50 protein-coding genes and 1 tRNA gene (1 of these 51 running past the window's edge) are annotated in these 57671 nt (G+C 47.2%); 29 read left to right on the top strand and 22 right to left on the bottom strand.

Annotation, left to right across the window (positions count from 1 at the left end):
- Positions 1-185 carry the 5' end (the start) of a GerAB/ArcD/ProY family transporter gene (locus tag H6A12_RS05065; protein ID WP_204445493.1) on the bottom strand. 961 nt of this gene lie to the left of the window's left edge, so the window shows 185 of its 1146 coding nt (coding positions 1-185); the start codon lies at positions 183-185; the stop codon falls past the left edge of the window.
- A 233-nt stretch (positions 186-418) separates the two neighbouring features.
- Positions 419-2005, bottom strand: coding sequence for a spore germination protein (locus H6A12_RS05060; protein ID WP_204445491.1), 1587 nt, complete (start codon positions 2003-2005; stop codon positions 419-421).
- Positions 2006-2182: 177 nt separating this feature from the next.
- Here H6A12_RS05060 and H6A12_RS05055 point away from each other — a divergent pair, with 177 nt between their 5' ends.
- From H6A12_RS05055 to asnS, 5 genes are all read left to right on the top strand, one after another.
- The gene (locus H6A12_RS05055) at positions 2183-4552 is read left to right on the top strand and encodes an ATP-dependent helicase (protein ID WP_204445489.1); all 2370 of its coding nucleotides are present in this window, start codon (positions 2183-2185) and stop codon (positions 4550-4552) included.
- Between the two features lie 163 nt (positions 4553-4715).
- Positions 4716-5990: an adenylosuccinate synthase gene (locus H6A12_RS05050; RefSeq protein WP_204445486.1), complete on the top strand. Its 1275-nt coding sequence runs from the start codon at positions 4716-4718 to the stop codon at positions 5988-5990.
- A gap of 132 nt (positions 5991-6122) precedes the next feature.
- A complete protein-coding gene (locus tag H6A12_RS05045; protein ID WP_204445484.1) occupies positions 6123-7379 on the top strand; it encodes a diaminopimelate decarboxylase in 1257 nt (418 codons plus the stop codon).
- A gap of 87 nt (positions 7380-7466) precedes the next feature.
- On the top strand, positions 7467-8096 hold the full coding sequence (locus H6A12_RS13670) for an MmcQ/YjbR family DNA-binding protein (protein ID WP_204445482.1): 630 nt from the start codon (positions 7467-7469) through the stop codon (positions 8094-8096).
- A 98-nt stretch (positions 8097-8194) separates the two neighbouring features.
- Complete coding sequence (gene asnS, locus H6A12_RS05035; RefSeq protein ID WP_204445480.1) at positions 8195-9589, top strand: asparagine--tRNA ligase; 1395 nt, start codon at positions 8195-8197, stop codon at positions 9587-9589.
- 86 nt (positions 9590-9675) lie between these two features.
- Here the strand turns inward: asnS and H6A12_RS05030 are convergent, their stop codons facing one another.
- From H6A12_RS05030 to H6A12_RS05020, 3 genes are all read right to left on the bottom strand, one after another.
- A complete protein-coding gene (locus H6A12_RS05030; RefSeq protein ID WP_204445478.1) occupies positions 9676-10638 on the bottom strand; it encodes a CobW family GTP-binding protein in 963 nt (320 codons plus the stop codon).
- Positions 10613-11992 (bottom strand): uroporphyrinogen decarboxylase family protein, encoded by a 1380-nt coding sequence (locus H6A12_RS05025; RefSeq protein WP_204445475.1) that lies wholly within the window; start codon positions 11990-11992, stop codon positions 10613-10615. Before H6A12_RS05025 ends, H6A12_RS05030 begins: the two co-directional genes overlap by 26 nt.
- Positions 11993-12127: 135 nt before the next feature.
- Entirely contained in the window at positions 12128-12862 is a 735-nt protein-coding gene (locus H6A12_RS05020) for an EFR1 family ferrodoxin (RefSeq protein ID WP_204445473.1), read from the bottom strand.
- Between the two features lie 281 nt (positions 12863-13143).
- On the opposite strand from H6A12_RS05020, the gene H6A12_RS13405 reads away from it, so the two are divergent.
- From H6A12_RS13405 to H6A12_RS04995, 4 genes are all read left to right on the top strand, one after another.
- On the top strand, positions 13144-14793 hold the full coding sequence (locus tag H6A12_RS13405) for an SPFH domain-containing protein (protein WP_243415301.1): 1650 nt from the start codon (positions 13144-13146) through the stop codon (positions 14791-14793).
- 200 nt (positions 14794-14993) lie between these two features.
- On the top strand, positions 14994-15461 hold the full coding sequence (locus tag H6A12_RS05005) for a low molecular weight protein-tyrosine-phosphatase (protein WP_204445680.1): 468 nt from the start codon (positions 14994-14996) through the stop codon (positions 15459-15461).
- 24 nt (positions 15462-15485) lie between these two features.
- Positions 15486-17615 carry a family 78 glycoside hydrolase catalytic domain gene (locus tag H6A12_RS05000; protein WP_204445471.1) on the top strand — a complete coding sequence of 710 codons (2130 nt, stop codon included), beginning with the start codon at positions 15486-15488 and terminating at the stop codon, positions 17613-17615.
- 55 nt (positions 17616-17670) lie between these two features.
- Positions 17671-18708, top strand: coding sequence for an alcohol dehydrogenase (locus H6A12_RS04995; RefSeq protein ID WP_204445468.1), 1038 nt, complete (start codon positions 17671-17673; stop codon positions 18706-18708).
- A 136-nt stretch (positions 18709-18844) separates the two neighbouring features.
- Here H6A12_RS04995 and H6A12_RS04990 read toward each other — a convergent pair whose 3' ends face one another.
- Positions 18845-20668, bottom strand: coding sequence for a glycoside hydrolase family 127 protein (locus tag H6A12_RS04990; protein WP_204445466.1), 1824 nt, complete (start codon positions 20666-20668; stop codon positions 18845-18847).
- A gap of 154 nt (positions 20669-20822) precedes the next feature.
- On the opposite strand from H6A12_RS04990, the gene H6A12_RS04985 reads away from it, so the two are divergent.
- The 4 genes from H6A12_RS04985 (at position 20823) to H6A12_RS04970 (ending at position 27864) form a co-directional block, all read left to right on the top strand.
- Positions 20823-22487, top strand: a complete 1665-nt coding sequence (locus H6A12_RS04985; protein ID WP_204445464.1) for a glycoside hydrolase family 36 protein — start codon at positions 20823-20825, stop codon at positions 22485-22487.
- Positions 22488-22801: 314 nt separating this feature from the next.
- Entirely contained in the window at positions 22802-25534 is a 2733-nt protein-coding gene (locus H6A12_RS04980; protein WP_204445462.1) for an ABC transporter ATP-binding protein/permease, read from the top strand.
- Positions 25535-25826: 292 nt separating this feature from the next.
- Entirely contained in the window at positions 25827-26198 is a 372-nt protein-coding gene (locus H6A12_RS04975) for a TnpV protein (RefSeq protein WP_204445459.1), read from the top strand.
- A 382-nt stretch (positions 26199-26580) separates the two neighbouring features.
- Positions 26581-27864 carry an AAA family ATPase gene (locus H6A12_RS04970; RefSeq protein ID WP_204445457.1) on the top strand — a complete coding sequence of 428 codons (1284 nt, stop codon included), beginning with the start codon at positions 26581-26583 and terminating at the stop codon, positions 27862-27864.
- 303 nt (positions 27865-28167) lie between these two features.
- Here the strand turns inward: H6A12_RS04970 and H6A12_RS04965 are convergent, their stop codons facing one another.
- The 13 genes from H6A12_RS04965 to H6A12_RS04905 all read right to left on the bottom strand — a co-directional run bounded on the left by H6A12_RS04965 (position 28168) and on the right by H6A12_RS04905 (position 37757).
- On the bottom strand, positions 28168-29265 hold the full coding sequence (locus H6A12_RS04965) for a hypothetical protein (RefSeq protein WP_204445455.1): 1098 nt from the start codon (positions 29263-29265) through the stop codon (positions 28168-28170).
- Positions 29262-30530, bottom strand: coding sequence for a cyclic-phosphate processing receiver domain-containing protein (locus H6A12_RS04960; RefSeq protein ID WP_204445452.1), 1269 nt, complete (start codon positions 30528-30530; stop codon positions 29262-29264). The genes H6A12_RS04965 and H6A12_RS04960 overlap by 4 nt, the downstream gene beginning before the upstream one ends.
- On the bottom strand, positions 30527-31642 hold the full coding sequence (locus H6A12_RS04955; RefSeq protein WP_204445450.1) for a hypothetical protein: 1116 nt from the start codon (positions 31640-31642) through the stop codon (positions 30527-30529). The genes H6A12_RS04960 and H6A12_RS04955 overlap by 4 nt, the downstream gene beginning before the upstream one ends.
- A 176-nt stretch (positions 31643-31818) precedes the next feature.
- On the bottom strand, positions 31819-32691 hold the full coding sequence (locus H6A12_RS04950; RefSeq protein ID WP_204445448.1) for a hypothetical protein: 873 nt from the start codon (positions 32689-32691) through the stop codon (positions 31819-31821).
- Between the two features lie 580 nt (positions 32692-33271).
- Positions 33272-33997 (bottom strand): hypothetical protein, encoded by a 726-nt coding sequence (locus H6A12_RS04945; RefSeq protein ID WP_204445445.1) that lies wholly within the window; start codon positions 33995-33997, stop codon positions 33272-33274.
- A 32-nt stretch (positions 33998-34029) separates the two neighbouring features.
- Positions 34030-34635, bottom strand: a complete 606-nt coding sequence (locus H6A12_RS04940; protein ID WP_204445442.1) for a hypothetical protein — start codon at positions 34633-34635, stop codon at positions 34030-34032.
- 84 nt (positions 34636-34719) lie between these two features.
- Positions 34720-35172: a hypothetical protein gene (locus tag H6A12_RS04935; protein ID WP_204445440.1), complete on the bottom strand. Its 453-nt coding sequence runs from the start codon at positions 35170-35172 to the stop codon at positions 34720-34722.
- Complete coding sequence (locus H6A12_RS04930) at positions 35172-35561, bottom strand: hypothetical protein (protein WP_204445437.1); 390 nt, start codon at positions 35559-35561, stop codon at positions 35172-35174. The genes H6A12_RS04935 and H6A12_RS04930 overlap by 1 nt, the downstream gene beginning before the upstream one ends.
- Positions 35562-35589: 28 nt before the next feature.
- Positions 35590-36063, bottom strand: a complete 474-nt coding sequence (locus tag H6A12_RS04925; RefSeq protein ID WP_204445435.1) for an SLOG family protein — start codon at positions 36061-36063, stop codon at positions 35590-35592.
- A 221-nt stretch (positions 36064-36284) separates the two neighbouring features.
- Complete coding sequence (locus tag H6A12_RS04920; protein ID WP_204445432.1) at positions 36285-36797, bottom strand: hypothetical protein; 513 nt, start codon at positions 36795-36797, stop codon at positions 36285-36287.
- A gap of 66 nt (positions 36798-36863) precedes the next feature.
- Positions 36864-37193 carry a hypothetical protein gene (locus tag H6A12_RS04915; RefSeq protein WP_204445430.1) on the bottom strand — a complete coding sequence of 110 codons (330 nt, stop codon included), beginning with the start codon at positions 37191-37193 and terminating at the stop codon, positions 36864-36866.
- A 193-nt stretch (positions 37194-37386) separates the two neighbouring features.
- Positions 37387-37536 (bottom strand): hypothetical protein, encoded by a 150-nt coding sequence (locus H6A12_RS04910; protein WP_204445428.1) that lies wholly within the window; start codon positions 37534-37536, stop codon positions 37387-37389.
- Positions 37537-37550: 14 nt separating this feature from the next.
- Positions 37551-37757 carry a hypothetical protein gene (locus tag H6A12_RS04905; protein WP_191494485.1) on the bottom strand — a complete coding sequence of 69 codons (207 nt, stop codon included), beginning with the start codon at positions 37755-37757 and terminating at the stop codon, positions 37551-37553.
- A 1033-nt stretch (positions 37758-38790) separates the two neighbouring features.
- Here H6A12_RS04905 and H6A12_RS04900 point away from each other — a divergent pair.
- From H6A12_RS04900 to H6A12_RS04845, 13 genes are all read left to right on the top strand, one after another.
- Entirely contained in the window at positions 38791-39150 is a 360-nt protein-coding gene (locus H6A12_RS04900; RefSeq protein WP_204445426.1) for a cysteine-rich VLP domain-containing protein, read from the top strand.
- A gap of 298 nt (positions 39151-39448) precedes the next feature.
- Positions 39449-39748, top strand: coding sequence for a replication initiator protein A (locus H6A12_RS04895; protein ID WP_345941226.1), 300 nt, complete (start codon positions 39449-39451; stop codon positions 39746-39748).
- A gap of 108 nt (positions 39749-39856) precedes the next feature.
- Positions 39857-40717 (top strand): ParB/RepB/Spo0J family partition protein, encoded by an 861-nt coding sequence (locus tag H6A12_RS04890; protein ID WP_204445424.1) that lies wholly within the window; start codon positions 39857-39859, stop codon positions 40715-40717.
- Positions 40718-40900, top strand: a complete 183-nt coding sequence (locus tag H6A12_RS04885) for a transposon-encoded TnpW family protein (RefSeq protein WP_204445422.1) — start codon at positions 40718-40720, stop codon at positions 40898-40900.
- Positions 40901-40987: 87 nt separating this feature from the next.
- Positions 40988-42691 carry a recombinase family protein gene (locus H6A12_RS04880; RefSeq protein ID WP_204445420.1) on the top strand — a complete coding sequence of 568 codons (1704 nt, stop codon included), beginning with the start codon at positions 40988-40990 and terminating at the stop codon, positions 42689-42691.
- Between the two features lie 240 nt (positions 42692-42931).
- Positions 42932-43393 (top strand): IS200/IS605 family transposase, encoded by a 462-nt coding sequence (gene tnpA / locus H6A12_RS04875; protein WP_204445675.1) that lies wholly within the window; start codon positions 42932-42934, stop codon positions 43391-43393.
- 438 nt (positions 43394-43831) lie between these two features.
- Entirely contained in the window at positions 43832-44356 is a 525-nt protein-coding gene (locus H6A12_RS04870) for a QueT transporter family protein (RefSeq protein WP_204445418.1), read from the top strand.
- A 121-nt stretch (positions 44357-44477) separates the two neighbouring features.
- On the top strand, positions 44478-44609 hold the full coding sequence (locus H6A12_RS13595) for a hypothetical protein (RefSeq protein WP_275955287.1): 132 nt from the start codon (positions 44478-44480) through the stop codon (positions 44607-44609).
- Positions 44610-44680: 71 nt separating this feature from the next.
- Positions 44681-45586: a ribokinase gene (locus tag H6A12_RS04865; protein WP_204445415.1), complete on the top strand. Its 906-nt coding sequence runs from the start codon at positions 44681-44683 to the stop codon at positions 45584-45586.
- Positions 45587-45652: 66 nt separating this feature from the next.
- A complete protein-coding gene (gene purB / locus H6A12_RS04860) occupies positions 45653-47083 on the top strand; it encodes an adenylosuccinate lyase (RefSeq protein ID WP_204445413.1) in 1431 nt (476 codons plus the stop codon).
- A gap of 118 nt (positions 47084-47201) precedes the next feature.
- Positions 47202-48608 carry a preprotein translocase subunit SecD gene (locus tag H6A12_RS04855; protein WP_204445411.1) on the top strand — a complete coding sequence of 469 codons (1407 nt, stop codon included), beginning with the start codon at positions 47202-47204 and terminating at the stop codon, positions 48606-48608.
- A complete protein-coding gene (secF, locus tag H6A12_RS04850; RefSeq protein ID WP_204445409.1) occupies positions 48605-49555 on the top strand; it encodes a protein translocase subunit SecF in 951 nt (316 codons plus the stop codon). The genes H6A12_RS04855 and secF overlap by 4 nt, the downstream gene beginning before the upstream one ends.
- 156 nt (positions 49556-49711) lie before the next feature.
- Positions 49712-49788: transfer RNA gene (locus H6A12_RS04845), tRNA-Arg, on the top strand.
- Positions 49789-49986: 198 nt separating this feature from the next.
- On the opposite strand, the gene H6A12_RS04840 is transcribed toward H6A12_RS04845, so the two are convergent.
- Complete coding sequence (locus H6A12_RS04840; RefSeq protein WP_204445407.1) at positions 49987-51576, bottom strand: peptide chain release factor 3; 1590 nt, start codon at positions 51574-51576, stop codon at positions 49987-49989.
- Positions 51577-51657: 81 nt separating this feature from the next.
- On the opposite strand from H6A12_RS04840, the gene H6A12_RS04835 reads away from it, so the two are divergent.
- The 3 genes from H6A12_RS04835 to H6A12_RS04825 are packed head-to-tail and all read left to right on the top strand — an operon-like array spanning position 51658 to position 54174.
- A complete protein-coding gene (locus tag H6A12_RS04835; protein ID WP_204445405.1) occupies positions 51658-52608 on the top strand; it encodes a TIM-barrel domain-containing protein in 951 nt (316 codons plus the stop codon).
- Complete coding sequence (locus H6A12_RS13590) at positions 52593-53069, top strand: DUF5110 domain-containing protein (RefSeq protein ID WP_204445403.1); 477 nt, start codon at positions 52593-52595, stop codon at positions 53067-53069. Before H6A12_RS04835 ends, H6A12_RS13590 begins: the two co-directional genes overlap by 16 nt.
- A 13-nt stretch (positions 53070-53082) precedes the next feature.
- Entirely contained in the window at positions 53083-54174 is a 1092-nt protein-coding gene (locus tag H6A12_RS04825) for a uroporphyrinogen decarboxylase family protein (RefSeq protein ID WP_204445398.1), read from the top strand.
- Here H6A12_RS04825 and H6A12_RS04820 read toward each other — a convergent pair.
- A complete protein-coding gene (locus H6A12_RS04820) occupies positions 54171-55070 on the bottom strand; it encodes an ABC transporter ATP-binding protein (RefSeq protein ID WP_243415300.1) in 900 nt (299 codons plus the stop codon). The two genes, H6A12_RS04825 and H6A12_RS04820, sit on opposite strands and share 4 nt — an antisense overlap.
- Entirely contained in the window at positions 55070-57463 is a 2394-nt protein-coding gene (locus H6A12_RS04815; RefSeq protein WP_204445394.1) for an ABC transporter permease subunit, read from the bottom strand. The genes H6A12_RS04820 and H6A12_RS04815 overlap by 1 nt, the downstream gene beginning before the upstream one ends.
- Between the last annotated feature and the right edge of the window lie 208 nt (positions 57464-57671).

Below are 57671 nucleotides of genomic sequence, written 5' to 3'. Positions count from 1 at the left end.
CAAAGCGGAAATAAAAATGCGCACTGCAAACAGAAGGAGAGCAGCGTGCCGAGCAAAAGCGTCATGCCGCTATAAAGCGTGCCGAATACGGGCGAGATGTTTAGTACGCTGAACAGCCGCGAAAGGAACAGCAGCATCAGAAGCTGCGGCGCACTGATCCGGTGTGTCCGTGCGTTTGCGTTCATAAAAGACCTCCTTTGCGGGGATTGGTATTTGTTTGGCGGCCACACCCGCCGGACTCATCCGCCAGATTTCCCACCTGGACACGCCCGCCGGATTTGTCCGGTTTTTTCATGCCGGTGTCTGCCGTTTGTGGAAAGCGGGCAGGGCAGCTGTTGTGGGGTAGCGGCTTGGATTCTCCTGCTGTTTGTCGATGGGGATATGGTGCAAAGAATCGAGTGGTGTATTTGTGCACATTTTACGAGCGGTTCGATGGATCGGTGTTCGTGTTCGATGTGTCTTCTTTTCCTGAGGTGCCGGTTGCCACGCCGTTCAGCTGCTCAATCGAAGCCGTCTTTTTTTGAAGCGTGCGGAACGAAAGTCTTAAAAACGTATCACGCATCGCGGAGAGCGAAAACGGCGCCACGGGCGCTGTGATCGGTATGCCGAACGACGTCTTGGCGCACACGTTTACAAACAGCACAAGGCTAAATAAAATAATTCCGTAAAGTCCCATGCTCATCCCCACGAGAATGAAGAAAAAGCGCAGTACGGAGATCGCCTCGTAAAGCGGCGGCACCACGAATGAGGCAATCGCGGTGGTAGCAACGATCATTACCATCGGCGCGCCGATGAGTCCTGCCGTCACCGCTGCGTCACCGATGACGAGCGCGCCGACAATGCTCACTGCGTGTCCGATCGGACGCGGAAGCCTGAGTCCTGCCTCGCGCATGATCTCATATAAAAAATGGATAATCAGCGCCTCGATGCCAATGGGAAACGGCGTTGTTTCCTCGGCGGCGGCAATGTTAAACAATAGCGCGTGCGGCAAAAGCTCGGGATGAAACGTGCTCACCGCCACATAGATGCCGGGCAGCAGGATACTGACAAAAAACGATACATATTTGATGATACGGACAAAGCTTGCGTAAAACGCACTGTGCGCGTAGTCGTCAAGGCTCTGGAAATTCTCCGTAAACAAGCACGGCACTACAAGCGCAAACGGTGTGCCGTCAATTAAAATCGCGACGCGTCCCTCCTGAATTTTCGCGCACAGCACGTCGGGGCGCTCGGTTGTGCTCACGTCGGGGAACAGCGACCACGGCGTTCCGCTTAAAAACGGCTTTAGATAGCCGGAAGTCAGCACCACGTCGAGCGAAATCGACGAAAGCTTGCGCTTCAGCTGCCGAAGAAGCGATTTTGACACACGGTCGGTCATGTAGATTAAGCAGATATCCGTCTGACTGACGCGTCCGACCGGAAACAGGTCGAACTTTAGCGACGGTGATTTTATGCGTCTGCGCACCATCGACATATTGATACGAAGCGGCTCGGTGAAACCCTCGCGGCTGCCAAGTTCGTTTACCTCCGCGCTCGGTTCGCCCACCGAACGGAATGAAAACCCCTGCATGCCGTAGGCGCAGGCATACGGTATGTTATCGATGAGCAAAACGACAAAGCCGGACATAATCATGCGGAAAACTTGTTCACAGCTGTAGACATGGATCGTGTCGGCGGCAAGTATGGTTCGGTTTTCGATATAGTCACAAATGTCTTGCGGCTTTGCGTGGGCAGGAAACCGATGGGATAACAGCGGCTCGAGCAGCATTTCTGACATGGTTTGTAAGTTCACCATGCCCTCAATCATCAAAAAGGCTGCCGGAACGCCCGTGATCGTGATTTCACGTGTCAAAAAGTCCGAGGAATTTGAAAACATGGCGCGCAGCGTCACCATATCGTCTGCAAGGCTTCCGGTCAGCCGGTGCTCGTTTGGCTGCGGCTGCGGTTTATTTTCTGTCATTGCAGTCTTAAGCGCGTCAATCCGTCCTTTCACCGATTCAAACATACAAAACATCCTTTCGTTGTCCATTAGTATGAACGGCTTTTTGAAAAAACATTCGTGCAAACTTCAACTTTCCCTCTGTTCGGAACGAAAAAAGCATGATATAATATATTTGTATTGCCGTCTGTGCGAAAACGATCCCAGCGCAAATTTCGGTGACGGCTTTTTAGGAGGACTCCCATGGACGTACGGGAACAGCAATTTATCAATGCAAGAAAAACAATCATAGAACGTGCCTTTGGTCGGATGAATCCGATGCAGAAACAGGCGGTATTTCATGTAAATGGTCCGGTTTTGATTTTGGCAGGTGCAGGAAGCGGCAAGACGACGGTGCTCATTAACCGTATCGCCTATTTGCTGCACTACGGAAACGCGTATGAGGAAACGACACCCGGCTCGTTTACAGACGAGGAGCTGGCACTTGTAAAACGGGCGGCAGACGGCGAGCAGGTGGACGCGCTTTCTCTTGATTATGCGATGCACCTGCGGCCGGTCGCACCATGGAATGTGCTTGCGATTACATTTACGAATAAAGCGGCAAACGAGTTAAAAGAACGTCTGCGTGCGATGCTCGGTGAGGACGGCGATCGTGTAAACGCCGGAACATTTCACTATATCTGCCTGCGGATTCTGCGCCGCGAGATCGGTGCGCTCGGCTATTCGTCGAACTTTACCATCTATGATACGGACGATAGCCTGCGTGTGATCAAAGACTGCTTATCCGAGCTTTCGCTTGACGAGAAGATGTTTCCGCCCAAATCCATGCTCACAAAAATCAGCCGGGCAAAGGACAGCCTGCTTACGCCTGAAGCATTTTTGAGAGAGAACGAAAGCGACTTTAAACTGCGGATTGTCGGCAACGTGTATGCGCTGTATCAGAAAAAATTAAAAGAGGCAAATGCACTCGACTTTGACGATATCATCTGCATGACGGTACGGGTGCTCGAGGCGGACGAAGACGTCCTTTCCCATTATCAAAACCTGTACCGGTATCTGATGGTGGACGAGTATCAGGATACAAACCACGCGCAGTACCGGCTCGTCAGCCTGTTATCCGGCAAATATCAAAACCTGTGCGTCGTGGGCGACGACGACCAGAGTATTTATAAATTCCGCGGCGCGACGATTGAAAATATTTTGAGCTTTGAAGAGGAATTTGGTGACGCGAAGGTCATCCGCTTGGAGCAAAACTACCGCTCGACCCAGACGATTCTGGACGCCGCAAATGCGCTGATTGCGCACAACAACGCGCGCAAGGGCAAAAATCTGTGGACGGAAAACGGACAGGGCAGACCGGTGATTTCGTATCGTGCAGTCGATGAAACGGGTGAGGCTTCGTATGTGGTGCGCCAGATCGAGGACTCGGTCGCGAAGGGATTAAAGCTTTCGGATAACGCCGTGCTTTACCGTACGAACGCACAGTCGAGCGCAGTCGAGCGGCAGCTTGTACGCGCCGGTATTTCCTACCGCATCGTTGGCGGTACAAAGTTTTACGACCGCAAGGAAATCCGCGATGTGCTTGCATATCTGCGCGTGATTGCAAACCCGTCGGACACGGTGCGCCTAAAGCGGATTATCAACGAGCCGAAACGCGGTATCGGCGATACAACCGTTTCGCACGTGGAAGAGATCGCGTCGCGTGTGGGCGAGTCGATGTTTGACGTGATGAAGCAGGCAGGCAGCTATGCCGTGCTTGCGAAAAAGAGCGCGCCGCTTGATGCGTTTGTTTCGATGATCGAGCAGCTGCGTGACTGCAAAGAAGAGATGCAGCTCGAAGAACTCTTGGACGCCGTGATGGAGCAGACCGGCTACGGCGATATGCTCGCATTGCAGGGACGCGAGGGACAGACAAGACTTGAAAACGTCGCGGAGCTAAAATCGAGCCTCATTAAATATGAAGCGGAAAATCCGGAGGGCGGCCTTGAGGGCTTCTTGGAAGAGGTGTCGCTGTTTACCGACCTTGACAACTTAAACGAGGACGAGGACCGCGTGATTTTGATGACGATGCACTCGGCGAAGGGCCTTGAGTTTAAGCAGGTGTATGTCATCGGCATGGAGGAAAATCTGTTCCCGAGTTATCAGTCGAGTACTTCGGATGCCGACTTGGAGGAGGAACGCCGGCTTGCTTATGTGGCAGTGACCCGTGCAAAAGAGCGGCTGTTCCTGCTCTCGGCATCGCAGCGTATGCTGTTTGGTCATACTTCACGGAATCAGCCGTCGCGGTTTTTGCGTGAAATTCCGGAAAATCTGTTGGAACAGCACGATGACGCAGCACGGGCATTTGCTTCGGCAATGAGCCGTGCATCGAAACCGAAACCAACTTATACACCGGAGATCGGCAGAAGTGTCGGTGTCGGTGAGAAACCGGCACAGTCCGGCGGTATTTCGTATGGTGTGGGCGATGTGGTTTCGCATAAAGTGTTCGGACGCGGTACAGTGGTATCGATGACACCGATGGCGAACGATACATTGGTCGAAGTACGGTTTGATACAAAGGGAACCAAAAAAATAATGGCGAACTTCGCAAAGCTTACAAAAATTGACGCATAAGCTGCAAAAGGTCAATAAAACTGCGATCGAAACCGTGAAATCTTGACTTTTTTCTGCGATTGCGTTATAATAAAAATATATGTGCAGACATGCAGAAAACCGCTGTCTGCAAACAGAAAATACGGATTTGCTAAAAGAGAATCCGGACAGGAGAGAAGCTACTATGTTAACTGCAATTACCGGCATCAACTGGGGCGACGAAGGAAAAGGCCGTATGGTCGACCTTCTTTCAGAGGACTATGACATCGTTGTGCGCTATCAGGGCGGCAACAATGCAGGTCATACCGTTATCAACCACTTGGGAAAATTCATTTTAAACCTTCTGCCGTCCGGCATTCTGCGCGAAGACGTTATCAATGTCATGGGCAACGGCATGGTTATTGATCTGGAGCACTTGGATGGTGAAATTGCACGTCTGGTGGAAGCTGGCGTGAAAGTCACTCCGGAAAACCTGAAAATCAGTGACCGTGCAGTCATCTGCATGCCGTATCATAAAATGCTCGACTGCTTGGAAGAAGACCGTTTGGGCGACGCAAAATTCGGCTCGACCCGCCGCGGCATCGCACCGGTTTACGGCGATAAATATATGAAAAAAGCAATCCGTATGATCGATTTGTTACATCCGGAAGATATGAAACGCCGCTTAAAAGGTATTGTTGACTGGAAAAACCTGACGATCACCGGCGTTTACGGTGCAGAACCGGTTTCTTATGATGAGATGTGTGCTTGGCTCACCAAATATGCAGAGCGTTTCGGTGCATTCATCTGCGATACCGGCAAATACCTCGACGAAGCAGAAAAATCGGGCAAAAAGATCATGTTCGAAGCACAGCTCGGCGCACTGCGCGACATCGACTTTGGTATTTATCCGTTCACTTCGTCCTCGTCGACCATCAGTGCGTATGCACCGGTTGGCGCAGGCATTCCGAACCATAAACTCACAAACTGCATTGGCATCATGAAAGCATATTCTTCCTGTGTCGGCGAAGGCCCGTTCACCTGTGAATTCTTCGGTGAAGAGGCAGAAGAGCTCCGTGCCGCAGGCGGTGAGTACGGCGCAGCAACCGGCCGTCCGAGACGTGTTGGTCCGTTTGATGTACCGGCTTCGAAATATGGCTGCCGGATGCAGGGTGCTGACGAGATCGCACTCACCAAAATGGATGTTCTTTCCTATCTCGAGGAGATTCCGGTCTGTGCAGCATATGACGTAAACGGCAAAATCACCACCGATTTCCCGATCGGCGAAGATTTGGATATTGCAAAACCGGTGATCGAGAAGGTCAAAGGCTGGCACTGCGATATCAGCGGCTGCCGTAAACCGGAGGATCTGCCGAAAGAAGCGATGGATTATGTCCGTTACATCGAAAAAGCAGTTGGCTGCAAAGTAAAATATGTTTCGGTTGGTGCAGCACGCGACGAATACGTCGTTCTCGACTGAGAAAATTGAATAAAGAAAGTGCATCTTCTGCTTTTGCAGAGGATGCATTTTTGGTTTCTACGGTATTCTGTAAATACCGTAAGATTTATGATAGCTTTTAAAAGAATCCTGAAAGGAAGAAGGAGAACCGAGATGAAAAAACCGTTTGTTACATTGGAGCAGGTCAAAGAGATTGAAAAAACAATCCCGACCCCGTTTCACATTTATGATGAAGCTGGGATCCGCCAGAAAGCACGCGATTTAAACCGCGCATTTTCGTGGAACAAGGGCTTTAAGGAGTATTTTGCTGTCAAAGCGACACCGAACCCGTATTTGCTGTCGATTTTGAAAGAAGAGGGCTGTGGTGTGGACTGCTCGTCGCTGACAGAGCTGATGATGAGTGAAGCGTGCGGCTTTTCGGGCAGCGACATCATGTTTTCCTCGAACGTGACGCCGGAGGCTGACATGAAAAAAGCGTTCGAGTTGGGCGCATTTATCAACTTGGATGATTTTACGCACCTTGAATTTTTGGAAAACCTGTGCGGTCTGCCGGAAACCGTATTCTGCCGTTATAATCCGGGCGGACATTTTACGCTTGACAACCAGATCATGGATCATCCGGGTGATGCGAAATACGGTATGACAAAAGCGCAGATTACCGAAGCATTTAAGATCATGAAAGCAAAAGGCGTCAAATATTTCGGTATCCATGCGTTTTTGGCAAGTAACACTGTGACAAACGACTACTATCCGAGCCTTGCGCGCACGCTGTTTACGCTTGCGGTTGAGCTTCACGAGGAAACCGGCGCGGATATTCGCTACATCAACTTATCCGGCGGTGTCGGTGTTGCGTACAAGCCTGATCAGCAGGAAAATGATATTTTCGCAATCGGCGAGGGTGTACGGCAGGCGTTTGAAGAAGTGCTCGTTCCGGCAGGTATGGGAAATATTTCGATTTTCACAGAGCTTGGCCGATTCATGCTTGCACCGCATGGTCATTTGGTGGCGAAAGTGCTCCATCAAAAGCACATCTATAAGGAGTATGTAGGCCTTGATGCGTGTGCTGCGAACCTGATGCGTCCGGCGATGTACGGTTCGTACCATCACATTACAGTGCTTGGCAAGGAAAATGCGCCGTGCGATCATGTGTATGATGTGACCGGCGGACTGTGCGAAAACAACGATAAATTTGCGATTGACCGCGCACTGCCTGAAATCGAAATCGGTGATTATGTGGTGATTCACGATACAGGCGCGCATGGATTCTCGATGGGATATAACTATAACGGCAAGCTTCGTTCGGCAGAGGTATTGTTAAAAGAGGACGGCAGTGCACAGCTCATTCGCCGCGCCGAGACCCCTGCGGACTATTTTGCCACCTTCGATTTCTCCCCTTATTTCAAGAAATAAGCACGCCTGGCAGCGGCACCTGTGGTGCGGCGGTCGCTTCGCGCATACGGTAATTTTGTTTGAAATCAGTCAAGAGGAGACAGAGCAATGCGTTATCTTTGGATTGATGAATTTCTGCTCAATAAACGCAGTGTCATGAAAGATCTGCAGCCAAGCTGGAACTGGATTCGTTATCAGATCGGTGGAAAAATGTTCGCGGCGATTTGTTTGGATAGTGAAAATAACCCGTACTATATAACATTGAAAGTTGATCCCGCCGAAAGTGAATTTCTACGTAGCCAGTATACCGATATTATCCCGGGATACTACAGTGACAAACGCAACTGGATTTCCGTAAATCCGGATGGATGTGTGCCGGATGCGTTATTAAAAGAACTGCTTGACAAAGCGTATCGATTGGTGCTTTCCGGATTCAGTAAAAAACGACAGCGGGAAATTCTGAACATCAGCTGCTGCGGCGCAGAATGTACGTCCTGTGCGCTTTATGAAACAGCATGTGAAGGGTGCAATGCGTGTCAGGGAAAGGTTTTTCATATGGAAGCAGGAAAGTCGTGCCCGATTTATGTGTGTGCCATCATAAAGCATCGCTATCGAAGCTGCGGCGATTGTGAATCGTTTCCTTGCGATCTTGTATATGCAACAAGAGATCCTGCACTTTCCGATGCGGAATTTGCGGCTTCGGTTGATGAGCGGGTGAGACGATTGCGGGAAGTTTAAATTGCAGGAGCTGCATTTTTCACCTTGCATCTTGTGCCGTTGTGCAGTATAATAAAAAATAACACGTCAGAAATGACTGAAAATTGGAGGCAGCAACCATGAACAGAACAGAGATTCGTCAGTTGTTTGCATCCCCGCAGGACTTTGAAGGCAAAACCGTGACGGTCTGCGGCTGGGTGCGCACAATCCGTGATTCCAAAGCGCTCGGCTTTATTGAGCTGAATGACGGCGGATGCTTTAATAATTTGCAGATCGTATTTGAAGATGAAAAAATCAATAACTTTAAAGAAGTAACGAAATATAATGTAGGTTCTGCGATTTGTGTTACAGGTACACTTCTGCTCACACCGCAGGCAAAACAGCCGTTTGAGATTCATGCACAGGAAATCGTGCTGGAAGGTGCGTCCACACCGGACTATCCGCTCCAGAAAAAACGGCATACGCTCGAGTATCTGCGTACAATCGCACATCTGCGTCCGAGAACCAATACTTTAAGCGCTGTTTTCCGCGTGCGCAGTGTCGCAGCATATGCAATTCACCGCTTTTTCAATGAGCGAGGCTTCGTGTATGCACATACACCGCTGATTACTGCATCAGACTGCGAAGGTGCAGGCGAGATGTTCCGTGTCACAACGCTTGATCCGGTAAATCCGCCGCTCAACGAAGATGGTACTGTCGATTTTTCGCAGGACTTTTTCGGCAAACCGGCAAACCTCACTGTATCCGGTCAGCTTGAAGGCGAGTGCATGGCAATGGCATTCGGCAAAATCTACACCTTTGGCCCGACCTTCCGTGCAGAAAATTCCAACACGCCGCGCCATGCTGCAGAGTTTTGGATGATTGAACCGGAGATTGCATTTGCTGATTTGAATGACGATATGGAATTGGCACGTGATATGATCAAATACGTGCTGAAATATGTCATGGAGCAGTGTCCGGCAGAGATGAAGTTCTTCAACCAGTTCTTTGATAAAGGACTCATCGAGCGTCTGAGCGCACTGATTGACTCGGAATTCGGTCATGTTACTTATACAGAGGCAATCCGTATTCTTGAAGAGCATAAAGATGAGTTTGAATATCCGGTTTACTGGGGTGTTGACCTGCAGACAGAACATGAACGCTATCTGACCGAAAAAGTGTTCAAATGCCCGGTATTCGTCACAGATTATCCGAAAGAGATTAAAGCGTTCTATATGCGCTTGAACGACGATAACAAAACGGTTGCCGCAATGGACCTGCTCGTTCCGGGTGTCGGCGAAATCATCGGCGGCAGTCAGCGTGAGGAGCGTCTGGATGTACTGCTTGGCCGTATGGAAGAGCTTTCGCTCTCTCCGGAGGATTACAACTGGTATCTCGATTTGAGACGGTACGGCGGAACAAAACATGCCGGCTTCGGTCTTGGATTTGAGCGTCTGATTATGTACATCACCGGTATTTCAAACATCCGCGATGTATTGCCGTTCCCGAGAACCACAGGCAGCGCAGAATATTGATTCAAAAAGAGAAAACCGCTGGTTTTGTAAAACAAAACCAGCGGTTTTTCGTTTATAAAAAGAATAGGAAGTAAAACAGCGTTTTTTTATTCATAGGAGATAGACTGCACAGTTGATGGATACCATGCGGCAGCCTTTTTCACCGAAGAATACACCGGCATACCTGCACCGGAAAGCACCGTGAGACATCCAATGGTTTCTTTTGATGCAGGGACGTCGCTGTACGGTGTCACCGATACCACATTGCCGACACAATCCGCAAGCATCAAACCATCTGTCGTTTGAATCAAACCTTTGACCCGAAACGTTTCTTCGGCAAACATCTCGATGAATTTTTGCAGTTCATACGGCGTCATTTCCGGAGAAATAGATACCGTCAACCGGCGAAGCGTTAAATCTGCTGTTTTTGGCATAGCATCTTCGCCTATGTCCTGAACCTGCGAAAAGAAATCGAGAAAATCATCGGGAATCTGCCCGTAGGTCGTTTCGAGAAAGCGCATATCCGGGCGCTGACCGCGAAGCAGGGAAACGGTTTCTTCGAGTTGTTCTGCTGTCGCTAAATCGACGCGGTTGATCACAGCGATGTCGCTTGATGCAAGCTGTTTTGTGCAGGTGCGTGCCGTTTTATATAATTTCGGGAAACGAACGGCATCCATCAGGCAAACCGCACCCTGATAATCAATATGAGGAAAACGGTCAGTCTGACAAAACAGCCGGCGGACACCTGTCGGATCGGAAAGTCCCGATGCTTCCACGATGATCACATCCGGACACCGTGCAGCAGATTCCGAAAGTACTTTTTCAAACTGATCGAGCCGGCAGGCACAAAAGATCGAGCCGCCGTTAATTTCCGACATCATTGCGCCGTATGTGCGCAGCAGCGTGCCGTCCACGCCTTCTTTTCCGAACTCGTTGATAATCAGCTCAACGCGCTGTTCGGAGAATAGACGCAGAAACTGCTTGATGAAAGTCGTTTTTCCTGCACCCAGAAATCCGGTAATCAGATACAGTTTTGTGCGCGGATTATTTTTTGCACTGTTCGATGGCATCGCGGATATCCTGTTCGAGTGCGGCTCTTGTCGGAATAATGGAGCGGTATTTTAACTCACCGTTGATATACAGAGACGGCAGGTTCTGCACGCCCATTTTCACACAGCGTGCAACGTTTTCTTTGTAGATGAATTTGTATTCAACCAGATCGATTGCATCGCCGAATGTTTCTGCTGCGTGGTTTGCCGCATTCATCATGTAGCCGCAGGCAGCGCACTGTGCAGAATCGAGGGTAAATACTTCGATCAGCGGTTTTTCGAGGGAAGCATAGTCCGGAATGACAACGCCGGAGGTGTCAATCTCCTCCGGATTGTAGTTTTTGACCATTTCACGCACCATGTCGGTTTCGATTGCAGCTTGTGCAACACCGATTGCGTTATTGACCGGAACCTCATACGGCATATCGCAGCCCGGAGCCAGAATGAAGTTTTTCTTTACCGGAATGGAATCAAGGAGGTTAACAACGAATTTCATGTTATCCTGCTGATTGCCGAGCAGCATGATGGAGGTTAACGGAATGTTGCCGCCGATGACAACATTGTATTTATCACAGATTTCTTTTGCTGCGAGGAGGTTTACGTTTTCATCGACAGAGATGGAGTCCGGATTGGTCTGGCACATCACTTCGATGTTGCGGGTTGCATCGCCGCAGACAAAGAACGAAGAGTAAACGCCTTTTTCGCGGATGTAGGAGAACAGTTCTGTATACGGTGCAGACATGAACTGCTCAAAGTGTGCAGTGGAAATCTGGGAAATCAGCGGGTCGACAATCGCGATGACATCCATGCCGGCTTCGATATAATAGTCTGCCATGCGCATGCATACGCGGTTGCAGAAATCAAACAGGCTCTGTGTTTCATCTTCGAAGTCGAACATGTCGGTAAACAGGTTGTTGCCGCGCAGGTGAGAAGCCAGTGTGAACGGACCGCAGATCAAGCCGTACAGTGCAGTGGTATCGCCGACTGCTTCTTTCATACGGCGCATAACCTCCAGGACAAACGGAATACGGCCGGATTCTTTGGTCGGAATTTTGCAGTTGCACGGTGTAACAGGCGGCTCTTCGTCGCTGCCGTCGAGCGGATGACCCGAAACAGACGGCGGGCAGTCTTTTGCCCATGTCAGATCGCAGCCGAGGCATTCTGCTTCAATCTGAAGATCGAAAATGACCGGCTGACCGTCCGGACGATACAGGCGGTTGACTTCCATCAGCGATTCGAATGCCTTGTCCGCATCGGTCAGGACTTCGATTGCATCATAACCTTTTAAGCTACCGGCATGAACGCCTGCAAACGGCACCCACGGCGCACGTTCGGTTTCTTCATGACGAAATGTTTGAAATAAAAGCTCTTTCATCGTATATTCCTCCAAAAGCATTAGAGATTTGTTTATACATATGAGATTATTATACCGTTCTGTTTTTAAAAATCAACCATTCTTGCGCACAAAAAAGAATAGTCCAATAAAAAAATAAAATTGTGAGAAGATGGCTTACAAATATTTTTGAATGGTGTACCGTCCTTTGTTAGCTGTAGACGCTCCGTACTGAATGGCGGCAGCGGGACATTCATGAATACAGCGCAGGCACTGAAAGCAAGACTTGTCCCAAACCGGCTTTTTGTCATGCAGTGTGATCGTATGTGCAGGACAATTTTTTTCGCACAGACCGCATCCGGTACATGCATCTGTGGTATAAAACGGCTTTGTTGTCTTAGCAAAGTGATTGAATCCCCAGTTTGCAATGCTTGATTTAAGCCGAGGAAATGCACCTTCTTCCACACGATAGACCGGCTTTTTCTGTGTAATTTCCTGTGTGATTATTTGAAGAGCGGCAGAAGCGGATTTGATTTTTTGAATGCAGTTTTCTTTTTTCTCAACATCCATGTTTGTTCCGCCAATGATGTAGTTGTTCGGCATCATGAGACTGTAACAGCTGTCAAGATGAAAATTCTTTGACAGCTTTCTAAGCGCCATGCCGGCATCTGCACCGCATGTGCAAATGCCGAACGTAAATGCGCCGGTTTGCTGCAGTTTTTTTGCAAATGAAACGACCGGTTCAGGAGCACCCCACGCATAGATGGGAAAGACCAGTCCAATTTGCTGTTCGTCTGTAAGAGGGGGGATAACTTCAATTTTTGAGATATCGGATGCAGTATCATTTATCATAGAAGCGAGTGTTTGCGCAACCCATCTTGAGTTGCCGGTTCCGGAAAAGTAAAAAATCATTGGCTCTACTCCTTTTTGCGCATCATTTTAACGTCTGCGTTAATATCATTATATCCGAAAAAAAGATCTAGTCAAAGGATTTTACAGATATTGTATGCACAGAGCATGTTATTAGAAACCGTCAATATGCGCCTCAAACAGTGCTGAGAAAGAATTTTATTGTGATTAAAATTGTGCGATTATATTACAATAAAATATATTATTTATTAACGAATTGTTGATTGTTATTTTTATAAAATGAATCAGAGTATTGATTGAAACGATATGGGAGGAGAAAGCAAATGGCACAGATCGCAGAAGTTATTAAATACGAAGGGGACAACAGCACATTTATCTGGAAACATCCCAGTGAAGATTTCAACTGTTTCACGCAGTTGATCGTTCACGAATCGCAAGAAGCGATCTTTTTTATGAATGGGCAGGCACTCGATCTGTTTGGTCCTGGTCGGTATACATTGGAAACACAAAATATTCCGATTATCGGAAAATTATTGAATCGTGTTACAGGTGATCAGTCACCGTTCCGTTGTGAGGTTTATTTTATCAATAAGACAGAGCAGATGGGTATAAAATGGGGAACAGACAGTAAAGTGCAGTATATTGATCCGACATATGGCTTCCCGATTTCAATCGGCGCAAGCGGTGAAATGAGTCTGCGGGCAGAGGACAGCCGCAAATTGCTGCTTAAACTGGTTGGTACAGAGAACTTTTTAGGACAGCAAAAACTGACGATGCTATTTCGCTCATTTTTAATGACAAGGGTCAAGACGTATATTGCGCAAGTCATGAAAGCAAATGCGATCAATATTTTCGAAATTGATGAGAATTTAACGCTTTTCTCTGAATCAATCAAAGCGCTGCTTGTACCTGATTTTGCGGATTACGGCGTATCATTGGAACAGTTTTTTGTTACGAATATTGTCAAGCCCGATGGTGACCGGCAGTATGAAACATTTATTATTCCACGTCTTACACAAGCTGTTCAGATGTTTGAGACGATTTCCGGATTTTTAGATGCGGATGCGCGTGCAGATGCATGCAGGTGTCGTATAGAAGAGCTGAAAATGATAAAACAGCAAAAAGAGGCTGAAGAAAAAAGGATACAGCAAGAGAAGCAGAAACGGGAGAAAAAAGAAAGAAAAATTACACGGATTGCCGTTTTGATTGGAATTGTAGTTCTTGGCGTTTTGATTGCGTTCAATAGTATGTTCTGTTCCGGAACACCTTCACAGGAAGAATCGGGCATAATTGATGACCAGAAATTTAACTTTGCCAATGGTGACATGAATGAGGAGCAAGCACTTGAACCTGCCGATCCATGGATTACTGAATTTGACTCGTTCGTTATTGGTGCAGGAGATCAATATACAGTCGGCTTAAAATCGGATGGAACGGTTTATGCAATCGGATACAATGTGTATGGACAGTGTGATGTTTCTGGTTGGACGGATATCATTTCTGTATCCGCGAATGCAGTGCATACAGTTGGGTTAAAATCAGATGGAACAGTGGTTGCCGTCGGACGTAATTCGGACGGGCGCTGTAACGTATCAAAATGGAACAGTATTGTGGCTGTGTCTGCCGGCAGAAGCTCGACATTGGGTCTGCGGTCTGACGGAACGGTGCTTGCCAAAGGAGCAAGCAAAGATGGCCAATGTGATGTATCGGATTGGAAGCAAATTGTGGCGATTTCTGCAGGCGGAGAACACAATGTGGGCTTAAAATCAGACGGAACAGTGGTTGCTGTCGGATCTAATCGGTATGGTGAATGCGATGTATCGGATTGGACAGATATTGTTGCAATTTCGGCTGGTAAGGATCATACAGTTGGGCTAAAATCAGACGGAACAGCTGTTGCAGTCGGCAGAAACTATGATAATGAGTGCGATGTACAAGTGTGGACGGGGATTAAATTGCCGAAAAACAAATAAGCACATATAACTCATTTTAATATGAGAGATAAAAAGAAACTGTCATGGTGTTTACCTATGACGGTTTCTTTTTATAAAGGATAAAGGTCATATCTGCTGTAAGTGTGAATATGATTGCATCTTTTTATTGAGAAAAACAATTGCTTGCGGTATAATGATCGCAAATCTACTTTTTGACTGATTCAAGGGAGATAAAGATTATGATAAAAATACTTTTCATTTGCCACGGCAATATTTGTCGAAGCCCGATGGCGGAATATGTGATGAAGCATCTGGTACAGCAGAACGGAGCAAAAGAGCAGGCCGAAATTGCTTCAGCAGCTACCAGCACGGAGGAGATTGGGAATCCGGTTTATCCGCCTGCAAAAAGAAAACTTGCTGAACACGGGATTTCTTGTAAAGGGCATGCGGCTCGACAGCTTCAAAAATCTGACTATCATCATTATGATTTGCTGATCGGTATGGATCACGCGAACATCCGAAATATGAACCGTATTTGCGGAGGAGATGCAGCAAAGAAAATACATCTGCTCATGGATTACACTTCGCATCCGGGAAAAGAAGTGGCTGATCCATGGTATACCGGCGATTTTGAAGCGACATGGCAAGATGTGCTGGAGGGATGTCAGGGATTGTTGAACATCGTGAAAGCATCATACAAGGCTTAATAGAAAATAAAAAGGTGAGGATATATGAGAAATCAACATTGGATTCAGGCAGAACCAACATGCGGCGCGCCGATTTTTCGCAGAGAATTTTATGTAAAACAAGCGGTTTTTGCACGATTGGATATTTGCGGATTAGGCTTTTATCAGCTTTATATCAACGGAAAACGAGCAGATGATTTTGAGTGTGTGCCGGCTGTCAGCCAATATCATTCTGTACTGGGATGCCGTACAACTTATCCGGTTTGGGAAGAACGATCGAATTTCCGTACTTATTATCTGACTTATGACTTGCTTCCGTTTTTGCATGATGGCATGAACGTTTTAGGCGTACGTCTGGGAAACGGATGGTATCATCAAACACAGCGCACTGCGGAAGGCTGTTTTTTGTTTGGCAACCCGATGCTTCGATATGAACTGACGATTGATTTCGCAGACGGAAGCAGCATGGTGATCGAGAGTGACCGTGAAACCGTGTGGCAGGAAAGCGAAGTGCTTTCTAATAATTTGTTTTATGGGGAACAACATGATTTGATAAAAAAAGAGCAGCTCTCAGAATGGTGTCTGCCCGATACGACCGTTTTAGGATGGAAACCGGCATTGCCTGTTCATGCACCGGAAACGCAGCTGACACAACAGTGTTTTCCGGCTGACCGCATTGTTCGAACCATTGCACCGGTACAGATCGGAACCACCAAAGACGGTGCATGTGTATATGACTGCGGTGAAAATATTACGGGATGGGTACAGCTTCTGTGTGAAAAAGCACCGGGTGGAGAGGCTTTGGTGCAGTACAGCGAAGAACTTGCACAAGGCGAGCTTGCACTTGATTTTTCCTCAACCGGAGGAACGGATCAAATTCAGCAGGACCGGTTCCGATGCGGAACACAGGAACATTCAGTCCGGCCGTATTTTTGCTGGCATGGATTTCGGTATTTCACCATATCCGGTCCGGCAAAACCGGATATGGTCGCTGTTGTACATACAGATATTCCGGTTACATCAAAATTTTCGAGTTCAAATCCAGTTTTAAACTGGATTTATGACAGCTATATCCGCACACAGCTGAACAATTTTCATGGCTGTATTCCTTCGGACTGTCCGCATCGGGAACGGCTTGGATATACCGGAGACGGTCAGCTTACCGCAGAGGCTGCGCTTTTGACGCTGGACAGCGCACCGCTTTATCGGAAATGGATGGAAGATATTTTGGACAGTCAGGGCGCAGAAACCGGTCATATTCCGCATACCGCACCGTTTTTAGGCGGTGGCGGAGGACCCGGTGGATGGGGCGGTGCTGTTTTTATTGTCCCGATGCTGTTATATCGGATGACCGGAGATCTTTCTGTGCTTCGCAAGAGTTTTCCGGCGATTCTTCGGTGGCTTTCTTATATGGAAAGCAGAAGTGAAAACGGGCTCGTTGTACGGGAGGAAGCGGGCGGATGGTGCTTGGGCGATTGGTGTACACCGCCGTCGATGGACCCGCCGGACATTCCGCCGGCATTTGTGAATACATGTTTTTATATTGAAGGATTGCAAACCGCAATCGAAGCGGCAAAACTGCTCGGTGAGAAAGAGCCTGATTTTCTGGCAAAAACGCTTCAAAAAGCAAGAAAAGCCGTCACAGATACATTCTTTGATTCGGATACCGGCAGTTTTTGCAACGGAGAAAACGGTGCCGATGCATTTGCGGTTCGGCTGCATTTAGGAGATGAGCGAACGGCAATCCGTTTGATCGAAAAATACCGGCACACACAATGTTTGGACACCGGCATTTTTGGAACAATGTATTTGATTCGGACGCTGTTTGCATTGGGTGAAGCAGATCTGGCGTTTACGTTGCTGACAGCGCGAACAGATGCTTCTTTTGCACGGATGATGGAAGCGGGAGCCACCACCCTTTGGGAAACATGGAACGGCGGTGCATCCCATGATCATCCGATGTTTGGCGCCGTCGCCGCATTGCTTTTTACAGAGATTTTGGGAATTCGGCAGAAAGAGGGAACGGCAGGTTTTTCGGACGTTCAAATACAGCCGGCGGATATTTCTGCACTCGATTGGGTATGCGGTTCGATTCGTACGCCGGCGGGAGAGATTTCTGTCAATGTAAAACGGGATCAAAACGGAAAAAGAACCGTCGAATACACGATTTCATGATGGTTAAGACAACTGCATTTTAATCCATTTGGTGTAGACAGAAAGAGGTGCCGTTATGCTTGCATACACATATCTTGAGCATGGAAAATTTGAACTGATTGAAAAACCGAAACCGGTGATACTGGATGACAGGGATGCCATAGTAAAAGTAACGCTGGCCAGCATCTGTTCGAGCGACTTGCATATTAAGCATGGCAGTGTACCTCGTGCAGCTCCAGGGATTACAGTGGGTCATGAAATGGTAGGCGTTGTCGTAGAGACGGGCAGTGCTGTCACTTCTGTAAGACCCGGCGATCGTGTGACAGTAAATGTGGAAACTTTCTGCGGTGAATGCTTTTTTTGTCAGCATGGATGGGTGAACAACTGCACCGATCAGAACGGCGGATGGGCGCTTGGATGCCGTATTGACGGAGGACAGGCAGAATATATCCGCGTACCGTATGCGGATCAAGGACTTGATAAAATCCCTGACGCTGTGACGGATTTGCAGGCGCTGTTGGTGGGAGATGTGCTTGCGACCGGATATTGGGCTGCAAACATTTCCGAGATTACAGCAGACGATACAGTGTTAATTATTGGTGCAGGTCCAACCGGATTGTGTACGCTTCAATGTGTACGGTTGTATCATCCAAAACGGATCATTATTTGCGACATCGATGAAAACCGGCTTGCTTTTGTTCAAAAGCATTATCCCGATGTATTGACTGTCACACCGGAAAATCTTCAGGAATATGTTTGTGAACACAGCGAGCATGGCGGTGCAGATGTGGTGATCGAAGTGGCAGGAAGTCACGATTCTTTCCGTATGGCATGGGAATGCGCCCGCCCGAATGCAATCGTAACAGTGGTTGCGCTGTATGATGGCCCGCAGATTTTGCCTTTGCCTGAGATGTACGGGAAAAACCTAACGTTTAAAACCGGCGGAGTGGATGGATGCTGCTGTAAGGAAATTTTGCAGCTGATTGCCGACGGAAAGATTGATACTGTGCCGCTGATCACACATACCGTTGCTTTAAAGGATATTGCGCGCGGATATGAGCTGTTTGAACATAAGCGTGACGGTGTCATCAAAGTGGCAGTGACAGTAAACTGAAAAAGCGAGTGCGGAAACTCTGCTAAGACAGCGCAAAAACGCTTTAATGAGAATGAAATTAACCAACAGAAGGCCACGGTAGAAAAAACTACCGTGGCCTTGCTTTCTCTCAAAATATTGTGAATGATAAAATCGATTATTTTCGATTCAGCCAAACCATCATTTCGCAGGCTTGCCGATTCGCAAATCCATAATACGGAATCAAGGTGAGCGTCGTTTTGTGAAAACGGCTGCCTGCAGGTGCATACAGCGTATCTGCAGCTTCTTTTTTAAACGCATCGACCGTGATTGTGTATGCAGAAAACGATTCATTCTTTGTGAGCACGGCAGTGTGTGCCGATTCTTCCGAAACATAAACAGTACGCAGCGGTGCAGTGTTGTCGATCTGCTCTGCACAGTAAACCAGCGGCCCTCTGGTACAGCAGATTTTTCCCGCATTTTGTGTCACGTTTGGGTTGCTTTCCATGAAAACAACCGGCATATCAAAACAAATATCGATTGTGGTTTCGCCGCTGCATGAAAGATAAAGATATCCGTTTTGAACGATTCCGTTTGCATCACAGCCGTTTTGACGGACAGTGTATCGGATGCACCATCCGGGAATTCGCAAGCCTACTGTTTTCGGTCCGTTTACGCGGACAGTCACAGAGCCGTCATTCGGAAAACCACTGATCATCTCGATATCATCGGTTTTGCTCGAAATATATTGATGAATCAGCGGCGTATCGTCGTTTTTTGCGAAAATATATCCGCCAAGTATTGCGAGAAGACGCGAAATATTCGGCGGACAGCAGGAGCAGGAAAAGACCTCAAGGCGTTTGGTTTCCGGAAAACAGCCTTGATCTTTCGACGAAGGATACCGATGCGCAAACTCCGGAACGATTGCAAGCGGGTTTTTATAGAAAAACGCTTTTGCATCCAATGAAATACTGCTTAAAAATCCGTTGTATAGAACGCGTTCAATCGTGTCCGCATAAACCGCGTCGGTTTGTGCGTCAAGCATGCGCTGAGCAAAGAAAATCAGCGCGATGGCAGCACAGCTTTCAGCATATGCGGTTTCGTTCGGCAGATCATAGTCAATCGTGAACGCCTCTCCATAGTAGGTGCTGCCGATACCGCCGGTGATATACATTCGTTTTTCAATGATGTTTTGAAAGATGGCTTTGCAGGCATCCATCAAGGAGTCATCCTTGCATTCATTCGCCAAATCAGCCATAGCGGTGTATAAATAACATGCGCGTACAGCATGTCCTTCGGCAGTTGTCTGCTCGCGGACGGGAAGATGATCCTGCGCATAATGGGTAGTGACCGTTTCATAAAAATCGGTGTCGGATGTACCGCGTGCATCAATAAAATGTTTTGCCAGCGCAAGATACCGCGGTTCGTTTGTGCATCGATACAGTTTTAAAAGTGCAAGTTCAATTTCTTCGTGTCCGGGTGTTTGAAACGATGATGATTTGTCGGTGACAAAGGCTTGTTCAATATAGTCGGCATAGCGGCACATCGCTTTTAAGAACTTGTCTTTGTTTGTGGCTTCGTAATATGCCACAGCCGCTTCCATCAAATGACCTGCGCAGTACAGTTCATGGTCGGTTCGGCGGGTAAACCGCGCGTGCGGTTCGCAGGTTTGAAAATAAATGTTATAGTATCCGCTGTCTTCCTGTTTGGATACGATGATATCAATCAATTCGTCGCATCGTGAAATGAGCGTTGGATCGTTGTTTTTTTGAATGATATAGGAAGCAGCTTCGATCCACTTGGCAATGTCGGAGTCCCAGAAAATATGCGGCTCGTTTGCCTCTCCTTTTCGCCATCCGAGTTTGGCGGCTTCAAAGCGTCCGGTTTCTTTGAATTTTTCATAGATCGAATAAATGGTGATGGCTGCATTGTCAGATTGACGTGTGCGCCAAAATCCATCCAAAAGCGTAACGTTTTTAAAATCAATAGATTGTGGTTTCATGGAGATGCTCCTTTCGTTTGATATAAAACAACAAAAAATAAGTGAAAAATCACTTAAATTCATATAATTTTGATCAGTATAGCACAGCATATAGCGTGTGTCAATGACTTGACATATCAATAAAACCGGCTTTTTACGGTATGTATCATCGTTTATGCTTGTAGGTCTTACGAAGTCGGCGTTTTCTGACTGGGACAAAGCGGCAGCAGTTTGGGTGCCGTCGAACACCTGGTATGGTGAGTTTCAGTGGAGAAAGCATACATTGCCGGAGCTTGGACTTTCAAAAGTCGGTGTATTTTCGACCAAACGGCTTTCGTATTCGTCGATCGGCACATGGACTTCTCATGAATATTTGCCGATGGGATATGTGGAAAACGAAGAAAGCCGTGAAGGCTGGTATTTCTCTATTTTGAACAACGGTCCGTGGCATTGGGAGATCAGTGATATCAAGGACGCGCTTTACTTGCAGTTAAGCGGTCCTACCGAAAATGAAAGCCACTTCAGCTGCATATTGGAAAAACAGTCGACGTTTGAGTCGGTTCATGCGGTGGTTGCGGTGACAGCTTCAGGTTTCGAGGATGCTGTTTGCGAAATGACAAAATACCGCCGTGCGGTTCGCAGAGAGAACGAGGATAATCGGACACTGCCGGTTATTTTCAACGATTTCATGAACTGTCTGGAAGGCGACCCCACCGCCCAAAAAGAATATCCGCTCATTGATGCAGCTGCCGCAGTCGGCTGTGAGTATTTCACGATTGACGCCGGATGGTATGCACAGGGCGGCGATTGGTGGACAAAGGTGGGTGAATGGCTGCCGAGTGACGATCGCTTCCCGGATGGAATCAAACCGGTGCTTGATGCAATTCGTCAAAAGGGAATGGTTCCGGGTTTGTGGCTTGAACTCGAAGTGATGGGCATTGACTGTCCGATTGCGAAAGAAAAACCGGATGATTGGTTCTTCTGCCGTCACGGAAAACGCGTGATCGACCATGGCAGATATCAGCTTGATTACCGCAATCCTCAGGTGCGTGCGTTTGCACATGGTGTCATTGGGCGGCTTGTGGAGGAATACGGTGTCGGCTATATCAAGATGGACTATAACATTAACGCCGGCATTGGCACACAGCTATATGCATCAAGTGTAGGCGAAGGACTTCTTCTGCACAACCGTGCATATCTTTCTTGGCTTGATGAAGTCTTCTCAAAATATCCGGATCTGGTGATCGAGAATTGCGGCAGCGGCGGCATGCGTGTGAATGACGCACTGCTTTCGCGTCACAGCATTCAGTCAAGCTCTGATCAGACGGAATATTTGCTGTATGCAGCGATTGCGGCAGCATCGCCTACCGCCGTTACACCTGAACAAAATGCAGTCTGGTCATATCCGATGACAGATGCCGATGAAGAGGCAACCATTTTCAATATGGTGAATGCGATGATGATGCGTATTCATCAAAGCGGACATCTTGCAAACCTGAAACCGGAAGCGCTCGCATTGGTAAAAGAGGGTATCACATGCTATAAAACGTACCGCACCGAACTGCCGGATGCTATGGCGTTTTGGCCGCTCGGTCTTCCGCAGAAAGAACAGGCACAGTATGCGCTGGGACTTGAATGGCCGGATCATGCATTGATTGCTGTGTGGAACTGTGCGTCAGATCCTGCTGTTGTGACACTGCCGCTTTCTTTTGCAGCTTCTGGTGCATCACAGATCTATCCGGCAGCACCGCAAAATAAAATGCAGATTGATGCAAACGGAACTTCCCTGCGAGTTTGCCTGAACGGAAAAACAGCGCGTTTGTTCCGTATTGAAAAATAAGAAAGAACCGCTTCTGCTTGCGAATCAGTTTGTCATCTGTTCTGATCATGCGGCAGCATCTGCCTGGTTTAACCCGGAAATGACCACTTTTTTATGAAAACGACAGGTTCTCCTCTAAAATAAAGACAGCAGCCACGGTACTTGTTATGTCTCCGTGGCTGCTGTTTTTTTATATGTTCGGATTTATTCACAGAATCGTTACAAAACAAAACCGCTGCATTAGTATAATTTAGTAAGACACAGCAATGTTAAAGGATAAGCGCGTTTCACGCAGGCTGTATGTCGAATTTCTTTTGTGGTAAAGGAAGCTATTTATGCTGCAAATCAAACACATATCCAAACAATATAAAACCGGTGATTTGATTCAACGAGCACTTGATGATGTATCGCTCAGTTTTCGTGAAAATGAGTTTGTCGCCATTTTAGGACCGAGCGGTTCGGGAAAAACGACGCTTTTGAATATCATCGGCGGACTTGACCATTATGATAGCGGCGATTTGATCATTAACGGAATTTCTACAAAAAAATACAAGGAACGTGATTGGAATTCTTATCGAAATCATACGATTGGTTTTGTCTTTCAAAGCTATAATTTGATACCGCATCAATCAGTTCTTTCCAATGTGGAATTGGCACTGACCATCTCGGGTATTTCCAGAAAAGAGCGAAAAAAACGAGCAACGCAGGCACTTGAGCAGGTGGGACTTCGCGATCATATTCATAAACGTCCGAATCAGCTGTCAGGCGGACAAATGCAGCGTGTAGCGATTGCGCGTGCACTTGTTAATAACCCGGATATCCTGCTTGCAGATGAGCCGACCGGCGCACTTGACAGCGAAACAAGTGTGCAGGTTATGGAACTTTTAAAGGAAGTGGCACGTGACCGGCTTGTCATCATGGTGACGCACAATCCGGAGCTTGCGGAGCAATATGCGACGCGTACGGTATATCTGCGTGACGGTCAGATCCGAAATGATACCGATCCTTATGAGCCTGATCTTACAAATGAAATGCCGCCGGTTCATAAGAATATGGGAAAAGCATCGATGGGCTTTCTTACTTCATTGTCGCTGAGTTTTAACAATCTGCGCACGAAAAAGGCACGGACATTGCTGACTGCGTTTGCAGGATCGATCGGCATTATCGGTATTGCGCTGATTCTCGCACTTTCAAACGGTGTTACGGATTATATCGAATCGATTCAGCGGGAGACGATGACGTCCTATCCGCTGACAATCAATGCAGAATCGATTGATTTAAGCAGTATGATGTCCCAAAGTGGAATGATGGGAGACGGCGGCGAAACGTCTGATCATGATTTAGATGCTGTATATTCTGACAGTACTGTGCTTGAGCAGGCAAATCAAATTACAAGCAGTATGACGAAGAATAATCTGACGGAATTCAAAAAATACCTTGACGATCCAAACAGTGAAATCGCGCAGTATTTAGGAGAAAACGGTGTCGTGTATTCGTACGATGTTCCGTTTGGCGTGTATTCAAAAAATGAGGAAGGTAAGCTGATCGACGCGACCGTCAATGCGTTCAGTACGCAGAATGCTGTTTCTTCTGATGAATTGATCGGAAGCGTTCAGCAGAGTATCATGGATTCGATGCCGGCATCTTCGATGTCATCAGAAACGTTTGTCGAGATGCTGCCCGGTTCGGGAGATACGCTTGTGAGTCAGGTGACAACAGACAGTTACGAAGTGATTTCGGGTACTTGGCCGAAAGCTTTTGATAAAGTGGTTATCATTTTGAATGAAAACAACGAGATATCCACACCTGCACTGTATGCACTGGGAATGATTCCGGAAGAAACGTACAACGAGATTATGGACGCAATTGACAGCGGAGAAGCACTTGATATTCAGACGTTTTCCTATAAATACGAAGAACTTTTAAACAAACGTTTTTATCTGATTCCTGCATGTGACTATTATGAAAAAAACAGCAATGGGACATTTGATAACCTCAAAAATGATCAATTTGCGCTTGAACGTCTTGCAGAGCAGGCAATCGAGTTAAAGGTGTCGGGTATCATTCGTCCGACAGCAGATGCCGCAAATGCAGATCTTTATGGCGCTGTTGGATATACGAGTGCACTCAAGCAGTATCTGATTGACTATGCGCAGGAAAGTGAAGTAGTGAAAGCGCAGCTTTCTTCAAAGGATATGAATGTCATCACCGGCATGCATTTTTCGCCGAAAGATGATGCAGGAAAAATTGCTGATACCAAAGAGTTTTTGGCATCGATGAGCATTTCTGATAAGGCGAAGATGTTTACGGCGATGTCGGCTTCTATGAATCCGCAGCAGGCAGCAGGAATGTCCGGAATGGATGAAACGGCAATTGCATCGATGGCAGATCGATTTTTTGCAACGGCAGAGGATGAGATTTTCCTTCAAATTTATGATGCATATATTTCTTCGGGCAGTTATGAGGACAATATGAAAGCCTTTGGCTTTGTCAGCAAAGATGCGCCGTCTTCGATTCATATTTATGCTGACACATTCGAGGATAAGGATTCCATCGCAGAATGCATTGAAAATTATAATGCGCAGGCAGACGAAAAAGATAAAATCGTTTACACCGATTTTGTTGCGATGATGACTTCGTCGATTACAATTATTATCAATGTCATTTCTTATGTGTTGATTGCGTTTGTTGCTGTGTCTTTGGTTGTTTCCTCTATCATGATTGGTATCATCACCTACATTTCCGTACTGGAACGTACAAAGGAAATCGGTGTACTTCGAGCAATCGGCGCATCAAAGCACAATGTATCGCAAGTCTTTAATGCCGAAACATTTATCATCGGATTGCTGGCAGGCCTTTTGGGTGTTGGCCTTGCGTGCCTCATGTTGATTCCGGTGAATGGATTGGTTCATATACTTGTTCAGAACACGCGCGTCAATGCATCTTTACCGATTGTAAGTGGTATTATTCTTGTAGCGTTGAGTGTCGTCTTAACACTCATTGGCGGATTGATTCCCTCACGGAGTGCTGCACGTCAGGATCCGGTCAAAGCACTTCGAAGCGAGTGAATTACAAGTGTGTTGTTTTTGGTACTTCGGCAATATTTATGATCCCTAAAATATATTCCGTGAACTAAGCGGTATGGCTCTATTTAAAAACCGACAGGCAGTTTGCCGGGTGTGCATAAGGCAGTATCAAAAAAGCACACAGAAACAGGCATTGCAGGGCAGAAACGAGAGTACGAATCAAAAGGTTCGTACTCTTGTTCTGTATATGCCGTTAAAACTGCAATCGGCACATTGGTTTTTCCAGAAAATCTTCTGTAAAATGAAAGCACCAAAAAACGCAGGAGGTTTTACGATGAAAAGCATTTATGAAAAAGCAGACGGCACCTATACCCGGCAAGGCGATTATGAGCTTCCCAATCTGAAAATACCACCCGAAAAAGAAATTGAAATCGGAATTTGGGGGCAACGATACCGGCAGTATTTGAAGCGGTATCACAAAATTTGGTATTACAATCTGCTGACTTCCGGAACATTGAACGAACATCTGGCAGAGGTAGATCAGCAGGCGGAGCGGATGTTTCAGTTGCTTGTATCCGCACTTTCTAAGCAGGAAAATGTCACAGAAAGACTGAAAGTTAACCGCCCTATGGAGTGGGTACAAAAGACGAACAGCATCCGAAACAGAGCCGTTGAAATCGTAAACAACGAGTGGATTTACATATGAGAGAGCAGAAATATCATCTATACCTTTCGGAAGATGAGTGCAGATTTCTTGTCCAAAATCTCATTTGGTTTCAGAGCAAGCTTCGGCAGGAAGGGCGCTATACCGACGCTGTGGATGGTGCGGATGTTCATAACGGATTTGATAAAAACACACGGAAATACAGTCAGGACACATATTGTCTGTGATTCGCACATTGGTTCTCTATTAACATAAAAACGATAAATAACGCAACGGCAAATAAATTTTCTCCGAAAGTCCGTTTTATTTGTATTTTCAGAAACTGCCTGTTATACTCAAGAAAACATGATAAAGGCGTCTTAAAAAATAACATGTTGTATCATTATCGTTTAAAAGAAACCGAAAATCATTTGGAGGAATGAGTATGAGCGCATTTGATAAGGTTATAGGTTATGAAACAATTAAAAACGAACTGCTGCAAATTTGCGATATGGTGCATAATAAGGAGTGTTATGAGGCTCTTGGGGCCAAGCTGCCGCAGGGTATTTTGTTATACGGTGATCCGGGACTCGGCAAAACCCTTATTGCAAAGTGCTTTATAGAAGAAAGCGGTCTTAAATCTTATGTCGTTCGGAGAAATAAGGGCAATGACGACTTTATAAGTAATATTACGGAAACTTTCCAAAAGGCAAAAGAAAACGCCGCCCCCTGCATCGTTTTTCTTGATGACATGGACAAGTTTGCCAACGAGGACAGCGATCACCGTGACGCAGAAGAATATGTAGCAGTTCAGTCAGGTATTGACGAGGTAAAGAACTGCGATGTGTTTGTCCTTGCAACAGCAAATGAAATGCGGAAACTCCCCGAATCTCTTGTGCGCTCAGGACGCTTTGACAGAAAAATCGAAGTAAAGTGTCCCACTGACAAGGATGCCAATAAAATCATTGAGCATTATCTCTCGGACAAGAAAGTCTCGGAAGCCGTTAATATGGAAGATCTTTCAAAGATGATCAGCTATAGCTCCTGTGCCGAGCTTGAAACAATTCTTAATGAGGCGGCAATCAGCGCCGCCTATAAAAGAAAGACCGATATTGAAATGGAAGACCTTGTAAAATCCGTTTTAAGAATGATTTATGACTCACCGGACAACTATACGAAGACTTCCTCAGAAGACATAAAAAAAACCGCACTTCACGAAGCCGGTCATCTTGTCGTTTCGGAAGTTCTTTGCCCGGGAAGTGTAGGACTTGCCTCTCTGCGTTCTACCGGCAGGGATTCTACGGGAGGATTTATTCACCGGTGCAAGGAGCTTTCCAGAAGACCTTATTATGTTCTTGTATCTCTTGCGGGAAAGGCCGCTGTTGAACTCTACTATTGTGATACCGTCGCAAGCGGCTGCCGGAGCGATATCAATCGGGCTTGCAATTATATCAGGGACGGTATTTCAGAGAACGCTACCCTTGGATTCGGAATGATTGATGTTTCAACACGAAGTTTTCCCGAAACTTCCGAGAATATGAACTCTCGCAGCGAGGCCGTGACTCATGCGGAACTCGAGCGGTATATGCGGATTGCCAAAGACATTCTTCTGAAAAACAGAGAATTTCTTGAGAGGGTTACTGCGGCTCTGATTGAAAAAGAAACGCTTCTCTATTCCGATATCCGCGCTTTGACGGAAGGCACAACCATTACCGAGGTGGCGGTATAAATCACTATAAACTCGTCGGTGTGAAAGAAAACAGCCCATTGGATTTCCGGACAGGAATTCCGATGGGCTGTTTATAATAAGTAAAACGATTTCGTTTTTTAGATAGCCGATTACCGCCTTCTGCTGGCGTCATAAATGAGACGAACGGCCTGCAAAACCGCTTTCTCCGGTTTTCTGTATCCGTACAGCGAGCAGACTGTTTGTACTCCCACAGTCGTAAAACAGTATTTCCCGTTAGGGCCTGCCCTAATACCCGTATATATCGGGCCGCTGCGTTTGGCTGTAAGCTCGGTACACAATGACTCAGTCCGCCAGCGCCAGCCAAATTTCAGAATCCGTGCGCGTGTCCAAACGGCGCAGCCTTTCCCAAAGAAGCCTGCCGCGTTTCTCGTCGCCTGCGATAAAATCCTGTATGTTTTGAAGCAGGTGGTCACTTTCCGGCAGAGGTTTCGGGCATACTTCCAAACGGTAAAGAGGCGAAAGAAAGCAGGTTACGTTTGAAAACAGGTTCCCGTGCTTGAGCGCGCCTAGCATCCAAGTGCCGTTTTGGCCGCGGCAAAGCGCCTGCACACAGCAGCAGTCTGTATTGTCCCCGACTTCCAGCAGCACAGCGGGGCGCTCCGGCTGAAACGGCCGGCAGTCCACGCGCACAATATCGCCGGCGCAAAACGGGACGGGCAGATTCAGATGCTGTCCGTCTTCGGAATACCGCCGGGATTCCGGAAGAAACAGATATGGTTCCCGTGTTTCTTCAAGCTTTTCAAAAAAGCACGCGCGGTCTTTGAGAAAATAATAAGTGTAGCCGTGGACGTAGGAGGCTTTTCCGCTTACCGGGTCTGTTGACGGCTTCCATTTTTGAAGCTCGTACCAGCAAAGATTACTGTAATCATCACCGGCGCTGTCCATATCATACCGGATATATTCCAAGGCGTCGTCCGCATTAAAAAACGGTGTGCCCGCAGAAATTTTCCGGTCGTCGAGCTCCTCATCGTGCCAGGCCTCAATTAGCAGAAAAACCGCTTCGGTGCCCATTTCCAGTTCCTCTAAACCCAGTTTTATCTGCTTCGCCTGATACGAAAAGGAAGCCTCAACCGTCTGCCGCGCCGCCGAGCCGGCGGCTGACTGCTCCCGCAGAGACAGACTCTCTGACGGACGATCGGAAAATAGGTTTTCCTTTGCGGCCAAATATTTCATCCAATGCAGCTTATCCGTCAACGGGACGGGTGCGCCGCAAATAAGCCCGGAAATTTGCTTTTTTGTGAGCGACACACCGGCAAGGTGTCGCCGCATAGCATCAGAGGGCAGAAAGGCTCGCAATACATCGGATTTTTCCTGCCCGGTCAGCCATCCGCCGGTATCATTCGCTCCGTTGATTTTAGGTTCATCGAGAAATTGCTTCATCCTTCTTTTTCCCTCCTTGCCGGCCAGTATCGGTCAATTTCTCTCTGCATATTTTCCCGCCCGACCGGGTTCATCGTGTGCAGTTCGATACGGTAAAAGGTACCCCGCTCTGCAAGCCAGTCAATCAACCTTATCCCGTCGCCGCCGTCCTTGGCATAGTCGCCGAGGTCATGGTCACAGTCGATAAGCTCGATAGTACACCCGGCCTTTTCGCACAGCTCAATACAGCGGATTGCCGCATTGACGCTTGTGCACCACTTGTACCCGGTAGGCGCCTTTCGCAAATCGTCCAGCCAGAGCCGGACCGGCTCTGGTTCGCAGAGCGCGGCCAGCGTCATGCCCTCTTTGGTAATGTCGCGCGGCACAAGGCTTCCGGCGTATTCCTCGGTCAAAATCGCGTGATAGGCACGTGCGAACAGCCCTTCGTCAATTTCACCCTTCAGGCAGTTTCCGAGCGCACGCAGAACGCGCCGTTTGCCGGTGAGCGGCCCGCGGTAATATTCCAGATTCATGTAATTCCACATGGTCTCATGGTAAATATTCCCGCTTTCATCCTGAAAATATCCCCATGCGGTCATATCCGAATTATCGCCGCCCCGCCGGTGGCCGGGTGCCTCTGCCTCGCCGGAAACCCCGGTCAGGACAAACGGCCCCTTGCAGTAGCCCTGCGTGTTCGGCTCCCAGACGATATCGCCCTTTTGAAACGGCGTGGGGAAAACGAAAAACAGTCCCTCGAAAGGGTCGGGTCCGGCTTGGCTCTCCCGGACGGAGAGGAGCTCCCCCTCGGCGGAAAGCTTCGATTGCATGCAGGGTTCCTCTGCGTCGGGATATGTTTTGGTGACAAGATAGCCTGCAATCTCCCCGTCCTCGTTGTCGCTGATCTCCCGGCTGATCTGGTCGTAGCATTTTGCATAGTCGGAATAGATACCCGGGTGCTCGAAGCGCTCGCCGTCCTCCTGACACTCCATCCAGCGATAAATGCCGCCGTCGTTTTCGCAAAAGACATGCAGCAGCTTTGTCTCCCGCTTCATATACGCGGCAAGAAAGCGGTGCAGGCTATCGTGCGCCTCGGTGTTGGGGCGTTCCTCGATTGCGCAGTCGGGCATCGTCCGAATAAGCTCCCGCCATGCGGCGTGCTTTTCTTCAAGCGATGCAAAGCGGCATTGGTAGATAATCCACGCCGCCTCCAACGAGCCGAACGGATATTTTATGGTTTCAAGATGCTCCCGAATATCCTTTGAGTTGATAAAGCGGTACACATTCATAGCGTTTCCTCCTTTTTGCCGGCTTCCTTTCCTGCATTTTCTGCCGAAATATAAGACATATCCTTATGGTACAGCAGATTTTCCCGAATCCCAGCCGTATTTTTTGCTTCTTCGTCCGCCCGCAGTACGCGCAGGGCGTCCAGAAACATATCCGGCCGGATTTTTCCGCTCAGCAAATCGCGCAGCGGATACAGCGCCCGCTGTTCCCCGGTGAGCGTGCCGTCGAACCGTTCCAGGGACAGATACCATCCCATATTGTCAAAAATGATTTGTCCGTCTTCCACGCTGTACGCCGAAAATGACATATCCGTCACATCGCCGTCTTTCAAAAGTATTTGGTGTAAGCGGTCCATATCCTGCGTATCGGAACGGCTCCTCCAAAATCCGTTTTCCCGCATTTCCCTGTTTGTCCAGGCCGTAATAGAGTCCAGTACATAACAGACGTTTTGCGGAAAGCGCCACGCTTTCAGGCTGTGCTTTTGGCATACAAGCTCGCCCCGCTTAAAGGGCGTCGGGAAGGCAAACCACATCCCCTCAAAAGCGCCGAGCAGCTCCTGCTCACGCTCCGTGAGCGGACTGCGAAAGGCGTCAATATCCATAACCTCCAGCCTGTTGTTCAGGCAGACCGTCATAGAGTGGTTCGGTTCGGAAAGAAGCTGCCTTTTCATGCAGACATGCAGGATATCCTCTGCGCCATAATCGCATATTTCCTCTTTTACTGTGGCAAGGCAGTCTGAAAGGGTCGGGAAAGCGCGCTCATATTTTTCGCTTTCCGAAAAGCCGTCGGGAAAATGTTCGTCCTTTAGCAATACAGAATAAAAATATACGGTGTCCGATTCCCGATGAAAATCCCGCAGCAGCTTTTCTTCCAGCTCTATATACTCCTGCAGGAAGCCGTGCATGCTTTGAATTTCACACATATTACGCCGCCGTTCCATCCGGCAGTCGGGCATGGTCTTGATTAACTCCCGCCATGCAGCGTGCTTTTCCGAAAGCGGCGCAGTCGCGCACTGCCAGACAAGAAACGCCGCCTCCGGCAACGTAAAATCGTACCGCAGGCTTTGCAGGTGCGCGCGGATATCCTTTGAGTTGATAAAGCGGTACACATTCATGATGCTTTCTCCTTTTCACCGGCTTCCTTTCCTGTATTTTCTGCCGAAATATAGGACATATCCTTATGGTATAGCAGGTTTGCGGGTAGGCGCGCATATCTATGGAATCCGGAAATCAGTAGGTGTTCACAAATCTTAATATTCTCCCTTTCTGATTCATGTTTATTTTTTCACACTCAATTGACAGCCTTATAGTGATAGCAATCCCTCTGTGCTTTGCAAACTGAACATTTCGGGTTCTTTTTGGTGCAGATTTCTGCTTTTTCTTCCGCTCCATATTGCCAAATTATTGTATCAACAAGGATTGCAGGCGGTAATATGCTGGTTCGTTTTGAAAGCTCTGAACTGTATTCATTTGCAATTTCATCACAAATTTTAATTGCTTCATAAACCGATGCGTCTTTTCCCTGCTTTTTAGAATAACCCAAGTTGCCTAATATGCGTCTAACGTGTGTGTCTGGCTTGACAACATTTACACCAAAACCTTTTAAATACTCGCAAACAAGAGCTACTCCCATTTCCTTCAATTTATATTTTGCAGCATCAGAATAATCTTTGCTTTTTCCTTCCGCCAAAAGCTGAATTAATTTTATTATACCATCAATATTGTGTGAGCCATCCGAATTATGCGTCAAGGAATAAAAACCGTGTTTAATATCGTAGACGTTGTCTTGAAACATACTTTCTAATACACCGATATCAAAAGCTAATACTTCCACTTGCTTGTCTATGCGGCGGTTACCACAGTTATGTTCTGTAACACTGCGGTAAAGTGTATCGCTTGTGGTTTTCTTTAAAATTTCAGGATCGAAATTACAAAATGCGGCCGAAATGTCTCCATTTTCAATGTACGGAACAAGATCCTGCCATCTTCTTTGACAAGAAAGCATAGCCAATATCATTTTTTCAATGTGGTCTTTCAATTCGTATGTTTTACCCTGCATATAAACTTCAGCTTCCCGTTCCAGCTCTGTTAGCTCATCTATCCAGTCTGGTCTTTCGGCGTCAATGGTTGCAAGAATTTTTTCAAACGCAAGATATTTTTTCATACATATTCCCCCGTAAAAATGTTTTGTTAATTATATCAGAATGATAAGCCAAACGTCAACAACATTATAATTTTGAAGCATTAAAAATGCAAACAAAATCCATTATGAAGATTTCGCAAAAGGCAAACAAGCAAAAAGAATTTCAAAAATAAATCCACCAATGAAAAATGAGACTTCTTAAAAGATCTTTTCAAAAATATTGATTGTTATAAAGTTGAAAATTAAATTCTTCACAAATGTATATACTGTAAGGCGTTGCTTTGTCACAGCGCCTTATTTTTATCGAATTATATTCTTGCTTATATTCTTGCGGCAATTTTCTTACGGTCCGACTTCCTACTGAAAGCAATAGGCATAGCAGAATTTTTTGTATGGAAAAACATTCAACTGGAACTTGCTGCTGAAGGTGTTTATAATAAACTTTTTGATTTCAAAGCTGATAATGAGGTAACAAAGGAAGATTTCAAGAGAAAAACGCTCGAAGAAAAATTGAAGTCTTTAAAAGAGATTCTTAACAGTCTAAATTTTGATGAGATTTAAAACCGGATTTAAAATATTCTTATTCTTAAAGCGGCACTGATCATTCAGCGCCGCTTTTTTGTGCCGTATGTTCCTCCAGCAGCGCTTTTACCAGCCTTACCTCTCTTTGAAAGCAGTATTCATAGCGTGCATGCTCCGCCTGATCGATCGCCCGCTTCAGCTCCTCCTCTTTTTCGTCCCGGCGGGCTTCCCGCTCTGCCCGAAAGCGCTCCCATTCCGCCTCCCAGTCAAAATCATCGTCCTCATCTTCTTCGCTATCGCCCGTCACGTCCTCCTCGCTTTCAATACCGTCATAATAGCGCCTGCGCTCCTCGTCGGTCTCGCCGAACCAGGTGAGGTCCCAGAGAATATGCGCCAGGATTTCGCTCTGGTTTTCCGCTGTCAAAAGCGTTTCGGCAAACAGCGAATCGGCAATGGCGGCGTCGGTTTGATCCATCCAGCTATAAGCTTCGGGATTCGGCTCGTCCTGCAAAATCTCGCTTTGCTCGCACATTGCCGCCTCGATCGCGCCGAACCCAAACCACCAGGAGCCGTCCACCGCCGCAGGAACGGCGAAAAATACAAAGGGCGAGCCCTCTTTCTGCGGCGCGGCGTTCAGGATATTGGAGATTATCCGTTTTGTCCATTCGCCGACAAGCCGCCTGATATCGGCAACCGTATCCTCCGGCTCAGCCTGCTCAAACAGCGTGTTCAGATGCAGCCGCAGCAGAATATCGGCGATCTCCTGCGGATCGGATTCTTTTAGGATTTCCCTTACGGTTCTCATTGTTTACACCTCCTGTTCCGGCTTTTCAGAATTTACATAACCGCATAGTCCTTGAGCGCCATGCAGCCGATGAGGCAGCGCGCTTCATGCTCGATAATAATCTTCGGTGCACCGATACTCATCAGCTCGCAAAGGCGCAGTGCGTGGATATGCACATCATAGGCAAAACAGTTGCCGCCGAGATTTTTTACGCTTTCGAGCAGCTCCTCGCCACGGTATTTTTCAAGCAGCCTTTCCTCCTCTGCGGATAATTCCTCCGCCTGTGCCTCCTTTTTAAGCGCCGCGTCCAGTATGCGCTCCTCTTCGCCGTACCACTGCGGGCGCTGAAGATAGAGCTGCCATATGTCGAATAGGACGGGATTATCAAGTGCGTCGCGGACAAGCTCCGGATTGTTATCCAGTTTATCATATACCTTGGCGATTTCCGAAAGCCCTGCATACAGCTCTTGAAATTCCGAAAGCAGCATGTTCAGATCATCCCTGTTCCAGGACATTTTGAAGATGTCAAATTCGTCGTCCTGTTCCTCGTCCGTGCCGAAATTTTTGGGCATGCGAAGCGCGCCGTCACGGTCGGTGGCGGCAAACAGAGAAGTGACATAGTCAATGGAGGCAAGGTATGTGTTTTTGGCAAAGTTCATGTTCATCATCAAACTCCTTTATCATATTTTTCTAAAGGATAACACGGCATTTTTGAAATCACAAATAAAATGCAAAATTTTTTTCTAATTCCAAAGGTCGTCAAAATACTTGTCCAAAAGCGCCATTGCCCGTTTCCGTTCGGCAATCGCTTTCTCAGTCGGGCAAATAACGAAATCCGCACAGTTTTTATCGGCGGCGCGGAACGCATCGGCCATTTCCTTTAGGATACCTTTCCACTCGGCAAGGCGGCCATCATCCTCCAAAGAGATGCTTTGAACGCCGCAGGATGCCCCGCCGTTTTCCGAGACTTGTTTGTCCGGCAGATTTGAGGGATAAGAATCCACTTGCTCCCGCAGACAGTCCAGCACACCCGGAACGACCTCCAGAAACCAGCGGTCCATATCCCATGCGTCCTTTTCGCAGTATCCCTTCAATATACGGTCACGGCAGCATTTCAAATCGAACAGGAAATGCTTGATATTTTTGATTGGTGTTTTGATACTATAGACTGAAAAATCAAAAACAGGGTACAACATCAAAATTCCTCCTCTGTGAAAAACCGATAATGTGCCGAACCGTCCGCGCAGAACCGAACCTTGCCTTGCGCTGTGGTTTGAGCCAACCGAAATGTCTGTATAATAAACAGCCGAATGTCTTCCCACAAAAGTACGGGGTTGGCATAGACCGTGACTTTTCCATTTTTAATCTCAACACGCCCGCGCGGATAAGCGTTGTAGGCGCATCCTTTTGTGACGCTGCGGTCCAGCTTTTCCCATTCCGCTTTGTGATTGAAATTATCGCCGGATTTGGAAGTATAGCAAACCGGACACAGCGCCGAGCCGTTTTCGTCGCAGGGTGTCTTCACCGTGAGCAGCTCAATTTTTCCGTCCGCGTCCCTGCGCGCCCAAAAGATTCCCTTTTCCATAAAAATCGCTTCCCAAAGCATACAAAATTCAAACAGATATTTCGATAAGCTTAAGCCCTTGCTTTTTTGCGTATTCCATTGTTTTTGCCGTGCCGCTGCGCGGGTGGCTTTCCATGTATACGGCAATCAGAAAATCGCTGTGGTCGACCAGATATCGATTGCGCTCAGAAAAGGCTGCTTTCCTGTACTTGGACTTGCCGACGACATGCACAAGATCGGCTTGCCTTTGTACCAATTGACAAGCAGGCTCATCGGCGTTGTGCCCGGCGAAGGGCAGGGCGATTTCCAGAAAAATTTCCGGATGCGCTTTTTTCTTTTGCAGCACCATTTCCGCCGCCCAGGTATCTACGCCCACGGCATTTCCGCAGATAAAATGCGTGACACCTTCGACAAGCGCCCAATCAACCGCATTTTCCAACCCGGCTAACAAATCTTTCCGATGCGGAGATTCTGTATCATCTCCCCACAGGAAATGCCGGTGTCCGGTAAAACAGCAGGTCATGCTTCAGCCCTCCGTTCAAATGTATTGATGAAAATCGTCATGCGGCTTGAAACCGAACTTCCGCCGCATCGGATAAAGTTTTTACGCCTTTCTTTGTATCGTGCTTGTAAAAAGGCGCCTTATACCTTTCGGGATAACCGATAACAAATAACACTTCAAACAAACCGAAACGCTGTACACAAACATGGAAATTTTGCGCAAAGAAAAGCGACGGAAAGCGCTTAAATATCGATCCTGAATTTTTCGCTGTTGTTGACGGCGTCCAACGCCGTTTGCAGACGGGACAGCTCGTCAAACGCCGCGTCATAATCCTTTGCAGCTTCAAAACGGTCATAGTTTATATGGCGGTAATCGACAAGATTGCCGTAACCGTCGTAACGGTCGTGTTTTTCACGCGCCTTCGGCAGACGCGCTTTCATTTCACCCAGCTTTTTGACTCGCGCCGACAGAAACGGCAGATAGACCAGCGCCCGGTCGATCGTCATAGAAAAGCCGGGCACGGTGTGCGTCGTGTTGAAAAGATTGAGCGCGTGCTTTACCGTCATGATTTTTTCTTCCAGCTCCCGCAGCTTTTTCTGCGCGGCGGCATAATCATATTCCGGGCGCAGCGATTCAGGCTCCTCGCCCATAGCGGCAAGAAATGTGCTGCACTGCTCTTCTTCATAAAGCCGTGCCTGATGCACATCGTTCAGTTTCTTTAAAAGCTTGTTTGCTTCTGCAGAGGTGTATTCCATTTGCTTTACGACCTTTCTATTTTTATATATTGATTATATCCTGTTTTGTGCGGCAAAAACGGTGCATTACAGCAGAGAAAGCAGATTTTTCAGTTCCTTGGAGCACAGTGGACTTCGCAGAGTCCGCAGCGCAAGCGCTCCCATCTGCTCGGCTTCCTTTTGCGGAATAGCGAGATACAGGGCGGTTTCCTCCGGCGTATGTGCGTTCCCGTCTGTAAAACCATATTGATATAAAATCATCAGCCGCTGCTTTTCCGAGAGCCGCATCAGCGCCTTTTGAATAGAAGCCTCCGTTCTTCTTCGGTTGCTTGCCAGGCTTTTTATTACCGCCTTGTTCCCGAATATATCGCCGAGAAGCCGAATCTGCGCTTCATGAACATATATGTAATCTTTCATTTCAATCACCGCTTTTCAAGATATATTAAAACCTGCGTGTTGATACGCTTTTTGCATTCTTCTGCCGCCCGCTCTTTTGTCATCGTTCTCGCCCCCTCTTCGGCAATTGTATATTGCAAAATCTAAAAAGACAAATAAATTGTTTATTCTTTTAGTAAAGACCTCCCGCATTTTTGCAAGAGGTCTTTTATAACTATTTTTCTTTAATGGAACAAATCTCTAATTTGGGATACCTCTTATTCGCCAATTTTTCCGCTTCGAATTCATTCTCTGCCTGCACAATAAAACTAATGTGCGGCAATTTCCCAGGATCACCCATATGGACCTCATATCGTTTTTTCATGCTTAATCCTCCTCTCATTTTTCTGCGTTCAAAAGCATTGCCAGTTGATCGCCGGACGCAACAACACGACCGTAAAAATCGGTGGTCACATCCCTGCTTTTCTTGTAGTACCCGAGCGGTCTGCCGTAGAAGTCCTTGATGGTCTTGTCGCCGTTGCTTTCTTCAATGACCGTTCCGATCACACGACCGTAAAAATCCTTGATCTCCACTTTGTTCGCCATTTTGCTTCCTCCTTTCGTTCGTTTTCTGCATTGTAACACGGCTTTTTTGAAAACTTAAGTAAAATGGCGATAAATTTGAAAATTTTTTATTTATCGTTTTACAGGCAGGAACTCAGCGGCTTTGCTGCTGAGTTCCTGCTGTTTTTGCTTTTTGAGATTGACGTCCCCAAATGTCCTCTGCCAGTGGGAACAAGTGAGGGGATGTTTTTGAGACAAACCGTCTTTTCAAAAAAATTTTTTGCCATTTTTCGTGAAAACAGGGTGCGTTTTGACCTCTCAATTCCAAATAAGTGAAGGGATAAAAAATTTTTTGCGATTCAGGGTGTGCATTTGGCTGTTCTCAGTGGGAATAAGTGAGAAGGCTTTTTCGGGGCAAGCAAAATAAAGCGCCCACAACCGGATAAAAAATATTTTCTCATTTTTTCTGTGAAATAGGGTGTCATTTGGCTTTGCAATTCCGAATAAGTGAGGAGGTCTTTTCACCGAATAAAAATTTTTCTTAGAAAACCTCAAAAATGGGTGTGCATTTCGGCACCCTTTGTCCAAATGAGTGAGGAGGTTTTTCATTCGGAAATATTTTCCCGTTTAGGGGGTGCATTTGGCTTTTCCCAGTGGGAATAGGTGGAGGGATAAATTTTTCAAAAAGTTTTTCCGGAGAAAGCCAAAAAACGGGTGTGCATTTGGATACCCTTTGTGCAAATAAGTGAGAGGGATTTTCAAATTTGCAAATATTTTTCCGTTTAAGGTTGTCACTTGCCGCTTCCCAGTGGGAATAAGTGAAGAGACTTTTTCATTGTACCTTGAAAACTGAATAACGATCCGAATGGGATATGACTTTGCCACGACAGTCGGGGAGAGGAGGAGCAACGGCGTGAGCGAACTTTTCGTGCATTGCACGGAAATGAGCGAAACAAAGTTTGCGACGACGAAGCGAAGCGACGCTGCGGTGAGACTCCGGGGCAGGAACGGCATTCGGAGAAAACAGCAGGCTCTGTAAATCAATGGATCATCAAATCGTGAGGAGGTGAAAAACATGGTCATAAAAATCACGCCAAAGCAGTCAAAGCGGATCAATGCCCTCATTAAAAAGCTCTGCTGCAACTATGTAGACGGCAATTGCCTTCTGCTGGACGACGGCGAGGAGCACGCTTGCGTACAGTGCATCAGCCGGTACGGAATCTACTGCAGCTATTTCAAAAACGCAGTCCTTCCCGCAGACAGGGAGCTGTTTGCCGAGATTATGCAGTCGGCAAGCAAAAAACAATGCCAAATCTGCAAGTCGTTCTTCGTACCAAAGGCAAAAAACCAGCGCTACTGCCCAAACTGTGCCGCCGTCCAAAAGCGTAAGAAAGCCGCCGAGCGCCAGCGCAGGAAACGGGCGGTGCTTCCCTAATCAGGTTTCAGGACGGAATCCTGACGAGTTACTGATTTGTGGAAACAAACAGTCTGCTCGCTCCGTTAGGGCGGAGATTTAAGAAAGGAATATTCTGCTGCTTAAAGCAAGCAGAAAAACGGTATAGGTGTCACGCTTTTTGAAGCCGTAAAGCCACAGAAATCAAGGCGTTTCTCAAATGAAAACGCCATAAGGAATACCGTAATACCCGAACATACAAAATCACGGTTTAAAACCGTGACAGAAAGAAGGTGAATTTCTGAATCCGTATTTAAAATTATCCGAAGCGGAAAGCTATGTGTTTTACAAAGTCCCCAAGGCTTTGTTCACAGAGGAAAAATACAAGCCGGTTTCCACCGACGCCAAAATGCTCTACGGCCTGCTGCTCGACCGGATGCACCTTTCCGCCAAAAACGGCTGGACGGACAAGCGTGGGCGCGTCTATCAATTCTTTACCGTCAAAGAGGCGCAGGATAAGCTGCGCTTCGGGCACGAAAAGATATGCAGGCTGTTCTCGGAACTGGAACAGGCTGACCTGATCCTCCGCAAGCGGCAGGGACAGGGAAAGCCGAGCATTATCTACTTGAAAAAGTTCTGACTTCCGGTTTTCGGACTTTTAAAGTTCCGAAGATCGGAAGCTATTAAGACTAAGAGAGTAAGAATACTTACTACCCGAAAAAGAAGAAAACAATGGAGGTTTCATAACATGAAAGAAAAAGAAACGATTGAATACTTAGATTTAAAATCCCTTGTTCCCTTTCGGAATCACCCGTTCAAGCTGCGGGGCGGAGAAGAAAAGGAACAGCTTTTACAGAGTATCAGGATGCAGGGCGCTATTGAGCCGCTGCTCGTCCGTCCTCTTTCGGAAAGTGAATACGAGGTCATATCAGGACACAGACGAATGGAGATTTGCAGGGAGCTTGGAATAGAAAAACTGCCTGTTATCGTCCGAAATCTGACCGACGAACAGGCGGTTTCCATGATGGTAGACGCAAACCTGCACAGGGAAAACATATTGCCCAGCGAGCGTGCATTCGCCTACAAAATGAAATGGGAAGCAATCCGGAAACAAGGTCAGCGTACCGATTTAACTTCGTCGCAGCCTGCGACAAAGTATCGAAGTGATGAAAGAATTGCAAATGAATTTGGTATCGGAAAGGACACTTTGCACCGGTATATCCGTCTGACTTACTTGATTCCCGAACTGCTTGAGATGGTAGACGAGGGCAGAATCGCCCTCACGCCTGCGGTGGAATTGTCGTACTTAACCCATGAAGAACAGCATTTGCTTCTGAACGAAATCGAATATGCAGACGCTACCCCGTCCCTTTCACAGGCGCAGAGACTACGGAGCTTTTCCCGTCAGGGCAGGCTCACTGCCGATGTCATCTTTGCAGTGATGAGCGAGGAAAAAGCCAACCAGAAGGAACAGATTCGGTTTCCAAAAGAGGAACTGCAAAAGTATTTCCCTAAAAGCTATACGGGCAAGGATATGCAGAATACCATCCTCCAACTGCTGGAAAAGTGGCAGCGGCAGAGAGAACGAAACGCAAGGGAGGAACGGTAAATGGATGATAAAATAATTCCTTTGGGAAGTTTCGTCCCCTACTTCTATTCGCCGGACAACGATTCCTTTTCCATACAGATCGGCGGCACGGTTTATGAAGTGACCACCCATTTTGATACAGAGGGCAAAGAAACCGTCCTAAAGCAGTTCCGGGACTTGCTTCTGGAACTGCAAAATAGTTAACCCTGCACATTCGACAGTACGGGCATTGCACGGTATACTGGCATTACCCTGCAATGCCCGGTTGTCAGAAAGGAGACTGAAGAATCAATGACAACGCAAAACAAATCAAACGGGCAGGAAAAAGAAAAGATCACCGCCCTTTACTGCCGCCTGTCGGTGGACGATGACAAGAAGGACATGGAGTCGAACTCCATTACCAATCAAAAACAGATTTTACTGGACTACGCTAAAAAACATGGGTATCTGCACCCGGTTTTCTTTGTAGACGATGGGATTTCCGGGACGACTTTTCAAAGGCCGGATTTTCAGCGGATGCAGAGAATGGCGGAGAACGGAGAGGTCGGGACGATCATCGTAAAGGATGTATCCCGTTTTGGACGAGAGCAAGTCGAGATGGGCAGGCTGACGCAGGTGGTCTATCCGTCCCTTGGCATTACCTTTATCGCCATACAGGAAAATATCAATTCCACAACCGGCGAAGGAATGGAAATGCTACCCTTTTACAGCATCTTCAACGAGTGGTATGCGGCGCAGACTTCCAAGAAAATCCGTGCGGTCAATGAGCTGAAAGCCTCTCAGGGCAGGAGAGTCGCTTCTACGGTTGCCTATGGATACAAGAAGCTCGAAGGCGACAAAGAGCAATGGTATATTGACGAGCCTGCGGCACAAATCGTCCGAAAGATATTCTCCCTCTGCCTTGCCGGAAAAGGCCCGACGCAGATCGCACGGCAGTTGGAAAAAGAAAAGGTTTTGACGCCAACAGCATATTTTCACTCGATTGGCAGAAAGACGAGTAACCCAATGCCTGTCAATGTTTATGGCTGGTGTGAAAGCACAGTAGAGCGTATTTTGGAAAACCAGCAGTACACAGGCTGTACGGTGAACGGGAAATCCACGACGGTCAGTTACAAGGTGCATAAGGTAATTGAGAATCCGAAAGAGGAATACCAGATTATTCCCAACACGCAGGAAGCGATCATTGACGAGAATGTATGGCTGAGGGTGCAGGAACTCAGGAAGAATAAGCGTAGACCGACGAAAACGAATCGGAAAAGCTTGTTTTCAGGGCTGGTATTCTGTGCCGACTGCAAATCAAAGCTGCACTTCTGCGCCGCCAAGTCACTGAAACGCAATCAGGAATTCTTCCGCTGCGCCAACTACAAGGACGGCAGAGGGAGCTGTACCATCCATTTCATTCGGGATGTAGTCTTGGAAATGATTGTGAAGGAAGCGGTTGCGGGTTTGGCGGATTTTGTGCGCTGCTATGAGTCGGTATTTCTCTATATGCAGAAGCAGAAATGCGGGGAATTCCAGAAAAAACGGCAGCAGGAATTAAAGCTTTCCATAGAAAACAGCGGAAAGCGGATCGCCGATCTGGACAAGCTGTTCAATCGGATTTATGAGGACAATGTGATTGGGAAACTGTCGGACGAACGCTATGCAAGGATGGCGGCGGAGTATGAGTCCGAGCAGAAAGAGCTGCTGGAAAAGGTCAAAGAGGAAGAACAACTGCTGTCCGAAATGAAACAGAAATCGGTGGATATGCGTCTGCTTTTACAGGGGCTGCGGGAATTTACCGACATGAAAGAGCTTACGCCGACGATCGTCAACAAGCTGATCCGTCGCATTGAGGTGCATAATCCTGAGAAGAAGCACGCTCATAAGTCAGTAAAGGTGGATATCTATTTCACGGCGGTAGGCTTAGTAAGCTTGCCGGACGAGCAGGAAATCCGAAAAATGATGGAACAGATGCGAAACGCATCACTGCTTCCAAAACAACTGACTGCATAAAAAAACGGTGTAACCCGCCACATATCGGGTTACACCATCTTCTCTACATTTTTACTGCCTTATTAGCACGGGGCATTTAGTCTGTCGGTTTTGTTTTTAGTGCTTTAGCGATAGAACGGCGGAGCAAAGCGAGGACGTTCAACAACCGCCCGCTATACGGGTGGGATTAGAGCTTAAGCAAAGGACATCCTTTCTGGTATAATGGTGATTGTTCAAGCCACCAAAAAGAAAACAGAAAGGATGTCCTTTATGGCAAATAGTTTAGCACACAAAAAATGGGTATGCAAGTATCATATCGTATTCACTCCGAAGTATTGTCGAAAAATTATATACAAGGAACTGCGGAAAGATATACAGCAAATTATAAGAGATTTATGCAAGTGGAAAGGGGTAGAAATCATAGAGGGGCATATGATGCCCGACCATCTCCATCTTCTCTTAAGTATTCCGCCAAAGTATAGTGTTTCGCAGTTTATGGGTTATCTCAAGGGAAAAAGTGCGATGATGATTTTCGAGAGACATGCAAACTTAAAGTACAAATTTGGAAACCGAAATTTCTGGGCAACGGGGTATTACGTAAGCACAGTAGGTATAAATACGGCGACGATCCCAAAATACATCCGAGAACAGGAGAAGCAGGAGCAAATAGAAGACAGTTTAAGCAAGAAGGAGTACGAAAACCCTTTAAAGGAAGGCAAGTAATCATACAACCATGGTTTAAACCAACGTCTTTTAGGGGTTGATTTTTGTTAAGGCCTTATAGGCCGCTTCTTATGTTGCCATTCTTAGATGTGGTCATGACTCTATATTAGAATACAAAAGGTAAGCAATCGGCATTTGGTGCAGTTCAGCGCGTATTGCATCTGTTATTTGACTAAACATTCCGGTGGAACTGCATATACGGTTTCGTATGCCAAAAAGAAAGGGTTAACTATAATCAATATTGCGGAAAAATAGGGAAAGATACGAGATCTGTGTCATGTTGAAGATGTGGTTTATGGCAGACTGTCGAATGATGTATTTTTGTGCAGAATGCGGATAGAAACGCGCGCGCAGTTGTGCTATACTATTTCTCGCAGTTTTTCTGCAGTCAGTCGCAAGAACCTGACTTAAAATAAAACTACGAGAGGATCTTTACAAATGAAAAACACAAAAACCATCACTCGCGCGGCGATGATCGCAGGCTTGTATGCTGCAATCACATTCGCCACATTCTTTATGTCGTTCGGTGCAGTTCAGTATCGTGTGAGCGAAGCACTGACGATTCTTCCGGTCTTTACCGCATCCGCAATTCCGGGCCTTTCGGTTGGCTGTGCAATCGCCAATCTGGTTGGATTCATGCTGGGCGTCAATCCCGTCGGTGCACTGGATGCTGTGTTCGGCACAGCGGCAACACTGATTGCGGCGTTGATTACATGGCGGATCGGAAAATGCAAAAGCCGCGTTGTGCGTTATACACTGGCGCCGCTTCCTCCGGTGCTGTTAAACGCTGTCATTGTCGGATTTGAAATCTGCGTCTTTTTTGTCGGAACGCTTACATGGGAAACGTTTTTGGTAAACGCCTTCTTAGTCTTTATTGGCGAGGCGGTTGTCTGCTATGTCTTGGGTGTTCCGCTGATGGCTGTTTTGGAACACAAGGATCGTGCAAAGCATATTTTCGGTTGATTTCGCCATGAAATACACTGGCGAATTTGAAGAAAAATGCACTGTTTTGCTTGCATTGTTTCGGTCTTTTTGCTAATATATAAATATAGAAATCGGAACAAAGGAAAAGGAGTGTTTTTCTATGAAGTTTCTTGCCAAATTGGCCGGTGTGCTTACAGTCACTGCTGCAGTTGCAGTGTTGGTGAAAATTCTGATCGATTTTCTGTATGATCAATGCGGAGAAAATTATATTTCGACGCAGGAAATTGAATAAACTGAATACGAATGAAGAGAGAACCACTGCGTCTGCGGTGGTTTTTCTTGTCTGAAAAGGAGGCGAATGACATGAAGATTTTGAATTTTGGTTCGATGAATATTGATGACGTTTATACGGTATCTCATTTTGTCAAACCAGGCGAAACGATCAAACCGATTTCCTATGAGCGGTTTTCCGGCGGAAAGGGACTCAATCAATCGATTGCACTGGCTCGTGCAGGCGCCGAGGTATATCATGCCGGCATGATTGGTGAGGACGGTGCGTTTTTAAAGGAACTGCTGGCTAAGTCCGGTGTCCGCACGGAATTTGTGCAGACAGTAAACACACCGACGGGGCGTGCGATTATCCAGGTGGAGGAGCGCACGGGACAAAATTGTATCATTTTGTTTGGCGGTGCGAATCAATGTGCTGTACGTGAACAGATCGACGCGGTGCTTTCGCAGTTTGGAGAAGGAGACTGGCTTCTTCTGCAGAATGAGATCAATGAAATCGGCTATTTGATGGAACAGGCGCACGCACGCGGAATGACGGTGGTGTTCAATCCGTCGCCGTTTAGCGCGTCGGTTATGCATTATCCGCTTTCGTATGTGGACTGGTTCTTTGTCAATGAAATAGAAGGCGCCGCGATTGCACGTACCGATACGCCGGATGCCATCATTGCAGGGATCTGCACACGCTATCCGGACTGCCGCGTGGTGCTCACGCTCGGAACAAACGGCGCGTGTGCGTATGATCGCAAACAAAAGGCAAGCCATCCGATCTTTTCGGTAGACGTGGTGGATACCACAGGTGCAGGCGATACGTTTACCGGTTATTTTCTTCATGCGATTGCGTCGGGTGGAACACTTTCGGATGCATTGCGGACCGCATCGGCCGCATCGGCACTGGCTGTCAGTAAAAAAGGTGCTGCGCCGTCGATTCCGACCGCAGCGGAAGTGTCGAATTTTTTAAAACAGCAAGAAAACAAATCGTAATCCCTTGTCGAAGTCCGTATAATATGGTAATATATAAGAATTGAGATGTTGCAGGAGGTTTTATTCATGAAAAACGCTTATGAAAGTCCATTCAGCACCCGATACGCCAGCGATGAAATGCAGTATCTGTTTTCCGCAGATAAAAAATTCAAAACATGGCGCCGGCTCTGGGTGGCGCTTGCCCGTGCAGAGATGAAACTCGGTCTGCCGGTTACACAGGAGCAGGTCAAAGAACTTGAATCCCATTTGGACGATATCAACTACGATGTTGCACAGGCACGTGAAAAACAGGTCCGTCACGACGTTATGTCTCATGTATATGCATACGGCGTGCAGTGCCCGAACGCAAAAGGAATCATCCATCTGGGTGCAACTTCCTGCTATGTCGGCGACAATACCGACGTTATTATTATGAAAGAAGCGCTGCAGGTTGTCCGCAGAAAGCTCATCAACGTCATTCATCTGCTTGCGAAATTTGCAGATGAATACAAATCGATGCCGGCGCTCGCATACACCCATTTGCAGCCGGCACAGCTGACCACCGTCGGCAAACGTGCAACCCTTTGGATCAATGAACTGCTCATGGATCTCGAGGACCTTGACTACCGTGTTTCGACACTCAAACTGCTTGGTTCCAAAGGCACCACCGGTACACAGGCAAGCTTCCTTGATCTGTTTGACGGCGACAGCAAAAAAATTGACGAACTCGAGCAGATGATCGCAGAAGAAATGGGATTTTCTTCGGTGGTTCCGGTTTCCGGTCAGACCTATTCGAGAAAAATGGATTCGCAGGTGCTCGCTGTATTGAGCGGTATCGCGCAGTCCGCAAGCAAATTCTCGAACGATATGCGCATTCTGCAGAACTTCAAAGAGATGGAAGAGCCGTTTGAGAAAAATCAGATCGGTTCTTCGGCAATGCCGTATAAACGCAACCCGATGCGCTGCGAGCGTATTACTGCACTGGCACGTTACGTCATGATCGACAGTTTAAACCCGGCGTTTACCGCAGGTACTCAGTGGTTTGAGCGTACACTCGACGACAGTGCAAACAAACGTATTTCGGTTGCAGAGGCATTCCTGGCAGTTGATTCGATTCTCAATATCCTTTTGAATGTCTGCGACGGTCTTGTCGTGTATCCGAAAGTGGTCCGTCAGCGCGTGCTCAAAGAGCTACCGTTCATGGCAACGGAGAACATCATGATGGAAGCAGTCAAAAAAGGCGGCGACCGTCAGGAACTGCACGAGCGTCTGCGTACGCACTCGATTGCAGCAGGCAAAGTAGTCAAAGAAGAGGGCGGCGAAAACGATCTGATCGACCGCGTCTGTGCAGATCCGGCATTCATGCTGTCGCACGATGAAATTGACTCGATTCTCGTGCCGGAGAACTTCACCGGACGCAGTGCAGAACAGGTCACCATTTTCTTAAATACATGTGTTCGTCCAATTGAAGAAGCAAATCGCGAAATTTTAGGTGAAAATGCTGAACTGAGCGTGTAAACTCTGTTGACTTTTGGATAATACTGTCGTATAATAAACGACGTGAGTGTGATTCGGGATTCTTGTCATGAAAATCCGGAGTCCCGCATCAACAACAGTACAAAGGAGATTCAGTCCCATGAAACGTATTGGAAAACCAATATTTTTTATCGTTGCTGCTTTCATCTTTGTCTTTACCACGCTGGCTTTCACCGGCTTGCACACAACATACGGCGATAAAACAACGACCTATGTAAAAGGTGCAGGTGATATCCGTTGGGGTATTGACATTCGCGGCGGCGTCGATGTCACGTTTACGCCATCAGAGGGCATAGACGCAACCGAGGAGCAGATGAATGCTGCTACCGAAACATTAAAACAGCGTATGGTGTCGCTCAACATCACAGACTATGAAGTGTACACCGACGTTCAAAAAGACCGCATCATCGTTCGTTTCCCGTGGAAAGAGGGAGAGGAGTCGTTTGATCCGGAAGCTGCAATCGCAGAGCTCGGCGAGACCGCATTGCTCACATTCCGTAAAGGTGCGGAAACCGATGAAGAAGGCGTACCGACCGGCGAAGTATTGTTCGAAGGCGGTCATGTCAATAAAGCAGAAGCGCTTTACGGACCGGTTACAGACGGCGGAAGCAATGAATATTTCGTAAGCCTCGAGCTTGACGATGAAGCTGCAAAGATTTTTGCAGATGCAACCGGCAGCATGGTCGGCACAAGCGATACCATCTCGATCTGGATGGATAACACAATGGTGTCGAATGCAACCGTTAACGCTGCAATCACCGATGGTAAAGCAATCATCACAAGCGGCGGCAGCTTTACAAGAGAAGATGTAGAAGGCCTTGCAAACAAAATCAATGCCGGCAATCTTCCGTTTAAACTGGAAACCGAAACATACAGCACCATTACACCGACACTCGGTCAGGGTGCATTGGCTGCAATGACACTGGCAGGCGTGATCGCATTCGTGCTGATCTGTGTGTTCATGATCGTGATGTATCGTGTACAGGGCATTATCATCAGCATCGCACTGCTCGGTCAGGTTGGCGGTATGATCGCCGCAATTTCCGGCTTCATTCCGGGTATCAACAGTTTCACGATGACCATTCCGGGTATTGCAGGTATCATCCTTGCAATCGGTATGGGCGTTGACGCAAACGTTATCACTGCAGAGCGCATCAAAGAAGAGCTTCGCAACGGCAAATCGATCGATGGCGCAGTCAATGCTGGTTTTGAACGCGGCTTCACAGCAATTTTTGACGGCAACATCACAAACGTTATCGTTGCAGTGATTTTGATGGGTGCATTTGGTTCGTCCGATAACTTCTTTGCACAGATTCTTTCGCCGGTGTTTGGCTTCTTTGGCTTTGCAACAGAAGGTTCTGTGTTCTCGTTCGGTTATACACTGCTTGTCGGTGTTGTGCTGAACTTTGTATTCGGCGTATTGGCAACCCGTTTGATGACCAAATCGCTTTCGCGTTTCAAATGGTTTAGAAAACCTGCACTTTATGGAGGAGGACTTGCGAAATGAATTTGAAAAGCTTTGACTTCCTCGGAATCAAAAAATATACATTGACTGCTTCCGCAATTCTGATGGGATTGATTATTGCATGTGCACTGATTTTCGGTGTTCTGCTGAATGTTCAGTTCTCCGGTGGTACAATCGTCACCTATACATATACCGGAACCATTGATGAAGCTGCGGTAAAAGAAGCAGCTGAAACTGCACTCCAAAAAAGTGTTTCGGTCAATACCAAAAAAGGTGTCAACAACCTCGACAGCTTTGAAATCGTATTGAATGAAAAAGAGGGCATCTCTGCAGATGCACAGGGCAAATTGACAGATGAAATCACCAAGACGTTTGCAGATAATGATGTAAAACTGCTTTCGAACTCGACCGTTGACCCGATCATCGGTATGGAATTCTTTGCAAAGAGCCTTGTGGCAATTGCACTGGCAGCAGTATTGATCGTTATTTACGTTGCATTCCGCTTTAAGAGAATCAGCGGTTGGTCATCAGGCGTGATGGCATTGATGGCATTATTGCACGACGCAATTGTTGTGTTTGGTGTGTTTGTCATCTTCCGCATTCCGCTCGACTTCAACTTCGTTGCAGTTATTTTGACCATCCTCGGTTATTCGATCAACGATACGATCATCATCTACGACAGAATGCGTGAAAATCAGCGTCTGTACAGCGATTTGAGCCGTACAGTGCTTGTAAACCGCAGTATCGGCGAAACGCTTTCGAGAACAATCAACACCACATTGACAACCATTGCAGCAATCGCAGTGATTTGTGTGGTCGCAGTTGTTTGCCATGTTGAGTCGATTTTGAGTTTTGCATTCCCGCTTTTGATCGGTATGATTTCGGGTACATATTCAACAATCTTTGTTGCTTGCCCGCTTTGGACTATCTGGCAGGATCACAAAGCAAAACGTTCACCGAAAAAAGCTTTCGCAAAATCGGCACGTTAAGTGTTGCTTGATTGTATCATTTGCTTTCATCAAAAAGCTTGTCATTCATCATGAATGACAAGCTTTTTTGTATGATAAATTTTGTTTTTTCGAAATTCAGACTTGCTTTTTGTGTTGGAAACTGATATAATATTCATGTTGCAAATCTTTGGATATGCGCCCGTAGCTCAGCTGGATAGAGTGTCAGACTCCGACTCTGAAGGTCGTGCGTTCGAATCGCATCGGGCGTACCAAACCTGCGGTCAGCCATTCGCGACCGTAGGTTTTTTCTTTTGAGATTTTATCCCCGTCATTGCGGCGGGATTTTTTGTTAATATGCTTAGTTCTGTGGCAGAATTGCTGTCGCAGAACTTTTCTATTTTTAAAGAAAAATCAAAAAAGAAGTCTTTTCCGTATGGAAAAGACTTCTTTTTGTTCTGGTAAAACAATGGTCAGTTTTTGCTGAATTCCTGGAGCTCAAGTGTCGGGTTGTGATCGAGTGCCCACTGAATTCCCCATGAGTTCGAAAACAGCAGCAGATTGTTGCCTTTTAAATCCTGAATCCGCTTCGTATCGGATGTGAGATTCAGTGATTTGGGATCAAGGTCTTTGTTGGCAATCCAGCGGATGAACTGGTAGGGGAGACCTTGCTGACGAATTTCAACGTTATATTCGTTTTTCAAGCGGTATTCAAGCACTTCAAACTGAAGCACACCGACAACGCCCACGATAACGCGTTCCATACCGCCGGAGTCAAGCTCCTGGAAAATCTGAATTGCACCTTCCTGTGCGATCTGAGAAGTACCTTTGATAAACTGTTTGCGTTTTAACGTATCTTTCTGTTCGACAATCGCAAAATGCTCTGGTGCAAAGGTTGGAATACCTTCAAACTGCATTTTTGCACTCGGCGAGCAAACGGTATCACCGATTGAAAAAATACCCGGATCGAACACACCGATGATATCGCCGGCATATGCTTCGTCGACGATTTCGCGTTCCTGTGCCATCATTTGCTGCGGCTGAGAAAGCTTCATTTTCTTTTCGCCCTGTACGTGCAGAACATCCATGCCTTTTTCGAATTTACCGGAACAAATGCGCATGAATGCGATACGGTCACGGTGTGCCTTATTCATGTTTGCCTGAATTTTAAAGACAAACGCGGAAAAGTCCTCGGAAAACGGGTCAATTTCACCGATGTCTGCTTTTCGCGGAAGCGGCGACGTTGTCATGCGCAGAAAATCCTCCAAAAACGGTTCTACGCCGAAGTTGGTCAGCGCCGAACCGAAAAATACCGGCGTCAGTTTTCCGGAATCAATGCGGGATTGGTCAAAATCAGCGCCGGCGCCTTCGATCAGTTCCACGTCATCCTGCAATGTCTGATAAAGTTCCTCGCCGAGCCGGTCTTTTAAATCCGGTGCATCAAGCGTCAGTGCAGTTGCCTCGACTTCACGCTGACCGTTGTTTGCTGTGAATGCAACAATTTGCTGCGATTTACGGTCAAACACACCTTTAAAATCGCGGCCCGAGCCGATCGGCCAGTTCACCGGATAGGTGTCGATGCCGAGCTCCTGCTCGATCTCTTCAAGCAAATCATACGGATTGCGCGCTTCGCGGTCCATTTTATTGATAAATGTAAAGATCGGGATATTGCGCATGGTGCAGACTTTAAACAGCTTGCGTGTCTGGTTCTCAACGCCTTTGGATGCGTCAATGACCATGACAGCAGAGTCTGCCGCCATCAATGTACGGTACGTATCCTCCGAGAAGTCCTGGTGACCCGGCGTATCGAGAATATTGATGCAGTATCCCTCATATTGAAACTGAAGCACAGAAGAAGTGACCGAAATACCTCTTTGCTTTTCAATTTCCATCCAGTCGGAAACGGCATGTTTGGCTGTTTTTTTGCCTTTTACCGAGCCTGCAAGCTGAATGGCACCGCCATATAACAAAAACTTTTCCGTCAACGTTGTTTTACCTGCGTCCGGGTGCGAAATAATCGCAAATGTCCGCCGTCTTTTAATTTCTTCTGCAATCGAAGCCAACGGTTTCAATCCTTTCTTTTTTTAACTCTCATAAGTTATTATTATATCATAGCCTCACATTGAAAGCAAACAAAACTTTGAATGTCAAGCGATATTTTGCTTTGTCAGACAGCGAAACATGCAGTCCTGCATTCATTTTTGAAGTTCTTTTACATAGGTCCGCAGACAAACATCTGCAAAGCACTCGAGCAAGCAGACGGTATTTTGGAAAAATCAAATCGCGAACAGGAGAACTGGGGAAGAGTTCATGACCCGCTGAATTCAAAAGCTTCCGATATCGTGTGGGACTATATGGACCGCAATTTGTTTTCGCTTGGTGTGGATGCGTGGTGGCTTGATTCCACGGAACCGTCTTTTCAAATTGACAGTTCTCTGGCGCTTTTGGATTGTTCGGACTGCTATTTGGGCAAAAACAGCCGTTATCTCAACCACTATGCAATGGCAACATCGCGCAATATTTACAAACACCAGCGCAGTGAAACAGACGAGAAACGCGTGTATATCCTCACACGAAGCGGTTATGCCGGACAGCAGGCATACGGTGCTTCGACATGGATCGGAGATATCCGTGCATCGTGGGAGGTGTTCCGCCGGCAGATTTCTTCACTGCTGAGCTTCAGTTTGTCGGGCATCCCGTATTCCACCACAGATATCGGCGCGTTTTTCGTGTCCAACCCGTCTTTTATGGAACAGGCATATGAAGGCGGCAACGAAAATGAAGCTTACCGCGAATTATACACCCGCTGGTTCTGGTTTGGCGCATTCAGCCCACTATTCCGGTCGCACGGTACAGATACGCCGCGTGAAATGTGGTTTTTCGGCGAACCGGGCAGTGAATATTATGAGTCGCAGCTGGCGGTAAGTCGTCTGCGGTATGCGCTGATGCCGTATATCTATGCTTCTGCATTCGATGTGTATAAAAACGACAGCACGCTGATGCGTCCGCTTGTCATGGAGTTTGGTGCAGATGAACGGGCAAAGATATTTCGGATACGTATCTGTTCGGCAGCAGTCTTTTGGTCCACATTGTGACAGAACCGAACCGTCGGACAGCAGAAGTCTATCTGCCAAGCGGCGCAGATTGGTTCGATTTTTATACCGGAAAACGGTATGAAGGCGGGCAGGCAGTGACTGTGGATGCGCCGATTGCGCATATTCCTGTGTTTGTAAAATGCGGCAGTATCATTCCGATGGCAGAACCGGCACAGTGCACCGCACAGCAGGATGAAACACGTCTCAAACTGTATGTGTATTCCGGTGCAGACGCAACAGCGACATACTATCAGGATGAAAACGACAGCTATCGTTATGAGAATGGAGATTACATGCAGATTCCGATGTCGTGGAACGACGCAGAACACCGACTGACAATCGAATCACCGTGCGGCAAACCTGCACTGTTTGACAGCAACAAGACGATCGAGCTTTACTTAAACAACGAATACCAGAAAACCGTATCGTATTGCGGGGAGCAGTTGGAAATCTTGCTGTAAGGGAGGCGGCAACATGTGTGAGATGACACCAAAACAAAGACTTCTTGCCTCAATTCGAGGACAAGAAGTCGATCATGTACCGTTTTCGCCGTTTCTTGTGTATTATTTTGATTTTTTGCCGAACGATGTACGGGAAAAAGGGGAGCTTTCCTATTTGCAGCAGATGGGTGCTGACCCGCTGCTGCGCGGCGGTGTGTGTGCATATGAAATTCGGCAGAATCACTGCACCGTTTCCGTGCGGACAGAGGGCAATAAGCGATACGAAACAATCACTACGCCAAAGGGAAATTTATATTCGGAATACACGTATGTTTCGCAGGCAAATACCTGGTTTTTGACCAGACATCCGATTGCGGATGCATCACAGATTCCGGCTGCAATCGCTTATTTTGAAGATCTTCAGGTGATCGAAAAAATCAAAGAAGCCAACGAGCAGGTGGAGCGGTTAGGAGAAGACGGACTGCAGCTTGCGCTGGTTGGTACGCACATGAAATCTGCCTATCAGTATCTGCTTGAAAATTTTGTGGGTACAGAGAATCTTATCTATCTGACAATGGATGAACCGGAATTGCTCGATGAATTGCTTGCTGTGATGCAGAAAAAGAATCTCGAAACGGTGCAGATCACTGCGAAAAGCAATGTGAGCGCATGCATCAGCTGGGAGGACAGCTCCACAACAAACGTAAATCCCGCACTGTATCAAACGTATATTGCCCCGGAAATCACCCGGTGGTGCACGATGTTAAATGAAGCAGGAAAGCCGTATGTCCAGCACGCGTGCGGTCATATCAAACATCTTTTATCACCGATGGCGGCGCAGGGCGTTTCTGCGATTGAATCGATTTCTCCGGCACCTACCGGGAATGTGACGATGGCGGAGGCGTTTGAAGAACTGCCTGCACAGGTAAGCCTCATTGGCGGCATCGAACCGACACAGATTCTAAACGATTCGGTTTCATCTCTGCTTGAATATGCAGATATGCTTTTGTCAATCAGAAAGAACCGCGGGTTTATTTTGGCCAACAGCGACAGCTGTCCGCCCGGTGTTGATTACGAGAAATTTGTCGCATTGGCGAACTTTTTAAAACAGCGCACCGTGCATTAAGAAAACGAGAATCCGTCCGTCTGCGTTTCATCCGAAAAATACGACAAATAGACATCTTCAAGCATCGGTTTTGCAAAAATCGCATCAGAAACCGGACAGCTTGGATCGTTTAAAAAACGCACAGTCATACCGTCTTTGTCACCGAAGATGTTGCTGACCTTATGTGTTTTCACAAAATCGGATACATCCTCTTTCGGCAAATGAACTTCACATACCAGTGTTTCCATCCGGCGCAGAATCTGCGCCGGTTCTTCTTTGAGCAGAAGTTTTCCGCGCTTGATCAGAATGATTTCTTTTGCAATATATTCGACGTCCGACACAACATGAGTGGCAAACAACACGATTTTATCCTGTGCGATTTTGCTGATAAAGTTGCGGATGCGAATGCGTTCTTTCGGGTCAAGTCCGGCGGTCGGTTCGTCGAGAATCAGCAGGGAGGGATCATTCAAAAGTGCCTGCGCAATCAAAATACGCTGTTTCATGCCGCCGGAATATGCGCCGAGCTTTTTCGAGGCATCGTCTGTAAGTCCGACCATCGAGAGCAGCTCGGTGATGCGCTGTGCAGCTTGTCTGCGGGGGATTTTTTTAAGCGCCGCCATATACCACAAAAAGCGTTTGGCAGTAAAATCGTCATAAAGACCCTGTTGCTGTGGCATGTATCCAATCAGATCGCGGAAGTTGGCACCCATCTTGCGGGTATCCGTTCCGTCCCATAAGATACTGCCGCTGTCCGGACGCAGATTGCCGGTGATAATGTTCATGAGTGTCGATTTTCCGGCACCGTTTGGTCCTAAAAATCCGTAAACGCCCGGTGTGAGTACAGCGGAAAAATCGTCAAGCGCACGTGTCTGTCCGCGTTTGTATGTTTTGGTGACCGATTGAATCGAAAGCTCCATCAGAATATCCTCCCTTCTGTTGCGCAGAATCGCCGGTATGCGGAAAATAAGAACAGGGCAGTGAGCATCAAAAGCAGAAGCAGTCCTGCAAATGATCCGAAGATACCGCCTGTGCTGTTCCAGGATGAAAACAGCGTGTATGCGTTTGCACTGCTTATATACCGGATGACCGAGATGCCGGACAGCTCCAGTGCAAGCGGAAGAATGCCCACAGCTGCGCTGACGACAACACAAACCGACAATCGTTTGATGACAGTGGAAATCCAAATGCAGAATGCGGTCAAGAACAGCACGCCGACAAGCATCCCTGCCTGCCGCACAAACAACGCTGTATCAATGTTTAACGAGATACCGGAAAGCATATATTGGTCGATATTTTGCAGAGAGATGTGCATATCAGCGAATGAATATCCGTTTGCCATGGAAATATAAAACGGAACACTGAAAATCAACAGTACAATCGCGGAAAAACCGCAGGCAGTGAGCACTTTCATCAAAAACAGCCTCGATTTTCCGCTCGCAGTCGTGCGCAGTAAAAACAGCATGTTGTTTTTATATTCCCGTGTGAAAAGCAATACTGTCCCCACGACGATGAACAGGGAAGCAAACATCCCGATCATCAGATCGCGGGTCGGATGAGAAAAAACCCACTGTGCCGAAAATTCGTTTACAATACCGCCCGCAATTCCGCTTGCATCGAGCTCCTTGGCGCGGGAATACTGCATATATAGTCGGTCAAAGGTGTTTTGTTCGACAGGAAGTGTTCCAAACGGCACCATCTTTGCTTGATATTCGGCCACGCCCAGTTCGCCGCGTTCAAATGCGGCTGTCAGATCGTCGACCGTTTTCTGTGCGGCATCCAGTTCTTGTTTGCGCGTGTCAAAATATTGTTCGGCTTTCGGTGTAATCTTTCCTTCCACTTGCTGTAACTCGGCTAAGTAGAACCCCTCCGGCGACAGTTCACTCACATACATCGAAGCCACTGTCTGCGACGCAATCCAGACGCAAGCCAGCAGAACAACAGACATTTTGCCGATTGCATAGAGCTTTATGTGTTCATGATATAAGATCGAGCGAACACCGACAGAGGGTGGAATCATTCGCCGAAGCCGTTCAAAAATCCATTCAAACGGATTTTTAAAGGAAGCTTTTGCACTCGATCGCGAAAACGCCAGTACAATCAGAATACTTCCTGCGGCAAAGAATCCCAAAAGAAGCCACAGCCACAGATCAGTGCGGGTGACCGGAAAGCCAAATACATTCAGGTTATTATACTGTGAAAACAGCCGATATCCATCCAAAAAAGCGATGGGATTTACAAATTTCAATAGGTTCCATGTGCTGAGTGACGGAATCAGCCAGTATGCACCATAACTTGTGCCGATAATAGCGGCGGCTGCCGCAAATCCAACCATAATATTTTTGATCCATGCAATCAAAACAACAAGTATAACTCCGCAAAGCATCGACGCCAGCAGTTTTGCCGCAAAAAACAGCCAAAGATATTCGCCGACATGCAGGGATAAATTGCTCTCTTTAAAGGCGGATACCGACTGGATTGTCCGGGAAAGATCACCGTACCCATAGAGAAAATGCCCTAAAAGCAGTGTGCCGCCGTAAAGAACTGCCGCCGTGCACAGCACACAGAGTAAAAAAGCGAGTAGTTTTGCCGCGCCCAGTGCAGCACGTCCGCTGCGGCAGGACTGAACGAGGAGCAGTGTGCCGTTTTCCCGTTCCTGCACAAACAGCGCAAAAGCAAACAGCAAAATAGCAATCAGAATCGCAAAATCTGCGACGGGAAAATCTGAAACACGTAAAATGCCGGCTTGTGAGCCGAACGACAGGGGAATCGTCTTTAAATGCGCGTAATCTGCAGGTGTTTTTTGAATATTCCGATACGAAAAGGTTTCTTTTTTCGCGAATGCGGAGATCGAGAGCATTTGTTGTGCCCGTGCATCCATTTCGCTGAGCCAGTCATGATATTCGGTCAGATACTGCGCATCGCGTGAAAGCTGCTCATATACCTCCTGTCGTAAAAAGAGGGCAGAAGGGTCCTCACCGAATTTCTGCTTGAGTTTTGAAAACCAGGCGGCATCCTCGTCGGACAAGGGGGCACCTGTATTTTGGCTGTCCACATATGCAGAAAACGCTTCGTTCATCCGGTCCATTTCGGCACACTCGTCTTCGATTTGTGCCGCAGCATCTTTAACCGACAGATTGCTGTAGGTGCGGAGTTCGCTTTCATAGAGCGTTTGATACTGCTGCGCACGCTCGTCTGTGCTGTCAGTTTGAACGAATGTAACGGCGCAGACGGCAAGCAAAATTCCAAGCAGCAAAAACAGCCAGCGTTTTGAAAAAAGTTTCTGCATTTCATAGCCGAACAGTCTGATCATTTGCATCACCTGCTTTCATGCAGTGTTTGTTTTATTGTGTCAAATGTAAAAGCTCCTGAAGCTCGGCGCCTTTGCCGATTTGTTGTTTGTCGAGAATATACAGTGTGCGGTAGGTGTCAGAAACAGTGATATATTCTCCGTTTTCATAGTACGTTCCCGGTTCAAATTCTAAAAACAGATACCGTTCATCTCCCGTATATAGTGCATA

This window comes from Merdimmobilis hominis (genome assembly GCF_016901855.1).
Classification (GTDB): Bacteria; Bacillota; Clostridia; order Oscillospirales; family Ruminococcaceae; genus Paludihabitans.
Note: the sequence above shows the minus strand (reverse complement) of the source record. Positions and strands in the feature narration are given on the sequence as shown.

Excerpts from the sequence above, each read along its gene's own strand:
- H6A12_RS05060 (WP_204445491.1), bottom strand. The coding sequence starts at position 2,005 with ATGTTTGAATCGGTGAAAGGACGGATTGACGCGCTTAAGACTGCAATG.
- H6A12_RS05055 (WP_204445489.1), top strand. The coding sequence starts at position 2,183 with ATGGACGTACGGGAACAGCAATTTATCAATGCAAGAAAAACAATCATA.
- H6A12_RS05050 (WP_204445486.1), top strand. The coding sequence starts at position 4,716 with ATGTTAACTGCAATTACCGGCATCAACTGGGGCGACGAAGGAAAAGGC.
- H6A12_RS05045 (WP_204445484.1), top strand. The coding sequence starts at position 6,123 with ATGAAAAAACCGTTTGTTACATTGGAGCAGGTCAAAGAGATTGAAAAA.
- H6A12_RS13670 (WP_204445482.1), top strand. The coding sequence starts at position 7,467 with ATGCGTTATCTTTGGATTGATGAATTTCTGCTCAATAAACGCAGTGTC.
- asnS (WP_204445480.1), top strand. The coding sequence starts at position 8,195 with ATGAACAGAACAGAGATTCGTCAGTTGTTTGCATCCCCGCAGGACTTT.
- H6A12_RS05030 (WP_204445478.1), bottom strand. The coding sequence starts at position 10,638 with ATGCCATCGAACAGTGCAAAAAATAATCCGCGCACAAAACTGTATCTG.
- H6A12_RS05025 (WP_204445475.1), bottom strand. The coding sequence starts at position 11,992 with ATGAAAGAGCTTTTATTTCAAACATTTCGTCATGAAGAAACCGAACGT.
- H6A12_RS05020 (WP_204445473.1), bottom strand. The coding sequence starts at position 12,862 with ATGATTTTTTACTTTTCCGGAACCGGCAACTCAAGATGGGTTGCGCAA.
- H6A12_RS13405 (WP_243415301.1), top strand. The coding sequence starts at position 13,144 with ATGGCACAGATCGCAGAAGTTATTAAATACGAAGGGGACAACAGCACA.
- H6A12_RS05005 (WP_204445680.1), top strand. The coding sequence starts at position 14,994 with ATGATAAAAATACTTTTCATTTGCCACGGCAATATTTGTCGAAGCCCG.
- H6A12_RS05000 (WP_204445471.1), top strand. The coding sequence starts at position 15,486 with ATGAGAAATCAACATTGGATTCAGGCAGAACCAACATGCGGCGCGCCG.
- H6A12_RS04995 (WP_204445468.1), top strand. The coding sequence starts at position 17,671 with ATGCTTGCATACACATATCTTGAGCATGGAAAATTTGAACTGATTGAA.
- H6A12_RS04990 (WP_204445466.1), bottom strand. The coding sequence starts at position 20,668 with ATGAAACCACAATCTATTGATTTTAAAAACGTTACGCTTTTGGATGGA.
- H6A12_RS04985 (WP_204445464.1), top strand. The coding sequence starts at position 20,823 with ATGCTTGTAGGTCTTACGAAGTCGGCGTTTTCTGACTGGGACAAAGCG.
- H6A12_RS04980 (WP_204445462.1), top strand. The coding sequence starts at position 22,802 with ATGCTGCAAATCAAACACATATCCAAACAATATAAAACCGGTGATTTG.
- H6A12_RS04975 (WP_204445459.1), top strand. The coding sequence starts at position 25,827 with ATGAAAAGCATTTATGAAAAAGCAGACGGCACCTATACCCGGCAAGGC.
- H6A12_RS04970 (WP_204445457.1), top strand. The coding sequence starts at position 26,581 with ATGAGCGCATTTGATAAGGTTATAGGTTATGAAACAATTAAAAACGAA.
- H6A12_RS04965 (WP_204445455.1), bottom strand. The coding sequence starts at position 29,265 with ATGAAGCAATTTCTCGATGAACCTAAAATCAACGGAGCGAATGATACC.
- H6A12_RS04960 (WP_204445452.1), bottom strand. The coding sequence starts at position 30,530 with ATGAATGTGTACCGCTTTATCAACTCAAAGGATATTCGGGAGCATCTT.
- H6A12_RS04955 (WP_204445450.1), bottom strand. The coding sequence starts at position 31,642 with ATGAATGTGTACCGCTTTATCAACTCAAAGGATATCCGCGCGCACCTG.
- H6A12_RS04950 (WP_204445448.1), bottom strand. The coding sequence starts at position 32,691 with ATGAAAAAATATCTTGCGTTTGAAAAAATTCTTGCAACCATTGACGCC.
- H6A12_RS04945 (WP_204445445.1), bottom strand. The coding sequence starts at position 33,997 with ATGAGAACCGTAAGGGAAATCCTAAAAGAATCCGATCCGCAGGAGATC.
- H6A12_RS04940 (WP_204445442.1), bottom strand. The coding sequence starts at position 34,635 with ATGAACTTTGCCAAAAACACATACCTTGCCTCCATTGACTATGTCACT.
- H6A12_RS04935 (WP_204445440.1), bottom strand. The coding sequence starts at position 35,172 with ATGTTGTACCCTGTTTTTGATTTTTCAGTCTATAGTATCAAAACACCA.
- H6A12_RS04930 (WP_204445437.1), bottom strand. The coding sequence starts at position 35,561 with ATGGAAAAGGGAATCTTTTGGGCGCGCAGGGACGCGGACGGAAAAATT.
- H6A12_RS04925 (WP_204445435.1), bottom strand. The coding sequence starts at position 36,063 with ATGACCTGCTGTTTTACCGGACACCGGCATTTCCTGTGGGGAGATGAT.
- H6A12_RS04920 (WP_204445432.1), bottom strand. The coding sequence starts at position 36,797 with ATGGAATACACCTCTGCAGAAGCAAACAAGCTTTTAAAGAAACTGAAC.
- H6A12_RS04915 (WP_204445430.1), bottom strand. The coding sequence starts at position 37,193 with ATGAAAGATTACATATATGTTCATGAAGCGCAGATTCGGCTTCTCGGC.
- H6A12_RS04910 (WP_204445428.1), bottom strand. The coding sequence starts at position 37,536 with ATGAAAAAACGATATGAGGTCCATATGGGTGATCCTGGGAAATTGCCG.
- H6A12_RS04905 (WP_191494485.1), bottom strand. The coding sequence starts at position 37,757 with ATGGCGAACAAAGTGGAGATCAAGGATTTTTACGGTCGTGTGATCGGA.
- H6A12_RS04900 (WP_204445426.1), top strand. The coding sequence starts at position 38,791 with ATGGTCATAAAAATCACGCCAAAGCAGTCAAAGCGGATCAATGCCCTC.
- H6A12_RS04890 (WP_204445424.1), top strand. The coding sequence starts at position 39,857 with ATGAAAGAAAAAGAAACGATTGAATACTTAGATTTAAAATCCCTTGTT.
- H6A12_RS04885 (WP_204445422.1), top strand. The coding sequence starts at position 40,718 with ATGGATGATAAAATAATTCCTTTGGGAAGTTTCGTCCCCTACTTCTAT.
- H6A12_RS04880 (WP_204445420.1), top strand. The coding sequence starts at position 40,988 with ATGACAACGCAAAACAAATCAAACGGGCAGGAAAAAGAAAAGATCACC.
- tnpA (WP_204445675.1), top strand. The coding sequence starts at position 42,932 with ATGTCCTTTATGGCAAATAGTTTAGCACACAAAAAATGGGTATGCAAG.
- H6A12_RS04870 (WP_204445418.1), top strand. The coding sequence starts at position 43,832 with ATGAAAAACACAAAAACCATCACTCGCGCGGCGATGATCGCAGGCTTG.
- H6A12_RS13595 (WP_275955287.1), top strand. The coding sequence starts at position 44,478 with ATGAAGTTTCTTGCCAAATTGGCCGGTGTGCTTACAGTCACTGCTGCA.
- H6A12_RS04865 (WP_204445415.1), top strand. The coding sequence starts at position 44,681 with ATGAAGATTTTGAATTTTGGTTCGATGAATATTGATGACGTTTATACG.
- purB (WP_204445413.1), top strand. The coding sequence starts at position 45,653 with ATGAAAAACGCTTATGAAAGTCCATTCAGCACCCGATACGCCAGCGAT.
- H6A12_RS04855 (WP_204445411.1), top strand. The coding sequence starts at position 47,202 with ATGAAACGTATTGGAAAACCAATATTTTTTATCGTTGCTGCTTTCATC.
- secF (WP_204445409.1), top strand. The coding sequence starts at position 48,605 with ATGAATTTGAAAAGCTTTGACTTCCTCGGAATCAAAAAATATACATTG.
- H6A12_RS04835 (WP_204445405.1), top strand. The coding sequence starts at position 51,658 with ATGTCAAGCGATATTTTGCTTTGTCAGACAGCGAAACATGCAGTCCTG.
- H6A12_RS04825 (WP_204445398.1), top strand. The coding sequence starts at position 53,083 with ATGTGTGAGATGACACCAAAACAAAGACTTCTTGCCTCAATTCGAGGA.
- H6A12_RS04820 (WP_243415300.1), bottom strand. The coding sequence starts at position 55,070 with ATGGAGCTTTCGATTCAATCGGTCACCAAAACATACAAACGCGGACAG.
- H6A12_RS04815 (WP_204445394.1), bottom strand. The coding sequence starts at position 57,463 with ATGATCAGACTGTTCGGCTATGAAATGCAGAAACTTTTTTCAAAACGC.